The organism is Pseudomonas sp. BIGb0558, from assembly GCF_024807515.1.
GTDB lineage: Bacteria > Pseudomonadota > Gammaproteobacteria > Pseudomonadales > Pseudomonadaceae > Aquipseudomonas > Aquipseudomonas yamanorum_A.
The window spans coordinates 1-51,676 of the sequence record NZ_JANUEW010000040.1; the positions used below are offsets into that span (position 1 = coordinate 1).

The following is a 51,676-nucleotide window of genomic DNA, read 5'->3' on the forward strand; positions in this document are numbered from 1 at the left end:
GCACACCGAGCCTAGGCGAGGTGCCGAGTGGTGGGGCAAGAGCGTTTTGCTTACTTTTGCGCTCTTCAAAAGTGAGCCGCTGTAAGAGCGGAACCAATAGCAGTCATTACCCAAATAATGGATATACACCCAATAACCGAGGCAAAAAAACGCCCCGAACCAGTCGGGGCGTGATTGTCATGCGGCACTGCGGTTAGGTCTTCCTTGGGGCCGCAATGGCCGTGTACTCAGTACTTAGTGAAACTGCTCTTCTTCAGTCGACCCAGTCAGTGCAGTCACGGACGAGGTACCGCCCTGGATCACGGTGGTCATGTCGTCGAAGTAGCCAGTGCCCACTTCCTGCTGGTGCGCCACAAAGGTGTAACCCTTGGCAGCGTCAGCGAATTCCTGCTCCTGCAGCTTCACGTAGGCAGTCATGTCGTTGCGGGCGTAGTCGTGCGCCAGGTTGAACATGCTGTGCCACATGTTGTGAATGCCGGCCAGGGTGATGAACTGGTGCTTGTAGCCCATGGCCGACAGTTCGCGCTGGAACTTGGCGATGGTCGCGTCGTCCAGGTTCTTCTTCCAGTTGAAGGACGGCGAGCAGTTGTAGGACAGCAGTTGGTCCGGGTATTCCTTCTTGATCGCTTCGGCAAAGCGACGAGCTTCGTCCAGGTCCGGCTTGGCAGTTTCGCACCAGATCAGGTCGGCGTACGGCGCGTAAGCCAGGCCGCGAGCGATCGCCTGGTCGAGACCGGCACGCACTTTATAGAAGCCTTCCTGGGTACGTTCGCCAGTCACGAACGGCTGGTCGTACGGGTCGCAATCCGAGGTCAGCAAGTCAGCCGCGTTGGCGTCGGTACGGGCCAGGATGATGGTCGGCGTACCGGCCACGTCAGCTGCCAGACGAGCAGCGGTCAGCTTCTGCACCGCTTCCTGGGTAGGCACCAGAACCTTGCCGCCCATGTGGCCGCATTTCTTCACTGACGCAAGCTGGTCTTCGAAGTGAACGCCGGCAGCGCCTGCTTCGATCATGCTCTTCATCAGCTCGTAGGCGTTCAGTACGCCGCCGAAACCGGCTTCAGCGTCTGCAACGATTGGTGCGAAGTAGTCGATGTAGCCTTCGTCGCCCGGGCCTTTACCGGCTTTCCACTGGATCTGGTCAGCGCGGCGGAACGAGTTGTTGATGCGCTTGACCACGGTTGGCACGGAGTCCACCGGGTACAGCGATTGGTCGGGGTACATGGATTCAGCGGAGTTGTTGTCCGCAGCCACTTGCCAGCCGGACAGGTAGATCGCCTGGATACCGGCTTTTACCTGTTGAACCGCTTGGCCGCCAGTAAGGGCGCCCATGCAGTTGACGAAATCTTTCTCGGGGCGGAAGGACGGCTTGGCACCCTGGGTGACCAGCTTCCACAGCTTCTCGGCGCCGAGTTTTGCAAAAGTGTGCTCAGGTTGAACCGAGCCACGCAGGCGGACGACGTCAGCAGCGGAATAAGCGCGGGTCACGCCTTTCCAGCGTGGGTTTTCAGCCCAGTCTTTTTCAAGGGCTGCAATTTGCTGTTCGCGTGTCAGTGCCATGGGGAAAAACCTCGTCGCATAGGTCTAGGTGGAAAATTCCATTTGCCAGCCACGTATCAGTGCGTGGTTATGGCTGCTCGCTGACCAGAAGCTTAGGCGGTCAAGTCAGGCTTGGCGGGGAAGGCGACGGGATGAACGATTGGCTCAAGGGGGAGTTGAGCAGGTAAGGGCGAACTGCGAACGGTCTTCGGGCGTCGTGGGCCTTTGTACGATCCATCAGTGTGTTGCCGGGTTACCTGGTTAGCTTCCGTCCCTCGGGACAACTTCGTTCCAGTCGCAACCTCGTCAAACACACCTTGTGGGCGGTACAGACACGAATCGGCTCAGGTGGGTGGCTTTGAGCGACGATCCGAAGGCCCTTGCCAGGGCCCCTGATTAGCGGGAGCGAGGCCATCATGCCCATGCTTTTTTGGATCGTCAAATGTTTTGTAGTGCTTTTTTTAAAGCACTACATCTTTAGTCTAATACGACTCGTCAGTCAGTTTTTGGTGCTTCAGTTCAGGGTGTCGACTTTGACCCGCAAGCTCAGGTCATCACGGCCCTGAGTAGAGTAGCTGCGGGTTGTAGTGCTTTTTTCGGCCTGAGTCTGGCGATTGATACCGGCCAGGGTGATCCACTCGCCCAGGCGTCCGCTGACGGTTGTGTCGGTGCTTTGCACGTTCACTACATCGGGACGTTCCTGGCTCATGCGGTCACGGTTGGTACTGATGCTCAGGTGAACGGTCTCACCGGTGACGCTAGCTGTCACGTAGAAGCCCTGGGTCACGTTGCGATACTGGGTCTGGTTTTGCGGGCGACCGTAGGCGTCGGGCTGGGTGGTGGTGAGCGGCACGCTCTGGCCGACCTGGATCAGCGCGGGCACACCTTCGCTGGCCTGGATCTGCTGGATCCCGCCGTCGCGGCTTTCAGTGCTGTAGGTGATCACCTGGGTTTGATTATTGCCGTTGCTTTGCTGGTTGTTCTCGTTGGTGTCGACCGTGATCAGCAGGCGTTTGGACGGCGTATCCAGCTGCGAGAGCAGGGCGCGCAGGCCCTGGATCTTGTCCGGCTCGGCATTCACGATCAGTTGGTTGCCGTAGGCGCTGACGGTGCCGTCCTTGCCGATGAAGTTCTGCGCCACCGGGAGCAGGTCGGCGCTGGTGCGGTTGCTCAGGGGCACCACTTCGGTGGCGGCCATCACCGAGAAGCTGGTGGCCAGGAGCACAGTGGTGAGCAGGGTGCGTAGGGACATGTCCGTTATCTCTGCGAGTCATTTAGGCTAGATAGTGCCAGTTTGTCGGCTTTGTAGCCCGCAAGTTGAATCCTGGACGGCAAAAGGCCCTGGCATCGGTGGATGACAGGGCCTTTTGGGGTGTTGCTGATACCGCTATCGCAGGCAAGCCAGCTCCCACATTTGGAATGCATTCTCCTGTGGGAGCTGGCTTGCCTGCGATGGGAGCGACTCGGTCTAAAGTCAGCCCTCGCGCACCATATCAACATGAGGAATCCCGACTTCCAGGAACTCATCGCTGACAATCTTGAAGCCCAGGCGCTCATAAAACGGCGCTGCATGGACCTGTGCACTGAGGATCTGCCGGGTCTGGCCGCGTTTCTCGGCCTCGCCAATCACCGCTTCCATCAGCTTGTCGCCCACCTTCAGGCCGCGCCAGTCCTTGAGGACCGACACGCGGCCGATCTCGCCCGTAGGCAGCAGGCGGGCGGTGCCGATGGGGAAGTCGCCTTCGAACGCGAGAAAGTGCACGGCACCTGCGTCGTCAGCATCCCATTCCAGCTCCGGTGGAACCGATTGTTCAGCGATAAATACCGCTTCACGAATGCGCCGTATCTCGGCGATATCCTTTTGCCAGTCCGCGACACTTACGTGAATCTTATTCATCGGCAAACCCCAGGCTCCCTTGCTTGACCAGCTCCCACAGCAGGGCGCAGCCATCCTCATCCGCCAGCCATGGGCCGAGGTTGTCGATGTGCAGCGCGTCGGCGGCGCAAACCAGCTTCAACAGTTCCCGCAGCTTGCCCGGCAACAGGCGGCTCTGGCCGCTGGCGAACAGCAGCAGGTCGTCGTCCACTTCGGACCAGGCCAGGCGGGCGCTCGGGTTGCGGATCAGCACGGCGCCGCTTTCCAGGCTGCCCAGCAGGTCTTCTTCTTCCACTTCCGGGCCGGCGACCAGTTCCGGGTAGCGCGGCTCGGTCATGAACTGGCCGAACCAGGTCAGCAGCATGCGCTCGTCGCTCATGTGCTCGGCCAGCAGGCTTTTCAGGCGGTCGAGGGCGTCGCTCTGGATCTGGTGCGGGTCGCTGACTGGCTGGGCATCGGCGTCGGTGTAGCGTTCTTCGTCGGTCAGGTACTGGCTGAGGAAGTCGGTGAAGTGGGTCAGCACTTCAGCCGCACTCGGGGCGCGGAAGCCTACGGAGTAGGTCATGCAATCATCGACGGCAACACCGCAGTGGGCCAGGCGCGGCGGCAGGTACAGCATGTCGCCCGGTTCCAGCACCCATTCGGCGGTCTCTTCGAATTCGGCGAGGATGCGCAAGTCCGCGTGTTGCAGCAGCGGGCTTTCGGAGTTGCACATCTGGCCGATCTTCCAGTTGCGCTTGCCGGAACCTTGCAGCAGGAACACATCGTAGTTGTCGAAGTGCGGACCCACGCTGCCACCCGGGGCGGCGTAGCTGATCATCACATCGTCGATGCGCCAGCTTGGCAGGAAACGAAAGTTTTCCAGCAGCTCGGCCACTTCCGGCACGAACTGGTCGACGGCCTGCACCAGCAGGGTCCACTCACGCTCGGGCAGGGTGCTGAAGGCATCTTCGGCGAACGGGCCGCGACGCAGCTCCCACGGACGCTCGCCGTGTTCGATGATCAGGCGCGACTCGACTTCTTCTTCCAGCGCCAGGCCGGCCAGTTCGTCGGCGTCGATCGGGCTTTCGAAGTCAGGAATGGCCTGGCGGATCAGCAGCGGTTTTTTCTGCCAGTAGTCGCGCAGGAACTCGCGTGCCGTGATGCCGCCCAGAAGTTGAAGAGGAATATCAGGATTCATGTGTAACCTATTGAAAAAAAGCACTTTTCAGACGGGAATAAAAACGCCCGGCGCTGCCGGGCGTCTCAAAGGGTCAAGCAGCTGTCAGATGCGTTTGGCTTGGGCCACAGCGTTGCCGATGTAGTTGGCCGGGGTGAGCAGTTTCAGCTCAGCCTTGGCGGCGGCTGGCATGTCCAGGCCGTCGATGAAAGTTTGCAGCGCTTCAGAGGTGATGCCCTTGCCGCGGGTCAGCTCTTTGAGCTTCTCGTACGGATTTTCGATGTTGTAGCGGCGCATCACGGTCTGGATCGGCTCGGCCAGGACTTCCCAGCAAGCGTCCAGGTCAGCGGCGATTTTCTGCGCGTTGAGCTCCAGTTTGCTGATGCCTTTGAGGCTGGCTTCGTACGCGATCACGCTATGGGCAAAGCCCACACCGAGGTTGCGCAGTACGGTGGAGTCGGTCAGGTCGCGCTGCCAGCGGGAGATCGGCAACTTGCTGGCCAGGTGCTGGAACAGGGCGTTGGCGATACCCAGGTTGCCTTCGGAGTTTTCGAAGTCGATCGGGTTGACCTTGTGCGGCATGGTCGACGAACCGATTTCACCGGCAATGGTGCGCTGCTTGAAGTAGCCCAGGGAGATGTAGCCCCAGATATCGCGATCGAAGTCGATCAGGATGGTGTTGAAGCGCGCAATCGCGTCGAACAGCTCGGCGATGTAGTCGTGGGGTTCGATCTGCGTGGTGTACGGGTTGAAGCCCAGGCCCAGCTCGTCTTCGATGAAGGCGCGGGCGTTTTCTTCCCAGTCGATCTCAGGGTAGGCCGACAGGTGAGCGTTGTAGTTGCCTACGGCGCCGTTGATCTTGCCCAGCAGCGGTACGGCAGCGACTTGAGCGATCTGACGCTCCAGGCGGTATACCACGTTGGCCAGTTCTTTACCCAGGGTGGTCGGCGAAGCCGGCTGGCCGTGGGTGCGCGACAGCATCGGCACATCGGCGAAACGGATCGCCAGTTCGCGGATGGCGTCGGCGGTCTGGCGCATCAGGGGCAGCATCACGTCATCACGGCCTTCGCGCAGCATCAGGGCGTGGGACAGGTTGTTGATGTCCTCGCTGGTGCAGGCAAAGTGGATGAACTCGCTGACCTTGGCCAGTTCCGGCAGCTTGGCCGCTTGCTCTTTGAGCAGGTATTCGATGGCTTTTACGTCGTGGTTGGTGGTGCGCTCGATCTCTTTCACACGCTCGGCGTGCTCCAGAGCGAAGTTTTCCGCCAGGGCGTTCAGCACTGCGTTGGCTTCGGCGGAGAACGCCGGCACTTCGCTGATTGCAGGGTGAGCGGCCAGGCGCTGGAGCCAGCGCACTTCAACCAGAACACGAGCACGGATCAAGCCGTATTCGCTGAAAATAGGGCGCAGGGCCTGGGTTTTGCCGGCGTAGCGGCCGTCAACAGGGGAAACCGCAGTGAGCGAAGAAAGCTGCATGGGGTGTTCTCGGACAGTCGGGCAACGAAATGGGGCGCGTATCATACATGAAAAAATCCGCCGGTCCGTTGCCAACTGACCGGCGTATTACGCGTGGGGCTATAAAAAATCGGTTGCTGCGACTTATTCGTTGCGCATCAACGGGTAAAGCTCTTTCAGCAATTTGCGCCGGCTGATCACCAACTGCCAGCGATGACCGCCCAACTGGCGCCACAACCGCGCCGAACGAATGCCGGCCAGGAGCAGGGCGCGGATTTTCGAGGCGTTGTTCGGTTGTTGCAGGTTACGCATGTCGCCGTGCACCTGGATCCGCTGGCGCAGGGTACTCAGGGTGTCCTGGTACAGCGCGCCACAGGCTGCGATCACGTTTTCGTGGGCCGGGCCAAAATGCTCGACCTGGGACTGAATCTGCGGCAGGCGCTTGCCGATGGTTTCCAGCAGGTCGTCGCGCTTGGCCAATTGACGCTCGAGGCCGAGCATCGACAGGGCGTAGCGCAGCGGCTCGCGCTGCAAGGTGCTGGGGTCGCGCTCGAGGGCGCCGACCAGTGCGCGATAACCTTCACGCAGGGCCAGGTCATCGCCACCATACACTTCCAGGGTGTCCTTGGGGTCGCGGATCAGCAGGCTGCCGAGCATGCAGGTCAGGCCTGCCTCGGTGACCTGGCCGGTCTTGGCGATCTTGTCCACCAGCACCGCAGCGAGAAACACGCCGCCCAATGCCGTCAATTGCTCCTGGGTCGGGCTCATGCCCGGCTGCTCCAGGGTTCGGCAACTTCGATCACGCCGCCCCCCAGGCAAATCTCTGCGTCGTAGAACACTACCGATTGGCCCGGCGTTACGGCACGTTGCGGGTCATCGAAGGTGGCGCGATAGCCCGTGGCGGTTTTTTCCAGGGTGCACGGCTGGTCGCTCTGGCGATAACGCACTTTGGCGGTCAGGCGGCGCGGGCTGCTCAGGTCGACCGGGTTGACCCAGTAGATGTCCGAAGCGAGCAGGGCGCGGGAGAACAGCCATGGGTGGTCATTGCCTTGGCCCACGATCAGCTCGTTGTGCTCCAGGTCCTTGACCAGCACGTACCACGGCTCTTCGCCGGCGTCTTTCAAACCGCCGATGCCCAGGCCCTGGCGCTGGCCGATGGTGTGGTACATCAAGCCGTGGTGACGGCCGATGACTTCGCCTTCGGTGGTCTTGATCTCACCCGGTTGCGCCGGCAGGTATTGCTTGAGGAAGTCGCTGAAACGGCGCTCGCCAATGAAGCAGATCCCGGTGGAATCCTTCTTCTTGGCAGTGGCCAGGCCGTGTTTCTCGGCAATTGCGCGCACTTCGGGTTTTTCCAGCTCGCCCACCGGGAACAGGGTCTTGGCGATCTGTTCGCCGCCGACGGCGTGCAGGAAGTAGCTTTGGTCCTTGTTGGCGTCCAGACCCTTGAGCAGTTCGGTGCGGCCATCAATGTCGCGACGGCGCACGTAGTGGCCAGTGGCAATCAGGTCGGCACCGAGGATCATTGCGTAGTCGAGGAACGCCTTGAACTTGATCTCGCGGTTACACAGGATGTCCGGGTTCGGCGTGCGACCGGCCTTGTATTCGGCCAGGAAGTGCTCGAACACGTTGTCCCAGTACTCGGCGGCGAAGTTGGCGGTGTGCAGCTTGATACCGATTTTGTCACAGACGGCCTGGGCATCCGCCAGGTCGTCCATGGCGGTGCAATATTCCGTTCCATCGTCTTCTTCCCAGTTCTTCATGAACAGGCCTTCCACCTCATAACCCTGCTCCATGAGCAGAACGGCGGAAACGGAAGAATCCACGCCGCCGGACATACCGACGATGACGCGCTTCTTTTGTGTGTCAGAAGGGGCTGGATCACGCATAGGATTTCAACGGGTGTCTTTAAAAAGGACGCGATTCTAGCAGGCTCGCGTCTGCAAGGCTAAAGAGAAGGGCGGATCAATTCGAGGCTGTGGCGTTGGCCGGCCAGATAATCGTCGATGCAGCGGATAATCAGCTCGCTGCGCCAGTCCTCGCGCAGGCCCATCAATTCGTCGCGCGTCAGCCAGCGGGCGCGCACGATGCCGTCGTCCAGCTGATAGTCCGGGTGGTGTTTCAGGGCCTTGGCGGTGAAGCACACGCGCTGATAGGTCACGCCGTTGCTGGGGGCGGTGTACAGGTAAATCCCGACGATCCCGGTGGCTTCGACGTCCCAGCCGGTTTCCTCGAGGGTTTCGCGCACGGCGGCCTCGGTCAGGGTTTCGTTTGGGTCGAGATGGCCAGCGGGCTGGTTGAGCACGGCGCGGCCGCCCTTGAGTTCCTCGACCATCAGGAAGCGGCCGTTGTCTTCGACGATGGTGGCGACGGTGATGTGGGGTTGCCAGGTCATAGGTGCCTCAATGTGTAGTAACTGAAGAAACTCGTTCAGTGTGGGAGCTGGCTTGCCTGCGATAGCAGTCTGTCAGTTGACCCAGATGCAGCTGAACCACCGCTATCGCAGGCAAGCCAGCTCCCACATTTGATCGGGGTTGTTCTATGAAATAGGGGGCACAAACAGAAACCCCGGCACATGGCCGGGGCTTCTTTGCATCCTTACAACCTTACTTCAACTTGGCAATTGCCGCATTGAGGGTGTTGCTTGGGCGCATGGCCTTGCTGGTCAGCTCCGGGTTCGGCGCGTAGTAGCCACCGATGTCCACTGGTTTGCCCTGGACGGCGTTGAGCTCGGCAACGATGGTCGCCTCGTTCGCGGTCAGGGTTTTGGCCAGTTCACCAAACTGCGTTTGCAGTGCAGTGTCTTCGGTCTGGGCAGCCAGGGCTTGAGCCCAGTACAGCGCCAGGTAGAAGTGGCTGCCGCGGTTGTCGATGTTGCCGACTTTGCGCGATGGCGACTTGTTGTTGTCGAGGAACTGGCCGGTGGCCTGGTCCAGGGTCTTGGACAGTACCAGGGCTTTCGGGTTGTTGTAAGTCACCCCCAAATGCTCGAGGGAAGCGGCCAGGGCCAGGAACTCGCCCAGGGAATCCCAGCGCAGGAAGTTCTCTTCAACCAGTTGCTGTACGTGCTTCGGAGCCGAACCGCCGGCGCCGGTTTCGAACAGGCCGCCACCGTTCATCAGCGGCACGATCGACAGCATCTTGGCGCTGGTGCCCAGTTCCATGATCGGGAACAGGTCGGTCAGGTAGTCGCGCAGTACGTTGCCGGTCACCGAGATGGTGTCCAGGCCCTTGCGGGTGCGCTCCAGGGTGAACTTCATCGCGTCGACCGGCGACATGATGCGGATGTCCAGGCCTTCGGTGTTGTGGTCTTTCAGGTAAGCCTGAACTTTCTCGACCACCACACCGTCGTGAGCGCGCTGTGGGTCCAGCCAGAAGATGGCCGGGGTGTTGCTGGCGCGGGCACGGTTGACGGCCAGTTTGACCCAGTCCTGGATCGGCGCGTCTTTGGTCTGGCACATGCGGAAGATGTCGCCGGCTTCGACAGCCTGTTCCATCAGCAGGTTGCCCTTGCTGTCGGTGACGCGAACCACGCCGTCAGCCTTGATCTGGAAGGTCTTGTCGTGGGAACCGTACTCTTCGGCTTTTTTCGCCATCAGGCCAACGTTCGGCACGCTGCCCATGGTGGTTGGGTCGAAGGCGCCATTGGCCTTGCAGTCTTCGATCACTGCCTGGTAGATGGTGGCGTAGCAGCGATCCGGGATCACGGCCTTGGTGTCGTGCAGTTGGCCGTCGGTGCCCCACATTTTGCCGGAGTCACGGATCATGGCAGGCATCGAGGCGTCGACGATGACGTCGCTCGGCACGTGCAGGTTGGTGATGCCTTTGTCCGAGTTGACCATGGCCAGGGACGGACGAGCGGCGTACACCGCCTGGATGTCGGCTTCGATCTGCGCTTGCTGATCGGCCGGCAGGGCCTTGATGCGGGCGTACAGGTCGCCGATGCCGTTGTTCAGGTTAAAGCCGATCTGCTCCAGCACGACAGCGTGCTTGGCCAGTGCGTCTTTATAGAACTCGGCAACGATCTGGCCGAACATGATCGGGTCGGAGACCTTCATCATGGTGGCTTTCAGGTGGACCGACAGCAGTACGCCTTGTTTCTTGGCGTCTTCGATTTCAGCGGCGATGAAGCTGCGCAGGGCATTCTTGCTCAGCACGGCGGTGTCGATGATTTCGCCAGCCTGCAAGCTGGTTTTTTCTTTCAGGACGGTAGCGGTACCGTCCTTGGCGATCAGTTCGATCTTGACGGTGTCAGCCGCTTCGATCTGTACGGCTTTTTCGCTGCCGTAGAAGTCGCCGTTGCTCATGTGGGCCACGTGGGACTTGGAGTCCGCAGCCCAGGCGCCCATTTTGTGCGGGTGCTTGCGTGCGTAGTTCTTGACCGACAGCGGTGCGCGGCGGTCGGAGTTGCCTTCGCGCAGTACCGGGTTCACGGCGCTGCCCTTGACCTTGTCGTAACGTGCACGGGTTTCTTTTTCCGCGTCGGTGGTTACGGTTTCCGGGTAGTCCGGCAGGGCGTAGCCCTGGGCCTGCAGTTCCTTGATCGCAGCTTGCAGCTGAGGAGTCGAGGCGCTGATGTTCGGCAGCTTGATGATGTTGGCTTCAGGCGTAACGGCCAGGTCGCCCAGTTCGGCGAGGTGGTCCGGGATAGCCTTGGCGCCCAGTTGCTCGGGGAAGCTTGCGAGGATGCGCGCGGCCAGGGAAATGTCGCGGGTTTCCACGGCAATATCAGCGGAAGCGGTGAAGGCCTCTACGATAGGCAGCAGTGAATAGGTGGCGAGGGCTGGGGCTTCGTCGGTGAAGGTGTAGATGATCTTCGAGCGGGTGGGCATATTCGGATTAACTCTCTTCTTTGCTGAAAGCATGCGCAGAAACTCGAGATGCGCCGGGTAAAGCGCGTTCGTTCAAAGTCATCCATGAGCGAAATGTCGAAGTTTCTTCGCGGTGATGTTGGGTTGCATCAGTCGAGCGTCAAGCGGGTGGGCTGCTGTGGCAACCCGGCTTATTCGGGCGGAGGGCTACAATGTAGAGCGGTCGGCCGTCGTGACTCTTTGGTCAGCGGCGGCATTATACATAGGTCGCTATGCTTACGCCGAGCCTTCATACAAAAGGTGTGTCGTCCATTGGTCTAAAGGTCGCAGGCACCGGGTTGCGCCTAAAGTCGCATGATGTGCTCAAGATTGGCGCTTTTCCCTTTGCTTTCAAGCTTGTAGGCCGCTAAATGTGCTGTTTTCGACGCAAATGTGCAGGGCCTGAGGTTTCAGTCCTCATTTATCTGGAGTAGGCTCGAACGCAGCCAGATGTTCAATCCATAGATGGAGTTCAGCATGGGATACAAGAAGATTCAGGTTCCGGCAGTCGGCGACAAAATCACCGTCAATGCAGACCATTCTCTCAATGTTCCTGACAACCCGATCATCCCCTTCATCGAGGGTGACGGTATTGGCGTCGACATCAGCCCGGTGATGATCAAGGTGGTCGATGCAGCTGTTAACAAGGCTTATGGCGGCAAGCGCAAAATCTCCTGGATGGAGGTTTATGCCGGCGAAAAGGCCACTCAGGTTTACGACCAGGACACCTGGCTGCCCCAGGAAACCCTGGATGCAGTCAAGGATTACGTGGTTTCCATCAAGGGCCCGCTGACCACCCCTGTAGGTGGCGGTATCCGTTCGCTGAACGTAGCCCTGCGCCAGCAACTCGACCTTTATGTATGCCTGCGCCCGGTGCGCTGGTTTGAAGGCGTACCAAGCCCGGTCAAGAAGCCCGGCGATGTGGACATGACCATCTTCCGCGAGAACTCCGAGGACATCTACGCTGGCATCGAGTGGAAAGCCGGCTCGCCGGAAGCAATCAAGGTCATCAAGTTCCTGAAGGAAGAGATGGGCGTCACCAAGATTCGTTTCGACCAGAACTGCGGGATCGGCGTCAAGCCGGTGTCCCTGGAAGGCACCAAGCGCCTGGCGCGCAAGGCCCTGCAATATGTCGTGGATAACGACCGCGATTCGCTGACCATCGTGCACAAAGGCAACATCATGAAGTTCACCGAAGGTGCCTTCAAGGAATGGGCCTACGAAGTGGCGGCCGAAGAGTTCGGCGCGACCCTGCTGGACGGCGGGCCGTGGATGCAATTCAAGAACCCGCGTACCGGCAAGAATGTGGTGGTCAAGGACGCCATTGCCGACGCCATGCTCCAGCAGATCCTGCTGCGCCCGGCTGAATATGACGTGATCGCCACCCTTAACCTCAACGGTGACTATCTGTCCGACGCCCTGGCGGCGGAAGTGGGCGGTATCGGTATTGCGCCGGGCGCCAACCTGTCCGACACCGTGGCGATGTTCGAAGCCACCCACGGTACGGCGCCGAAGTATGCCGGCAAGGACCAGGTCAACCCGGGTTCGCTGATCCTTTCGGCGGAAATGATGCTGCGTCACATGGGTTGGACCGAAGCGGCCGACCTGATCATCAAGGGCACCAATGGCGCGATTTCGGCCAAGACCGTGACCTATGACTTCCATCGCTTGATGGACGGTGCAAAGTTGCTGTCGTCGTCGGCGTTTGGCGATGCGCTGATTTCACATATGTAAGTGGATAGGCAGGCATAAAAAAACCGGCCCTGGTGGCCGGTTTTTTTTAGAGCGTTTGCTCAGCGGCTGATCAGGCCGTCTGTTTTTTTGATTGTTGAGCGACGTCTTCTTTCACTTGGCTGGTGCTGGTGGGAGCACCAATTTGGCTGGTGCTGACGGGAGCACCGATATTCACCGCATGCAGGCCTTTGGGTCCCTGAATGATTTCAAAGGAAACCGGCTGCCCTGCTTTCAGTGTCTTGTAGCCATCCATCTGGATGGCCGAGTAATGCGCAAAAAGGTCTTCAGTCTTACCGTCTTCGTTGATGAAGCCGTAACCCTTGGCATTATTGAACCACTTGACCTTACCGCTTGCCATACCCATATCCCTCTGCACCAGACTCCATCACTGGAGTATCATCCAGTTTATCCGTCCTAACCCGAATAAATAAGGTTGACTGCGCGGACCTTTTTTACCCACTGTGGGTTCTATTGGTTGTAACACTGATTTGCCGATAGTCAAGGCGACCAGTCAGTCAGAGTTGAAATTCGGACAGGCCGCCCCCACCACTGTATTTGAACCACTGACGAACCTTTCTTTCCATGCATGCAATCAGCCAGATTCGACTAACATTCAATCAGGATCGCCCGGATCATCAAGAAGACGACGACGGTTCTGCAGGCATTGCTGTTCAGGAGGCCAAGCCTGCTTTACAGGCGCCGCCGATGTACAAGGTGGTTTTGTTCAATGATGACTACACACCGATGGATTTCGTCGTCGAAGTGCTCGAGGTGTTTTTTAACCTGAACCGCGAGTTGGCGACCAAGGTAATGCTGGCCGTTCACACAGAAGGACGGGCAGTATGTGGAGTGTTTACCCGCGACATCGCCGAGACAAAGGCCATGCAGGTCAACCAGTACGCCAGGGAAAGCCAGCATCCGCTACTCTGTGAAATCGAGAAGGACGGTTAACTCCGACCACTTGGGTATGAGGTGAAGCTATGTTAAACCGCGAGCTCGAAGTCACCCTCAATCTTGCCTTCAAGGAGGCCCGTTCGAAACGTCATGAATTCATGACCGTCGAGCACCTGCTGCTGGCACTTTTGGATAACGAAGCTGCCGCCACCGTACTGCGTGCGTGTGGTGCCAATCTCGACAAACTCAAGCATGACCTGCAGGAGTTTATCGACTCCACCACGCCGTTGATCCCCGTTCATGACGAGGACCGCGAGACCCAGCCAACCCTGGGCTTCCAGCGGGTACTGCAGCGTGCCGTTTTCCACGTACAGAGCTCCGGCAAGCGTGAAGTCACAGGGGCCAACGTGCTCGTGGCGATCTTCAGCGAGCAGGAAAGCCAGGCTGTATTCCTGCTCAAGCAGCAAAGCGTTGCCCGTATTGATGTCGTCAACTACATCGCCCATGGCATTTCCAAAGTGCCGGGGCATGGCGATCACTCAGAAGGTGAGCAGGATATGCAGGATGACGAGGGCGGCGAGTCTTCTTCTTCGAGCAACCCGCTGGACGCTTATGCCAGCAACCTCAATGAACTGGCGCGCCAGGGGCGGATCGATCCGCTGGTAGGGCGCGAACTGGAAGTTGAGCGCGTGGCGCAGATCCTGGCGCGTCGTCGCAAAAACAACCCGCTGTTGGTGGGTGAAGCAGGCGTGGGTAAAACCGCGATTGCCGAAGGCCTGGCCAAACGCATTGTTGATAATCAGGTACCCGACCTGCTTGCCAACAGCGTCGTCTACTCCCTTGACCTGGGCGCGTTGCTCGCCGGGACCAAGTACCGTGGCGACTTCGAGAAGCGCTTCAAGGCGTTGCTCGGCGAGCTGAAAAAACGCCCGCAGGCGATCCTGTTCATCGACGAAATCCACACCATCATCGGTGCCGGTGCAGCTTCCGGTGGCGTGATGGATGCTTCGAACCTGCTCAAGCCGCTGCTGTCTTCGGGTGATATCCGTTGCATCGGTTCGACCACGTTCCAGGAATTTCGCGGGATCTTCGAAAAAGACCGTGCCCTGGCGCGTCGCTTCCAGAAAGTTGACGTGTCCGAGCCTTCGGTTGAAGACACCATCGGCATCCTGCGCGGGCTCAAGGGGCGTTTCGAAGCGCACCATGGCATCGAGTACACCGATGAAGCGCTGCGTGCCGCCGCCGAGCTGGCGTCGCGCTACATCAATGACCGGCACATGCCGGACAAAGCCATCGATGTGATCGACGAGGCGGGCGCCTACCAGCGCCTGCAGCCGGTGGAAAAACGTGTGAAACGCATCGACGTGCCTCAGGTCGAGGACATCGTGGCGAAGATCGCGCGGATTCCGCCAAAACACGTCAACACTTCCGACCGGGAGCTGCTGCGTAACCTGGAGCGTGACCTCAAGCTGACCGTGTTTGGTCAGGATGCGGCCATCGACTCGCTGTCCACCGCGATCAAGCTGTCCCGTGCGGGCCTCAAGTCGCCGGACAAGCCGGTCGGTTCCTTCCTGTTCGCCGGGCCTACCGGTGTCGGCAAGACCGAAGCGGCGCGGCAACTGGCCAAGGCCATGGGCATCGAGCTGGTACGTTTCGACATGTCCGAGTACATGGAGCGTCACACCGTGTCCCGCCTGATCGGTGCGCCTCCGGGCTATGTCGGCTTCGACCAGGGCGGCCTGTTGACCGAGGCGATCACCAAGCAGCCACATTGCGTACTGCTGCTCGATGAAATCGAGAAGGCGCACCCGGAAGTCTTCAACCTGTTGTTGCAGGTGATGGACCACGGCACCCTGACCGACAACAACGGGCGCAAGGCGGACTTCCGCAACGTGATCGTGATCATGACTACCAATGCCGGTGCCGAAACGGCCGCGCGGGCTTCCATTGGCTTTACTCATCAGGATCACTCTTCCGATGCAATGGAAGTGATCAAGAAGAGCTTCACGCCGGAATTCCGCAACCGCCTGGACACCATTATCCAGTTTGGTCGCCTCAGCCATGAGGTCATCAAAAGCGTGGTGGACAAGTTCCTCACCGAGCTTCAGGCGCAGCTGGAAGACAAGCGCGTGCAGCTGGAAGTCACCGACGCGGCGCGCAACTGGCTGGCGGAAGGTGGTTACGACGCGGCAATGGGCGCTCGGCCAATGGCTCGCCTGATCCAGGACAAGATCAAGCGCCCACTGGCGGAAGAGATCCTGTTCGGCGAACTGGCAGACCATGGTGGCGTGGTGCATATCGATCTGAAGGACGGCGAGCTGACCTTCGACTTCGAAACCACGGCTGAAATGGCCTGATAGTTGACTGCAATAAAGCAAAAGGCGCCGAGAGGCGCCTTTTTGCTATCTGGAAAACGGGTGGGTCGATACCTATCGACCGGTAAAGATCAACTGTGGGAGCTGGCAAGCCAGCTCCCGCAGGGTCAAGTGGTGACTGTTAAATAGCGCGCACACAAAAACGCCCGGCATAACCGGGCGTCTTGTATTGACTTGATTAACGAGCGCGGTAAGTGATGCGCCCTTTGCTCAAGTCATAGGGCGTCAGTTCGACGCGCACTTTGTCACCGGTAAGAATACGAATGTAGTTCTTGCGCATCTTGCCGGAGATATGCGCGGTTACGACGTGCCCATTTTCCAACTCCACACGAAACATGGTGTTGGGCAGGGTGTCGACGACAGTGCCTTCCATTTCGAAGCTGTCTTCTTTCGACATGCAGTAAAGCCCTCGGTATCCAGTGAATGGCCCGGTGCAACTGCGCCAGGCAAAAGCGGCGTGCATTGTGCCCGAAAAAGGGTGTTTAAGCCAAGAGGTTCTAGTTCAAGGTGACCCATCTTTGGTTAATTAGCAGCTCTATGGGCCGATATTGGGTCTTGTAGTTCATCTTTTTGCAGTTTTTGATCCAGTATCCGAGGTACACCGCCTCCAATTCCAGGCGCAAGGCTTCGCCGATTTGCCACAGGATCGCAAAACGTCCCAGGCTGCGCCGTTCCTCGGCGGGCTCATAAAAGGTGTACACCGCCGACAGCCCGTTGGGCAAAAGGTCGGTGACGGCGACGGCCACCAGGCGTCCTTCCAGGCGGAACTCGTAGAAGCGCGAGAAGGGCAGGTCGCGCACCAGGAAAGTGGAAAACTGGTCGCGGCTGGGCGGGAACATGTCGCCGTCGGCGTGGCGTTGTTCGATGTAGCGTTGGTACAGGTCGAAATACTCTTCGCTGAAGCCCGGTTTGGCGGCGGTGACGGTCAAGTCGGCGTTGCGCTTGAGGATGCGTTTCTGATTGCGGTCCGGCAGGAACTGCGCCACCGGGATACGCGCCGGTACGCAGGCGTTGCAATTCTGGCAGTGGGGCCGGTAGAGGTGGTCGCCGCTGCGCCGGAAGCCCATTTCCGACAAATCGGCATACACATGCACATCCATCGGCTGGCTGGGGTCGAGGAACAGCGTGGTGGCCTGCTCGTCGGGCAGATAGCTGCAAGAGTGGGGTTGAGTGGCATAAAACTTCAAACGCGCCAGCTCGGTCATGATCAACCCTCGGATAAGCTTTGAAATAAGTGTAAGCCAGGTGCGGGGAAGTCGCCTAGGAAACCCATGGCGCAGAGCTGGTTTGGTCTAAATGGTCGCGAAGATAGTGGGCGAAGTCGTCGCGGGGAATGGCGCGGGCGCCGAGGCTGTGCAGGTGGTCGGTGGGCATCTGGCAGTCGATCAACACGAAGCCCCACGCCTGCAATTGCCTGACCAGGGTGACGAAGCCGTATTTCGAAGCGTTGTCGGCACGGCTGAACATCGATTCGCCAAAAAACAACTGGCCCATCGCCAGGCCGTACAGGCCGCCCACCAGCTCCCCCTCATCCCAGACCTCCACCGAGTGCGCATAACCGCGCTGGTGCAGTTGCAGGTAGGCGCTTTGCATGGCTTCGGTGATCCAGGTGCCATCGGCGTAACTGCGTGGCGCCGCGCAGGCCTGGATGACAGCGGCAAAATCCTGGTCGAAGGTCACGCTGTAGCGCTGCTGGCGCAACAATTTGCCCAGGCTGCGGGAAACATGCAGCTCCTCGGGGAACAGCACGGTGCGCGGGTCAGGGGACCACCAGAGGATGGGCTGGCCTTCCGAGAACCAGGGAAAGCAGCCATGGCGATAGGCCTGGATCAAGCGGTCTGCCGACAGGTCGCCACCGGCGGCGAGCAGGCCATTGGGTTCGCGCATGGCCTTGGCCAGCGGTGGGAATGTCAGGGTGTTGCGTTGTAACCAGGTCAGCATGGCATCCAGGCTTACGGAAGGGGAGGGCGGTAACGGCGATGTTGCCCGTTGCGAGAGCTGTGATTATTGTCGACGTAGCGCTTGGGGGCTACCCCGAACATGGGATCGGTACAGATAAGCATGAACCGGTGTTTCTGCAACTCTATGCCAGGGTCGTGGTCGTAATCGCGTACGTCGGTCGGCAAGCTAGCCTGGATTGGCAAAAACAGCTCATAAGCCTTTGTCAGCAAAGACAATGCATGCTCAAATTGAACGGTATGAAACCGAACATTGGCTATGCTGTGTAACGTGGGCCCAAGTGCGTGGCATCACGCACACAAACCCGTACAATGCGGCCATTGGGGCGTTATCGCCGTTTCATGAATCAGTTGCAGGGTGTTAAAAGTAGCTTCACTGGCACTCGTTCATTTTTACCTGCCCGGATTGGGCAGTGTTTTGCAGTCATTCAATAGATGGACGCGCTAAAGGCGCAGGAAAAGACCCGTTTTGAAGAAATCCGCCGCAACACCTAAAGCCGCAGTCGTGCCCGCCTGGCGCCAGCACCTGCACTACCGACTCAAGGAAGGTGCACTGATCGCCATCGGCGCCCTGTGCCTGTTCCTGATGATGGCCTTGCTCACCTATGGCAAGGACGATCCGGGCTGGAGCCATAACAGCAAGATCGAAGACGTGCAGAACTTCGGTGGTCCTGCCGGCTCCTACAGCGCCGATATCCTGTTCATGGTGCTGGGTTACTTCGCTTATATCTTCCCGCTGCTGCTGGCCATCAAGACCTGGCAGATCTTCCGCCAGCGCCACGAGCCGTGGCAGTGGAGCGGCTGGCTGTTCTCCTGGCGCCTGATCGGCCTGGTGTTCCTGGTGCTGTCGGGCGCGGCCCTGGCCCATATCCATTTCCACGCACCCACCGGTTTGCCGGCCGGCGCCGGCGGCGCATTGGGCGAGAGCCTGGGCGACCTGGCCCGCAGGACCCTGAACATCCAGGGCAGCACCCTGATGTTCATCGCGCTGTTCCTGTTTGGCCTCACTGTGTTTACCGACCTGTCCTGGTTCAAGGTCATGGACGTGACCGGCAAGATCACCCTCGACCTGCTCGAACTGTTCCAGGGCGCGGCCAATCGCTGGTGGTCGGCCCGGGTCGATCGCAAACGCATGGTTGCGCAACTGCGCGAGGTGGATACCCGCGTCAACGAGGTGGTGGCCCCGAGCACGCCAGACCGGCGTGAGCAGGCCAAGGTCAAGGAGCGGCTGATCGAACGCGAACAGGCCCTGACCAAGCACATGTCGGACCGCGAGAAGCAGGTTCCGCCGGTGATCGCCCCTGCGCCAACCAAGGCCCCCGAGCCAAGCCACCGCGTACAGAAAGAGAAACAGGCGCCGTTGTTTGTCGACAGCGCCGTGGAAGGCACCTTGCCGCCGATCTCGATTCTCGATCCTGCGGAAAAGAAACAGCTCAACTATTCCCCTGAGTCCCTGGCGGCCGTCGGTCACCTGCTGGAAATCAAGCTCAAGGAATTCGGCGTTGAAGTCTCCGTGGATTCGATCCACCCGGGGCCGGTGATTACCCGTTACGAAATCCAGCCGGCTGCCGGCGTGAAGGTCAGCCGCATTTCCAACCTGGCCAAGGATTTGGCGCGTTCGCTGGCCGTGACCAGCGTGCGGGTAGTGGAAGTGATCCCGGGCAAGACCACTGTCGGTATCGAGATTCCCAACGAAGATCGGCAAATCGTGCGTTTCTCCGAAGTGCTGTCGACCCCCGAATACGACAACTTCAAATCCCCGGTCACCCTGGCCCTGGGCCATGACATCGGCGGCAAGCCGGTGATCACTGACCTGGCAAAAATGCCCCACTTGCTGGTGGCCGGTACCACCGGTTCCGGTAAGTCGGTGGGTGTGAACGCGATGATCCTGTCGATCCTGTTCAAGTCTGGCCCGGACGACGCCAAGCTGATCATGATCGACCCGAAAATGCTCGAGCTGTCGATCTACGAAGGCATTCCGCACCTGCTGTGCCCGGTGGTGACCGATATGAAGGACGCCGCCAACGCCCTGCGCTGGAGCGTCGCCGAGATGGAGCGGCGCTACAAGCTGATGGCGAAGATGGGTGTGCGTAACCTGTCGGGCTTCAACGCCAAGGTCAAGGAAGCCCAGGACGCCGGCACACCGCTGACCGACCCGCTGTACAAGCGCGAAAGCATTCACGACGAAGCGCCGCTGCTGACCAAGCTGCCGACCATCGTGGTGGTGGTCGACGAATTTGCCGACATGATGATGATCGTCGGCAAGAAGGTCGAAGAGCTGATCGCCCGTATCGCGCAGAAAGCGCGGGCTGCGGGCATCCACTTGATCCTCGCGACCCAGCGTCCGTCGGTGGACGTGATCACCGGCCTGATCAAGGCCAACATCCCGACCCGCATGGCGTTCCAGGTGTCGAGCAAGATCGACTCCCGGACCATCATCGACCAGGGCGGCGCCGAACAGCTGCTGGGCCACGGTGACATGCTCTACATGCCGCCGGGCACCAGCCTGCCGATCCGTGTTCACGGCGCCTTCGTCTCCGACGATGAAGTGCACCGTGTGGTGGAAGCCTGGAAACTGCGCGGCGCCCCGGAATACAACGACGACATCCTCGCCGGCGTCGAAGAGGCCGGCAGCGGCTTTGACGGTGGCAGCGGCGGTGGCGACGATGATGCCGAGACCGATGCGCTCTACGACGAAGCGGTGCAGTTCGTCCTTGAGAGCCGCCGCGCTTCGATCTCCGCCGTACAGCGCAAGCTGAAGATTGGCTACAACCGTGCCGCCCGCATGATCGAAGCCATGGAAATGGCCGGCGTGGTCACCTCGATGAACACCAACGGCTCGCGCGAAGTCATTGCGCCAGCGCAGATGCGTGACTGACTACGTGCCGCGTGGCAACACGCGGCACGCCTTGCAAACGAATCTATGAGGACTCCCATGCGTCTTATCCGCATGCTGTTGTTGCCGGCACTGGCCCTGACTGCTGTTTCGGCTCACGCTGATCCGGCTTCCGTTGCGAGCCTGACCAACCTGCTGGACAAATCCAAGACCCTGACTGCACGCTTCTCCCAGTTGACCCTGGACGGTGGCGGCACGCAGTTGCAGGAAACTGCCGGCGAAATGGCCGTGCAGCGTCCAGGCCTGTTCTACTGGAAAACCGATGCGCCTAACGACCAGACCATCGTCTCCGACGGCCAGAAAGTCACCCTGTGGGACCCGGACCTGGAGCAGGCGACCATCAAGAAACTCGATCCGCGCCTGAGCCAGACGCCAGCATTGCTGCTGTCGGGCGATGTGTCGCAGATCAGTGAGAGTTTCGACATCACCTCCAAGCAGGCCAGTGGCGTGATTGATTTCACCCTCAAGCCTAAATCCAAGGACACGCTGTTCGACAGCCTGCGCCTGTCGTTCCGCAACGGCGTGATCAACGACATGCAGTTGGTCGACAGCGTCGGCCAGCGCACCAACATCCTGTTCACCGGGGTCAAGGCCAACGAGCCGGTGGCCGCGTCCAAGTTCAAGTTCGACATCCCGAAGGGTGCCGATGTGATCCAGGAATAAACTGCCTAGAGGTTTCAAACGCTGCCCATGGACCTGTTTCGAAGTGACCCGATTGCTCAGCCTCTGGCGGCGCGCCTGCGCTCGACCAACCTGGACGAGTACGTCGGGCAGGAACACCTGCTCGCTCGCGGCAAGCCTTTGCGCGAAGCCCTGGAGCAGGGTGCGCTGCACTCGATGATTTTCTGGGGGCCGCCGGGCGTGGGTAAAACCACCCTGGCGCGGCTCCTGGCGAAAGTCTCGGATGCACACTTCGAAACGGTTTCGGCGGTGCTGGCCGGGGTCAAGGAAATCCGCCAGGCGGTGGAGGTCGCCAAGCAGCAGGCCGGGCAATACGGCAAGCGCACCATCCTGTTTGTGGACGAAGTGCATCGCTTCAACAAGTCGCAGCAGGATGCGTTTTTGCCCTATGTCGAAGACGGCACCCTGATCTTTATTGGCGCCACCACTGAAAACCCGTCCTTTGAACTGAACAATGCCTTGCTGTCCCGAGCGCGTGTCTATGTGCTTAAAAGTCTCGATGAAGCGGCGATGCAGAAGCTGTTGCACCGCGCACTGAGCGAAGACAAAGGCCTGGGCAAGCGCCAGCTGAGTGTCAGCGAGGAAGGTTTCAAGATTCTGCTGACGGCGGCTGACGGCGACGGCAGGCGTTTCCTCAATCTGCTGGAGAACGCTTCCGACCTGGCAGAAGATGGCAGCGAAATTGGCGTCGACCTGCTGCAAAGTCTGCTTGGCGACACCCGCCGGCGTTTCGACAAGGGCGGCGAGGCGTTCTACGACCAGATTTCCGCATTGCATAAATCGGTGCGCGGCTCCAACCCCGACGGCGCGTTGTACTGGTTTGCACGCATGATCGACGGTGGTTGCGACCCGCTGTACCTCGCCCGGCGTGTGGTGCGCATGGCCAGCGAAGACATCGGCAATGCCGACCCGCGCGCGCTGAGCCTGTGCCTCGCGGCCTGGGAAGTGCAGGAGCGCCTGGGCAGCCCGGAAGGCGAGTTGGCGGTGGCCCAGGCCATCACGTACCTGGCCTGCGCGCCGAAAAGCAACGCGGTGTACATGGGCTTCAAGTCCGCATTGCGTGCTGCCGCCGAGCATGGCTCCCTGGAAGTGCCGCTGCACCTGCGCAACGCGCCGACCAAGCTGATGAAGCAGCTCGGCTACGGTGATGAATACCGCTACGCCCATGATGAGCCGGACGCCTATGCGGCTGGCGAAGATTACTTCCCGGATGACCTTGAGCCGCAGCCGTTCTACCAGCCGGTGCCCCGCGGCCTGGAGCTGAAGATCGGCGAGAAGCTCAATCACCTCGCCCAACTTGACCGGCTCAGCCCGAAACAGCGGAGAAAGTAGTGCTCAGAACGATTCTTGCCGTGTCCGTGGCCGGCATCGCTGGTACATTATTGCGTTTCGCCACCAGCACGTGGGTCAGTGCCAATTGGCCAAAGCATTTTTATGCGGCGACCCTGGCGGTCAACCTGGTGGGCTGTTTGATCATCGGCTTGTTGTACGGGTGGTTTCTGATTCGCCCGGAAGTGCCGATTGAGATTCGTGCCGGCTTGATTGTCGGCTTTGTAGGCGGTCTGACGACCTTTTCATCCTTTTCACTGGACACGCTGCGCCTGCTGGAAAGCGGGCAGGCACCGGTCGCCTTCGGGTACCTGGCCATCAGCGTGTTCGGCGGGCTGCTCGCCACCTGGGCTGGCCTGTCCTTGACCAAACTTTGATAAACGAGAGACCGACATGCTCGATTCCAAACTGTTACGTAGCAACCTTCAGGACGTAGCGGACCGCCTGGCATCCCGTGGCTTCAGCCTGGATGTTGCGCGCATCGAAGCGCTGGAAGAACAGCGCAAGACCGTCCAGACCCGCACCGAAGCACTGCAGGCTGAGCGTAATGCGCGTTCCAAATCCATCGGTCAGGCCAAGCAGCGCGGCGAAGACATCGCGCCGTTGATGGCGGACGTCGAGCGTATGGGCAGTGAATTGTCCGAGGGCAAAATCGAGCTGGAGACCATTCAGACCGAACTGGATTCGATCCTGCTGGGCATCCCGAACCTGCCGCACGAATCCGTGCCGATCGGCGAAGACGAAGACGGCAACGTCGAAGTCCGTCGCTGGGGCACACCAAAGGCTTTCGATTTCGAGATCAAGGACCACGTCGCCCTGGGCGAGTTGACCGGTGGCCTGGATTTTGAAACCGCGGCCAAAATGTCCGGCGCCCGCTTTGCGTTGCTGCGCGGTCCGATCGCGCGCATGCACCGTGCCCTGGCGCAGTTCATGATCAACCTGCACACCGCTGAACATGGCTACGAAGAGGCTTACACCCCGTACCTGGTTCAGGCTCCGGCGCTGATGGGCACCAGCCAGCTGCCGAAGTTCGAGGAAGACCTGTTCAAGATCAGCCGCGATGGCGAAGCCGATCTGTACCTGATCCCGACCGCCGAAGTGTCGCTGACCAATATCGTGGCCGGGGAAATCCTCGACGCCAAGCAGCTGCCGATCAAGTTCGTCGCCCACTCCCCGTGCTTCCGCAGTGAAGCCGGTGCTTCGGGCCGCGACACCCGCGGCATGATCCGCCAGCACCAGTTCGACAAGGTCGAGATGGTGCAGGTGGTCGAGCCCTCGACCTCCATGGAAGCCCTGGAAGGCCTGACCGCCAACGCCGAGCGCGTCCTGCAACTGCTGGAGCTGCCGTACCGCGTTCTGGCGCTGTGCACCGGCGACATGGGTTTCAGTGCCGTGAAGACCTACGACCTGGAAGTGTGGGTGCCGAGCCAGGACAAATACCGCGAGATTTCGTCGTGCTCCAACTGCGGTGATTTCCAGGCCCGTCGCATGCAGGCGCGTTTCCGTAACCCGGAAACCGGCAAGCCTGAGCTGGTCCACACCCTCAACGGTTCAGGCCTGGCTGTAGGCCGTACCCTGGTAGCTGTGCTGGAAAACTACCAGCAGGCTGACGGTTCGATCCGCGTACCTGAAGTGCTCAAGCCGTACATGGCGGGCGTTGAGGTCATCGGCTAAATGGAATTTCTGCCGCTGTTTCATAACCTGCGCGGCAGTCGTGTGTTGGTCGTCGGTGGCGGGGAGATTGCCTTGCGCAAATCCCGGCTGCTGGCCGACGCCGGCGCGTTGTTGCGGGTGGTTGCTCCCCAGATTGAAGACCAACTGCGTGAGTTGGTACTGGGCAGTGGCGGTGAACTGATTTTGCGCGGTTATCAGGAGGCTGACCTCGACGGTTGCACCCTGATCATCGCCGCGACCGACGACGAGCCGCTGAACGCGCAAGTGTCCAGCGATGCTCGGCGTCGTTGCGTACCGGTGAATGTGGTGGACGCGCCGGCCTTGTGCAGCGTGATCTTCCCGGCGATTGTCGACCGCTCGCCCTTGGTGATCGCCGTGTCCAGTGGCGGCGATGCGCCGGTGCTGGCGCGGTTGATTCGCGCCAAGCTGGAAACCTGGATCCCGTCGACTTACGGCCAATTGGCCGGGTTGGCGGCGCGGTTTCGTAGCCAGGTCAAAGGCCTGTTTCCGGATGTGCAACAACGTCGCGCATTCTGGGAAGAAGTATTTCAAGGCCCGATTGCTGATCGGCAACTGGCCGGGCAGGGTGATGAAGCCGAGCGTCTGCTGGTGGAGAAAATCAACGGTGCGCCGCCCCATGCGCCGGGCGAGGTTTATTTGGTGGGCGCAGGCCCGGGTGATCCGGACTTGCTGACCTTCCGCGCTTTGCGCTTGATGCAGCAAGCCGATGTGGTTTTGTACGACCGCCTGGTGGCGCCTGCGATTCTGGAACTGTGCCGTCGCGATGCCGAGCGGGTGTATGTCGGCAAGCGTCGCGCCGACCATGCGGTGCCGCAAGACCAGATCAACCAGCAACTGGTGGATTTGGCCAAGCAAGGCAAGCGCGTGCTGCGGCTCAAGGGTGGCGATCCGTTTATCTTTGGTCGTGGTGGTGAAGAGATCGAAGAGCTGGCGGCCCATGGCATCCCGTTCCAGGTGGTGCCGGGTATTACCGCGGCCAGCGGCTGCGCGGCGTATGCCGGGATTCCGCTGACCCACCGCGACTATGCACAATCGGTTCGCTTCATTACCGGGCACTTGAAGGACGGGACTTCGGACCTGCCGTGGAGTGATCTGGTAGGACCTTCGCAGACGCTGGTGTTCTACATGGGCTTGATCGGGTTGCCGATCATCTGCGAACAGTTGATCAAGCATGGCCGTTCAGCGGATACGCCGGCGGCGTTGATCCAGCAGGGCACGACGTCCAACCAGCGGGTGTTTACCGGCACCCTGGCTGACCTGCCACGCATGGTGGCGGAGCATGAAGTGCACGCGCCGACCCTGGTGATCGTGGGAGAAGTGGTGCAGCTGCGTGAGAAGCTGAAGTGGTTTGAAGGCGCTCAGTCCGAGGTCTGACACCAATCCTGTGGCGAGGGAGCTTGCTCCCGCTGAACTGCGCAGCAGTCCGCTCTTTTGGGGTCGCTTCGCAACCCAGCGGGAGCAAGCTCCCTCGCCACAGGGTGTTTTCAGCTCAAGATGCCTTTCCCGCTCAACCGCTCCCGGTCATGCTCCGCCTCAAACCTTTGCAACGGCCCCTTCGGCACAATCCCCGTCGGATTAATCGTGCGATGACTGGCATAGTAGTGCCCCTTGATGTGGGCAAAATCCACCGTCTCGGCGATCCCCGGCCACTGGTACAGCTCCCGTAGCCAATTCGACAAGTTCGGATAATCCGCAATCCGCCGCAGGTTGCATTTGAAGTGGCTGTAGTACACCGCATCAAACCGGATCGCCGTGGTGAAAAGCCTTACATCGGCTTCCGTCAGGTATTCCCCCGCCAGGTAACGATGCTCACCCAAGTGCTGTTCCAGGTGATCCAGCTCGGCAAACACATCATCAAATGCCGCTTCATAAGCCTTTTGCGATGTCGCAAAACCTGCGCGGTACACGCCGTTGTTCACGGCGGGATAGATCCGCTCGTTCAGTGCATCGATAGTCGCGCGCTGTGCTTCGGGATAGAAGTCCAACTGATTGCCGGTCAATTCATTAAACGCACTGTTGAACATGCGGATAATCTCCGCCGACTCATTGCTGACAATCCGCTTGAGCTTCTTGTCCCACAACACAGGCACTGTCACGCGCCCGGTGTAGCTGGCGGTATCGGCGGTATAGCGTTGGTGCATGTAGGTGAAATCGTCGAGCTTGTCGCCGCTGGAGCCATGGGCCTTGTCGAAGGTCCAGCCGTTTTCCAGCATCAACCAACTGACCACGGACACATCGATCAGGCTTTCCAGGCCTTTAAGCTTGCGCAGGATCAGGGTGCGGTGCGCCCAGGGGCAGGCGAGGGAAACGTACAGGTGATAGCGGCCGGCTTCGGCCTTGAAACCGCCTTCACCGGTCGGGCCGGGCTCGCCGTCGGCGGTCACCCAGTTGCGGCGTTGCGCCTGCTCCCGTTGGAAGGCGCCGTCTGCGCTACTTTCGTACCACTGGTCATGCCAGCGTCCTTCGATCAGCAAACCCATGACTGACTCCTTGGCTAATAAGCGTTGGAGTGCAGTCTAAAGGTCTGAGTTCGAACAAAAAGCGCAAAGGCTGGGGGTTAATGATCGACTAAATCGATTTGTTCCGGGCATCCCAGTACTGCTGGGCCAGTTCGAACGCCTGCTCCCGTGGGTGGCCGAGGCCGCGCAAGGCCAGGGCCATGGTGGCGATCAGTGCCAGTTGCGGGTAGCTGTCCTGCACTTCGCCGCGCCATAGCGCCTTCAGGTGTTCGGGCTCGAGGGTAGCGGGCTTCACGTGGCGCTGGGCGGAGAGGGCGGGCCACTCTTCATCCCAGCTTTCGCCACCGGTGGTGCCGTACAGATGGCTGATGGTGTCCGGGTTTATCTCGATTTCGCCGCCATCGCCCTTGACCACGATGGTGTTGTCGCCCAGCAAACCGCTGGCATCGCGATGCACGCCCTGGTAGCCCGGATGGAAAATGCTTTGCAGGCCGCAGCGGGCGCTCAACGGGTTGAGGATGCGTGCCAGCGAGTGGATCGGCGAGCGCAGGCCCAGGGTGTTGCGCAGGTCGATCATGCGCTGCAGTTGCGGCGCCCAGTCCCCCAGGGGAATAAACGCCAGGTTGCCTTGTTCAAGGGCGGCCTCGACCTGTTGCCAGTTACGGCACAACGGAATCTGCAAGCCTTCCAGCAATTGCTCGGTGTAGAGCCGGCCCGCCGTATGCGCGCCGCCGCCGTGCATCAGGATGCGCACGCCGTTCTGTGCCAGGCATTTGGCCGCCAACAGGTACCACGGCAGGTGGCGTTTTTTACCGGCGTAGGTAGGCCAGTCGACATCCACATTGAGTGACGGTGCATTCAAGCGCTCGCGCACGGCTTCGGTGAAGCCCGCCAGCTCTTCCGGGCTTTCTTCCTTGTGCCGCAACAGCATCAGGAAGGCGCCGAGCTGAGTGTCTTCGACCTTCTCATCCAGCAGCATACCCATGGCTTCCCGGGCTTCCTCACGGGTGAGGTTGCGGGCGCCACGCTTGCCTTTGCCGAGGATGCGTACGAACGGCGCAAACGGGTGTTCGGCGGGTGTTTCAGTGATCAACGGGGCAAAATCAGTCATAAGCAATTCGTCGGCCTGGGCAGGCCCGCCAGCTTGGCGGCGAGTTTGGCGGGAGTGCCTTTGAACAGTCGGTTGAGGTGCAGGCTGTTGCCCTTTTCCGGGCCCAGCTTCAAGGCGGTGTACTTGATCAGCGGGCGGGTGGCGGGCGACAACTGGAATTCGCTGTAGAAGCCTCGCAGCAGCTCGAGGATTTCCCAGTGTTCCGGGGTCAGCTCCAGGTCTTCGGCGGTGGCGAGGGCGGTGGCCACGTCGCTGGACCAGTCGCTCAGGTGGGCGAGGTAGCCGTCCTTGTCCAGTTCGAGGGTGCGTTCGCCTACGGTCAGGGTGTTCATAGCCAGGTGTTGACCTTGTCGTAAGCGATCGACAGCTGGACAAAGGCTGGGTAATCGACGCTGGCGGCCCAGCCCGGCACCGCAAGATTGCGCGCCTGACTGTCTTCGGCCAGCACAAACACCTTCACACCCTTGGCTTGCAGGGCCTGGCACGGTGCGCTGGCGGGTTGCAGGGCGTAGGCGCCGTCGCCGCACAGCAGGATCGCGTCCCGCGCGCCACACAGGCGCAGGCAGCTGTCCAGCCGGCTGTCGGTAAAAGGGGAGTGGGAAACCACATGCAAAGTCGACATCAGAGGGTAATCACCTGGTCGTAACGGTCAATCATCTGTGAGATCTGTTCGCTGCTCAGTGGCTGCGCGTTGCCGCAAGAAGTCAGGCCGCGCACGGCGAGGCTGTGGCTGCAGGCAAACACATCCTCAACGCCAAACAACTCCAGGGCCTGGAGGTTGGCGCTGAGATCTTTCTGTTGCACGGCCTTGGCGTCCTGGCTCGCGGCCAGTTGAAACACGCCATCATCCAGAAACAGCAGGCCAATCGGCAAATCAAACGCACCGCCCGCCAGCACGATATCCAACGCTTCGCGGGCACTGGGGCCGGACCACGGCGCCTGGCGGCTGATCACCAGCAAGGATTTCGACATGTCACGGCCCTCCAAAGCAGATCAGGCGATCAGCGGCCTGGGCGGCGTCATGCAGTTGCCCAAGCCCGGACAGCGCCCAGGGCGCCTCCAGGTTCACCGCGTTGCGTTGATAGCGGGTGGCCTCTTCGGCATTCAATACCCCACGGCGCAGGGCCGCCGCAATGCACACCACGCCATCGAGCTGATGTTCGCTGACAAATTCGCGCCACTGGCGGGCGATGTCCTGCTCGTCCTGCGGCGCAACAATGTTATTGGACGCGCTGTAGACGCCATCCTGATAGAAAAACAGCCGCACAATCTCATGCCCGCCCGCCAGCGCAGCCTGGGCGAACAGCAAGGCACGGCGCGAGGAGGGCGCATGGGGAGCTTCGAAAAGCGCAATCGCAAACTTCATGGAACACTCTGAAGGCAAAACCTGTGGCAATGATAAAGCCGCAGGCAACAAAAAGCCCGCCGAAGCGGGCTTTTTGCATGGCGCTGCGATCAGTCGTCGCGGCCCATGATGCCGAAGATCTGCAACAGGCTGATAAACAGGTTGTAGATCGATACATACAGGCTGATGGTGGCCATGATGTAGTTACGCTCGCCACCCTGGATGATCGCGCTGGTCTGGAACAGGATGCAGGCCGAGGAGAACAGCACGAAACCGGCGCTGATCGCCAGCTGCAGGCCGCTGATCTGGAAGAACATGCCTGCCAGTACGGCTGCCAGCAACACGAAGAAACCGGCGGTGATGAAACCACCCAGGAAGCTCATGTCCTTGCGGGAGATCAGCACGTAGGCCGACAGGCCGCCAAATACCAGGGCAGTCATGGCAAATGCCGAGCTGACCACTTCCGCGCCGCCGGCCATGCCGAGGTAACGGTTAAGGATCGGGCCGAGGATAAAGCCCATGAAACCGGTCAAGGCAAACGCCGACACCAGGCCCCAGGCCGAGTCGCGCAGCTTGTTGGTCAGGAAGAAAAGACCGTAGAAGCCGATCAGCACCACAAAGATGTTCGGGTAGCCGACGCGCATCTGCTGGGCGACGAAGGCCATCACGCCGCTGAACGCGAGGGTGAGAGCGAGCAAGCCGTACGTATTGCGCAGGACGCGGCTAACCTCTAGCTGCTCAGCCTGCGCGTTTCCATTCACTGCGTAATTCTGTTCGCGCATGGCGACACTCCTTCAGTTTTGAAACATTCAGTCGCAAGGATCATAACAGACGCTCTGTAACAAGCTATGGCGAGAGTTTGACAGTGTGTTTCATTCGGGTATTATGGCGCCCGCTGAGACAGGATGGGCTACGCTAATCCTGTGTTGCACAAGGGAAATTGGCAGAGTGGTTGAATGCACCGGTCTTGAAAACCGGCGAACGTTAATAGCGTTCCCAGGGTTCGAATCCCTGGTTTCCCGCCAAGATTGACTCAAGAGCCCCGCTATTGCGGGGCTTTTGCGTTTCTGGGGTTTGGGAATAGTGGCGGCACGGAGAAGGGCAGATACAAGAAGCCCGGCGCTAGGCCGGGCTTCGATGTAACAGCGCCAGAAACTAGCGATGCTTGTTCTTGTGTTTATGCTTGTTGTTACCTTTGTGCTTCTTGCCATCCGACCGATGATTGCTCTCATCGTCCGCCAGGTTGTTACCTAGCGCGCCACCCGCAGCGCCGCCGAGACCTGCACCGATCGTCGAGCCAGTGGGGCCGCCGAGACGGTTACCAATGAGTGAGCCACCAGCCGAGCCGATACCGCCACCTAATGCGGCTTCCGCTCTGTTGCCTCTTTGAGCACCAACGGCACTACCGGCAGCCCCCCCTACGCCTGCGCCTACCGCGGCGCCAGTTGAGCCCCCAAGCTGTTGGCCTACGATGTTGCCAAGTGCACCACCAACGCCACCGCCAAGAGCGGCTGTGCCATCTCCGGCAGCCATTGCTCCTTGCGACATGAGGAGACCCAAAGCCAGGGCGGGTAGTGTCATTTTCATTTTGTGAACCTCAATGGGTTGTCAGCAGGCGCTCACGGTTTAAAGCACGCCTGATGGTGGGACTAAAGTAAAAGTTTGAAGTTCTCTGGGGGCGGTGACTACGCGGGAACGATTGTAACAATGTATGCCGTGGTGGATTCGGCTACGGAGGACGGACTCACCAACGCTGCCCGCTTTCACCTCATCCGCCTACCCAGCCAGCCGCTCTGCAATCCTCATCAGCTCCATGACTCCAAGGGCGGCAGGTTCCATAAACTGTTTGTGCTGAGGATGTCCAAATGCCATCACTTCGCTACAATGCGCGCCGGTTGAGCTTCAGCCATGCCAATGAAGGCGCAACGGAGTGACGGTATGAAGATGGGAATGGTGGCGGGCGCCACACTGCTAACAGCAATGATGCTCTTGGGCGGATGCGCAAGTATCGTGAGTGATAGCAAGCCCAAGGTTGGATTGTACAGCCTGCCGACAAATGCCAACTATGTAATCAAGGACAGCAAGGGAAGCGTACTACTGAAGGGCGTCACACCAGGAACGGCGCTTCTGGAGACGAGCCGAGGCTACTTTAAAAGCCAGAGCTATACCGTCACCTTCCAGAAGGACGGATACACAGAGACGACTGTTCCTCTGAAGTCTACGGTTAGCGGCTGGTACTGGGGAAATCTGCTGATTGGCGGTTTGATCGGCATGCTGATCGTAGATCCGCTGACAGGCGCGATGTACACGCTGCCTGAAGACGCTACTGGAAACCTGTCGGCTGTTGCATTGCCTCAAGCTTCGTTGCAGCCAGTACCGAGCGTACGTATAGATTGACGTGGCTTGTGGCAACTTTTTTACGAGGGATCGTTATGCGCCGTGTAATCGGAGCGTTATTGCTTGTGGCCATGGGTGGGTGCTCCACATCACCAATCTCTGCCGAAAATGCAGACCCGGTGCCGTCCACAAGGTTGTATGCGTTCACCGAGAAGAATGCCGCTCAACTGGTGGTGACCAGGGACTCAGGCATCTACGGAGCCGAGGTCCGGTTTATTTTGCATATCGATGGCAAGCCTTCCGCTGAGTTTCACCCAGGAGAGGTCGCCAGATTTGGACTGGCGCCGGGCAAGCATATTCTTGGTGTTTCGAAATATATGATCTTTGGTACGTCAAGAATCATCGAGTCAGAAGTTGATGTGAAAGCGGGAGATCTGGTTCGCCGCAGAATTTCCCAACATGGCAGCAGCTTCTCTTTCACCCCGACGGCCTACTAAGAGCGTTCGCTACCCAGGCCGGGTACGCAGTGCCCGGTTGATTCATTCACCGGGCACTCCCGCCTGCTTAGAAGATATTCAACGGATACTCGGTAATCAGCCGCGTCTGCACCAGATGCCCGCCGGTGGACGCATCGCCATCGTGCCAAGCTTCCCGCAGGCGAAACGACAGTTTCTTGGCCGGCCCACTCTGTACGACGTATTTCACCTCGGCGTCAGTTTCGTGTTCCTGGTCGTTGGCACCATAGAACCCGGTGTAGGCCGAGTTGCCGGGCGTATGCGTTCCGTCGATGCCGGAACCGCGGATATGACGGGCCATGAAGCTCAGGCCAGGGGCGCCGAAGGTGCTCATGTCCAGGTCGTAGCGCATCTGCCAGGACTTCTCGCCCGGGCCGTTGAAGTCGGAGTACTGCACCGAGTCCGCCAGGTTGATCGAGTTGCCATAGCGGCCGGCGCCGACACCGGCATTGGTCTCGCCAAAGCCGACATAGTCGAACGGCTCGTCACCATGGACCTTCTGCCCGGCCAGGGTGAAGGTCTGTGCACCCAGGGTGTAGGCCGCCGCCAGCGAGGCTGCGGTGGTGTCGATGGTCCCGGCCTTGGCGCTGCCATCGTCGAGGGTGCGATAGAGGTTGAAGTCCAGCCCGACGGATTGGTCAGCGGTCAGTGGATGAACAAGGTTCAGGTTGACGTAGTACTGATTCCAGACGTCTTCCAGGTGCGCTCCGTACAGCGACGCGGTGAATTCCTTGCTGAACTGGTACTTGCCCCCCGCGTAGCTGGCCGAAGCTGCGCTCACACCGGCGTAGCTGGCGAGAATGTCGCCGCTGCGCGATGTGGTGGTGGTACCGGTGCCGGAGGTGTAATGGCCGGCCTCCAGGTTCAGGCCGGTGATTTCATGGCTGTCGATCTGAAAGCCTGACGCGGTCTGTGGCAACAGGTAGTTATCGGCCGTGGCGAACACGGGCGAGGTGGGCTGCAAGTCGCCGACCTTGAGCGTGGTATTGGAAATACGGAACTTGATGTCTCCGCCGGCCTTGGCGAGGCCGTGGTCCGGATTGCCATTGGCGTCGGATGGAATGTTCGGGCCACCGGCACGGTCGGTGTTGCCGTCGATGCGCAGCGCCAGGTCGGCAAACGCATCGATGCCGATGCCGACGGTGCCTTGGGTGAAGCCCGAACTGTAGGTCGCCATCAGCGCCTGGCTCCAGTCACGGGTATGGGCGCCATTGCCGTTCTGGTTCCAGAACAGGTTGCGGTTGAGGATATTCAAACTGCTGTCGGCGACAAACCCCTTGGAGTCGGACTGATCGCTTGCATAGCTCATGGCCGGCAAGGCAAATGCCAGTGCCACGGCCAAGGTATTGAGTTGAAGTGTCGGTCGGCGGTTTTTCATTATTCTTGCTCCAGTGCACGAATGTTGTGGGAGCATTAAGGCGACAGCCCGGGCCATCAACAAATGAAACTGGATGAATATTTTGATACCCCCTTTGCTGAATCCCAGGCAAATAAAAGCCCGCGGTGGGGGCGGGCTTAAAGGTATTCACGCTCGTACAATCTTTCCCGCCTTTACCTCATCCGCGTACTCGCTGAGCTTTTGCTGCTGGGCTGCGAGCAATGCGCCCATCTTCATCAGGGCGATCGCTTCGTCTGGTGATTTGGCCAACCCGGCGAGAGTGGCCAGCTCATTGACCGACCAGGCGATAACGGCCGTCGCATCTTCGAGGTCGTAGAACAGCTCCTGCTGTGCGGTTCTTGGGCCGTCGAGCTTTTCTATCAGTGTTGCCATTTACCCGTGCTCCCTTCAGTGCGTCAGCTCAAAACACCGACGCGTCAATCCTCCTGCAAGCCGGAAGACACGGCAATCGCGATTTTTCCCTGAATGCCGTTAGTGGGACTTTCCAGCCGAGATTGATGGACGGTCCCCTCTCGGCCCAGAGTGTGTAAAAGCACTTTCTCGAACTCTTGCTATTGTTTCTGCAGATCTCATCGCAAGGATCGAACATTAAACGCCGTATCTCAGGAGAGAGTTCATGACTGCCAAGGACATGCCTGAAGGGCAAGTGGTGCCCGGCTACGTCACCTTTGTCGGGAGTGAGGCATCATGGGCCACAGGGCAGTTCATGAGCTTCAGCTACAGCGTCAGCGGGCAGCATTTTCACAAGTCTCTCAATGAGACGGTTGACGCTTGGTCAATAGCAACGCTTCGTAAAGCTACCGAAGGCCTGCGGGTAGGAGACCGCGTGTCGGTCTGGTGTTCTCTCACCGACCCGGGCATGTGCTGCATCGGCGAAAAGCCTGCCGAAAAACCACGGATCTTGCGCTTGATGGAGACTCTGGGATCGTTAGGGCCGTTATGACACTGAGCCTCACCGTTCGTCCATCACCCGGCACTTCCCAACCCCGCACCGTTTCACATGTTCAAGCACGGACATCCCGCGCGCCAGAACGGAGAGCCAGCATGGAAATTGACGAGAAGGCCCCTGGGAACGTCTCCCAGCAAGGCGTAACGCGTGGTACAGACAATGAAACCGGCCATGATCCCCGGCGCGATCAGCCCGAGGTGCCTCTGCCACCGGACGACGACGCGCCTCTGGAAGAGGACATGTCGGACGTAGACGCCGCCGATTCTGTCGCGAGTGAACACCCCGACAACTGATGTAGCGCTCCCCCAAAAGCGCCCGACACACTGTGCCGGGCTCTTTTGTCGCCAACATTCCTGCCGCCCCCACCGCACTTTTTCCCATTCTTCCGATCTATCTCTGACCCGACCACACTAATTCCCGCGTGGACAGCAGACCTAGACCTGGTGCCGATGGATCGCACGTTACTTGTTCTTATCACTCGATGGATGCGCCAGCCGCTGTTGCTGGCGGCGGTCTTGATGCTGTGCGCCAGCGGTTGCAGTCAGCAGCAGGGGCGCGATATTGCCAAGCAGTTCAGCAACGGCAAGCCCGATGAGTTCTTCCAGACCAGCGTCGATCGCATGGCCACCCTGGGCATGCGCGACAACCTGCAAAGCCTGTATTTGCTGATGAGCAAGCTCTACCTGCGCAACCCCAACCAGTGGCGCCAGTCGGGTTACCCCGATGCGGTGACCGCCGCCCGGCAAATCCGCCAGGCCATCGAACTTCGCCAACCGCTGCCCGCCCTGGGGGATCGCCGCGACCTGGCGGCGCTGAGTTATTCCTTGAGCCCGGAGTTTCGCGGCGACCGGGTGGGGGCTTTCATCTACGCGATCGGCAGCATGCTGGTGACCGCACATGGCGGGCGCACCGAGTTCTATATAAGCGACTCGATCAACCCGCAGTTCGTCAGCAATGCCGCGCGCAATATCGAGAAGGCAACCTGGCTGCTCAGCCAGCGCCAGGATGCCAATGGCTCGTTATTGCTGTTCTCCAACGAGATCTCGGAGGAGGCCAGCAACCTGAGTTTCGCCGTCGAGTTCGGCAAGATCGTCGCGCGCCTCGACCTGTTGACCCAGATGCTCGACGAACGCTACCGGCGCATCGGCCTCAATTACGCGCAAAGCTTGCTGCTGATGAACTTCCTGCCGGTGCAGTAGCCAGGCAGTCAATCTCAGAACAGCCCCATGATCCACGCAATGCCGAACAGCATCAGCGAAAAGCCCCACATCCACCAGAACGAGTAGCGGATGTGTCGGCCCAGGTCCAGCCCGGCCAGGCCCAGTGCCAGCCACAGGGCAGGTGAGAACGGGCTGATGAAGGTGCCGATGATGTTGCCGATCATCAAGGCATACACCACGCTTGCCGGTTGCACTCCGTAGTTTTCCACCACTTCCAGGGTCACGGGCATCAGCCCGAAATAATAGGCGTCGGTGCTGAGCATCAGTTCCATGGGCAGGCCAAACAGGCCGAGGACGATGTGCAATTGCCCAACCATCGAGCCAGGGAGGACTTGTACCAGGTCCTTGGCGATTGAAGTCAGCATGCCGGTTCCGGCGAATATGCCGAGCATGGAGCCCGCTGCCAGGATGATCATGCCCATGCTCAGGGCCGCCGCCGAATGTGCCGCGATCCGCTGCATCTGCACTTTGCCGCCGGGGTAGTTGATCATCAGGGCCACGGTCAGGCCGAGCATGAAGATGTAGCCGGCAGGCAGTACGCCGAGAAACAGCAAGGTGAGCACCAACACAAACAGCCCGGCGTTGAACCACAGGCGGCCGGGGCGCTCCAGCGCGCGTTCAGCATCGCTGATGTTCTCCAGGGTGTTGCTGGTTTCCACCAGCACGCCATCATCCAGGGCCGCGCCACCGCTCGCTGCTATGCGTCGCTGTTCACGCCAGCCGAGCAGGGCGGCCAGTGCGATCAGCAGCACCACGCCAAAGCCCTGGACGGGGATCAGCGGCCGCCACAGTTCGGTGACGTCGATCCCGGTCACGGCCGCCGAACGCCCCAGTGGCCCGGCCCAGGGCACCATGTTCAGGATGCCGGCACCAATCGCCAGCAACATCAGCATCAGGTAGGGGCTCATGCGCAGTTGCTTGTAAAGCGGCAACAGCGCCGGGATCGTCAGTAGAAAGGTGGTCGCGCCGGCACCGTCAAGGTGCGCGAGCATGCCAATCAGGGCGGTGGCAACCGCTACGGCAATCACATTGCCCCGCGTCAACCGGACCATAAAACCGATCACCGGACGGAACAGCCCGGTGTCCTGCATTACCCCGAAAAACGTAATGGCGAAGATGAACATGGTGGCGATCGGTGTGACCCGTCCGATGCCATCGGTAAAAAATCCGGAAATTTCCACAGGCCCGAAACCGGCAAACAAGGCTCCCAGCAACGGCACGACAATCAACGGCAGGATGGGCGACATGCGCCCGATGAGTAGCAGCACGACCAGGCTCAGGATCGTGATCAGACCTATTAGAGTCAACAAACCGGGTTCTCCTCTTGTTCTTATAACGTTGCGATGTGCAAACACGCACAGGTCGACCGTAAGGGCCGAACCTTTCAGTAACCTTTAAGCCAGGAGGAGATAAATCGATGATTTGTTTGAGGATGTGTACGTGAAAGTACGCAGAGGGTGAGTACCTTGTGGCAAGAGCGTCATGCCGATTGCCACAAGATGAGTTTCTGGCCGCTCGATATCACACGTCGGTTTGCACCTTCGCGCCGGCCACGCTTTTCTTCGGTGCGCGCATCAGCAGCGGGCCGAACGTCGCCAGCAAACCGAGCATCACCAACGGGAAAAACATCAGCTTGCTCAGGCCGAAGTTGCTGACGATCACCGTGATGACGGCGGGGCCCACCAGCATCCCGGAAAAGCCGATGCAGTTGACGATCCCGATGTTGCGCCCGGCATGTGCCGGATCCCGGCGCCCGGCGGCAGAGATCATCAACGGTGCAATGCATGAAAGGCCGAGGCCAAACATCGCGAAGCCGATAATGCCGGTGACGGCCGTGCCACCCAAAATCGTGATGATCATGCCGAGGACACACAGGGTGCCGCATCCAAATACCACCTGCGCGTTACCGAACGCGGCGGCCAGGCGGTCGCCAAAAAGACGCCCCACGAATGACGCACCGACGAACAGCGAGACCCCCATGCCTGCGGTCGAGGTGGTGGTCTCGAACTCCCGGCGAATGTATTCCTGGCCCCAGTCGGCAATTGCGTTTTCACCCATCATGCTGCCCAGCAGCAGCGTGCCGAGGGCGATCATCACCAGCAGCGTCCTGGCCGAGGGGCCCTTGCCGGTTTCGTCCCGGGACTGGCTGCCGGCTTGCCAATCGTCGAGCTGGGCGTCTGGCACATCGTGCTTGCCCAGCAACCACCGGCTGAACACACAGCCCAGGACGAACATCGCGAGGCCCAGAATGGTGTAGGGCACCAGCACGCTGTCGGTGTAGAACCGGGTCAGCCAACTGCACGCCATGCCCAACAGGAACCCGCCCAGGGAATAGCAGGCATGGAAGCCGGACATGATCGAGCGTCGATAAAACCGCTCCACCTGCACGCCATGAGCATTCAAGGCGGTATCCAGGGCGCCGCGCAACAGCCCCAGCACCGAGCCGAAACACAGCGCAAACCAGAAGCCGTTGACGAAGCCCAGCGGGATAATCGAGAGCGGATAGGCGAGGGCGCCAAGGGTGATCACCGGCTTCGCGCCAAAGGTGTCCAGCAGCCGCCCGACCAGCAACGCACCGGCCGCGGAGCCGACGCCGACCCCGAGGGCGATCAGGCCGAAACTCGAGTCCCCGAGTTCTCCCGTCAAGCCCAACTGGGTCCTGAACACGCTCACGCCGGTAGACCAGATGTACATCATGGCGCCGATCATCATGAAGCCGAGAAAGGTGGCGATACGTGCCTTGCGAATACGCGGGGGAATCGGTGTTTTCTGAAGAGTGTTTATCACGCGGCATGGTCCCTATTGTTTTTGTGGGGGTGATTATGCACTGAGGGGTTATACGAATAACCTTGTGAAAGTAAAACCCGCACCCTGTGGACTGTCAATGCTTTAAGAATCCATAAAATGTAACGGCAACAAGGCAGTGGCCGAGCGCTTAATTTTGAGTTATACGTATAACTCTCATTGTCCGGATATTGGGGTTTCCGTGTCGTCTCAAGAGTTGTTGTTACCGTGCTCCACACCGCACATGTCGGCCTATCGCCTGACGTTTTTGCTGTCTGGCCTGTGCATGGGTGCCTGGGCGCCGCTGGTTCCGTATGCGCGCAGCCGCGCCGGGGTGGATGACGGCGCCTTGGGCATCCTGTTGCTGTGCCTGGGCCTGGGGTCGCTGGTGATGATGCCGCTGGCGGGCATCCTCAACGCCCGTAAAGGCTGCCGCTTTACCATGCACATCGGGATCGCCCTGGTATTCCTGACGCTGCCGCTCCTGGCGACCACCCATTCATTCGTCGGCTTGATGCTGGCCCTGACCGTCTTCGGTGCCGGATGCGGGGCGGTCGACGTGACGATGAATGTGCAGGGCGTGATGGTTGAGCGAGCCACCGGCCGGTCGATGATGTCGGGCTTTCATGGCTTGTTCAGCCTGGGCACCATCGTCAGCGCCGCGGGAATCACCGCGCTGCTCTGGCTGGGCGCCACGCCGTTGCTGGCCAGCAGTGCCGTGATGGCGGCGCTGGCGGCGTTTGTCCTGAGCTACGGGCGCCAGATGCTCGGGCGCAGTGGCGATGAAGGTAGCCCGATTTTTGTACGGCCCACGCGTAAGGTCCTGGTGCTGGGAGTGTTGTGCCTGTTCGCCTTCCTGGCGGAAGGGGCGATTCTCGACTGGAGCGCGGTGTTCCTGACCCAGGTGCGTGACGTTCAACCTTCCATCGCGGGCCTGGGCTACGCGTGCTTTGCGGTGATGATGGCGTTGGGGCGCTTGAGTGGCGACCGGATTCTGCTCAAGCTCGGCGCCCGGGTGGTACTGGTGGGCGGCGGCTTGATTGTAATCTTGGGGTTCCTCACGGTGGTGTTGGCGACGAACTGGCTGGTGAACCTGGTGGGGTTTGCGGTGATCGGTATTGGCTTGGCCAACATCGCGCCGGTGTACCTGTCGTTGGCGGGCGCGCAAAAGACCATGCCGGGGGAGTTGGCGATCGCCGCGGCCACCAGCCTCGGTTATCTGGGTATCCTGATGGGCCCGGCGGTGATCGGCTTCTTCGCCCACGCGACGAATTTATCCTGGGCGCTGCTGGCGGTTGCCTCGCTGATGATTGCCATTATGTTCAGTGCCACACGACTGGTTCCGAAGGTTTCCCCGCAACGGGTACACTGAGCGCCTGTTTTTTCATGACCTCGCATGAGGTTTCAAAAGGATTGGGAAGCAAGCGATGGCCGTTTCAATGAAAGACGTAGCACTGGCGGCAGGGGTGTCCCAGCCTGCGGTGTCTTACGCCTACAACCGACCCTCCAAACTGTCCCCGGCCCAGCGCGAGCATATCCTCGAGGTGGCCGCTTCATTGGGCTACCCAGGCCCCAATGTGCTGGGGCGCAGCCTGCGCTCGGGCAAGATCGGCGCCATCGGGTTGATGATGATGGACAAGTTGTCCCTGGCCTTTGCCGACCCCTGCACCATTGCCATGCTGCGTGGCATCAGTGAAGTCGGCGAGTTGGAAAATGTCGCGCTGACATTGTTCCCGCTCAACAACAACCGCCTGGTGGGCCGGGGCCAAGCCGCGAGCCACGGCAGCCTGGCCCTGCGCGGGCTGGTGGATGGCCTGATCATCTCGACCCTGCCCGATGACCACCCGGCGGTGCTGGCGGTGGTCAAGCACAGCATTCCGTTCGTGGTGATCGACTCGCCGCTGGTGGACAATTCATTTTTTGTCGGCATCGACGATCGCGGCGCCGCCCGCACGCAGATGCAGCACCTGCTGGACCTGGGTCACCGCAAGATCGGCGTCATCATCGATCGCCTCAACCCCGACGGTTACCGCGGCCCAATTGACCAGCAACGCTTCAAGAGCGCCAGTGAGCGGATTGTTCGCGAGCGCCTCACCGGTTACGTGGAGGCCGCCACCGCTGCCGGCCTGGCGTTTGAAGACCTGAGCGTGATTGAAGCCGGCGGGCTCGATTCCACCTCGGGGCAGGCCGCAGCGTTCACGTTGCTGACTTCCAACGAGGTCACCGCAGTGGTGGCGTGTTCGGATGTGATGGCGATTGCCTGCATGAAAACCGCCCATGCTCTTAATCGCCAGGTGCCGGAGACGCTTTCGGTGATCGGCTTTGACGATATTCCCGAGGCGGTGCAGCTCGGCTTGACCACCATTGCGCAACCCATGGTGGAGAAGGGCGTGTACGCGGCACGCATGCTCACCGAGCAACTGAACGCCCCGGCCGATGCGCCGCTTGCCCCTGAGCAGAAGATATTCGCCACCAAGCTGGTGGTGCGCACCTCGACCCGCAGTCTCCAGCCGGCAGAGGCCTGACCCCCCTGTAGGAGCTGGCTTGCCTGCGATGCAGTCGACTCGGTGTGTCAGTGATATTGAGTCGATGCCATCGCAGGCAAGCCAGCTCCTACCTTTACCCGGGCTGTGCCTTGAAATGCGCTGCTACCCTGAGGGCATTCGCCGCAATGGTCAGTGCCGGGTTAACCGCCGCCGACGACGGGAAGAATGAGCTGTCCACCACCCACACGTTCTCCAGGTCATGCAGCTTGCAGTTCAGGTCCAGCACGCTGGTCGCCGGATCGGTGCCCATCACGGCCGTGCCGCATTGGTGGGAGTTCGTCGCAATCCCCATGCGCGCCTTGAGGATCAGTGGATACCCCGCATCACGCATCGTCCGGGTCGCCTTGCTCACCAGGCCTTCATGGGCCTTGAGGTTGTTCGGTGTCCAGTGGACCTTGATCGCCCCGCGTTGCGTGTCGTAGGTCACGCGGTTATCCGGCGTCGGCAGATCCTCCGAGGTCAGGTACAGGTCCACGCTGTGATCGGTGATGTAGCGTGAAGCGAATTTGGGCAACCAGGGCCGCATCGCGCTGATCATCGGTTCACGGATTTTCCCCAGCATCTGCACGTTACCCAACGGGAACGCATTGTGCGGACTGGCGCTGTACCAGTCGTTGAGGGCCAGGGTTTTCTGGAAGGTCACGTCGTTCCTGCGCCGTGGGTCCACCGCCAGCATGAAGGTGCTGTTGTGCACCATGTAATTACGCCCCAACTGCCTGGAGCTGTTGCCCAGGCCATGCGGGTGTTGCGGGTTGGCCGACTTGAACAGCAACGCGGCACTGTTGACCGCGCCGCACGCCAGCACGAAGCGCCGGGCACGTAACGTCACCTCGCGTCCGTCGAACAGGCCCCGGGCCTCGGTCACGGTTTTGCCATCGTTATCGGTGTTCAGTTGCCTGATCGTGGTACGGGTCATCAGCCGAATGCTGCCACTGCGCAGGGCCGGCCTCAGGGCGCTCACTTCGGCGTCGGCCTTGGCATCGACCAGGCACGGATAACCGTCGCAGGTTGAACACAGCACGCAATCGCCGCCATCGCCATAGTCCACCGCCGCCGGCATCACGAACGGCTTGAGCCCGGCGCGCTGCATGCTTTGTTCCAGGGCAACCAGCGCCGGGTCATGCTTGAGTGCCGGTTGCGGATAGGGCCCCGAACGCCAGGGTTCGCTGGGGTCGATGCCGGCGTGGCCATGCACGCGGTAGAGCTTCTCGGCTTCGGCGTACCAGGGTTCAAACTCGGCATAGCTGACGGGCCACGCAGGCGACACGCCCTCGGCATGCTGGATCTCGCCGAAATCCGCCTCGCGAAAGCGCGGCAGCATGGCGCCGTAGAATTTGGTGTTGCCGCCGACGTAATAAAACACCCCCGGCGAAAACGCTTGGTTGGCTTGGTCCAGCCACGGTTCGGCATTGCGATAACGGCCCTGGCCGAACACCGCTTCGGCGCTCCAGTTCTGGATCTCACGGGGCAGGAAATCACCCCGCTCGACGATCACAATATCCAGCCCGCTGTCACGCAGGGCGTGGGCGAAGGTCGAACCGCCCATGCCCGAGCCGATAATCACCACATCACAGTCGATCCTGCCATCTGCATCAGGTGTCACCACGTCGAGGGCGCGCGGTTCGCGCGGCGCCCCCGGTTGTGGATTCAGCTCTGCATGATGCGAAATCAATGCATCACTCATTTGAGCCGCTCCGGTGTTTACAGGTGTTGTTCGGAATTACGGATCTGCCAGTACTCATCCTGGCGTTCGTCGGTGATGTATTCCGGAATCGGGAAGTCCCACCAGCCCGGCACCCATGGGCCTGCCGCATCGCGGTCGGTGGGCACTTCGATCAGCACCGGCACGTTCAAATCCAGGGCTTCCTGCAGGATCGGCTCGAGGTCTTCCGGGCGTTCCACACGGTAGGACTTAAGGCCGAAGGCCTCGCCCACCGCCTTGAAGTCCGGGCTGTAGGGCGTGCCGTCCGGGTGGTTGAACTCGGTGCCGATATGGCGGCTGGTCTGCTTGCGTTGGCCACCGCGAATCGACATGTAGCCGGCGTTGTTCTGGATCAGAAACACCACCGGAATATTATTGGTCACGCAGATCGCAATTTCCTGGGAGGTCATCAGGAAATCGCCATCCCCGAGGATGCACACCACCGGCTGGTTGGGCGCGGCCAGCTTGGCACCGATGGCCGCCGGCACGGCCCAGCCCATGGACGAGAAACCGCCGGAGGTCAGGTGCGTACGCGGGGTATAGACGGGGAAGGTCTGCTTGACCGCGCCCTGGGTGTTGCCCGAGCCGACCACCACGATGGTGTCCCGCGGGAACACTTTACGCAGCGCGCCGAGGGGGCGTTGGGACGTAAACGGGAAGCGATCGGAGTCACGCCGGCCCGCCAGTTTGGTTTCCCATTCTTCCTGGTAGCCCCGCAGGTCGCTCAGGTACGCTTCGCGCTCAACCGTCTGGCCTTTCAGGCCTTCCACGATGGCGGCGAGGGCGTATTTGGCATCGGCGCAAATGCCCACGGTTACCGGGTAATTCTTGCCGATCTCGTGGGGGTCGATGTCGATGTGGATCAGCTTCGACGGCGGGATGGCAAAGGTCACGCCCTTGGCATAGCTGGACGACGACCAGTCGGTAAAGCGGCAGCCCACGGCGATGATCACATCGGCGGTGGACGCGACTTTATTGCCGCACAGGGTGCCGGTCTGGCCGACGCTGCCGGCGAACAGCGGGTGATCTTCCGGGAAGCCGCTCTTGCCGTTCCAGGTGGTCACCACCGGGATTTTCCAGGCTTCGGCGAGGGCGAACAGTTCCGCGCTGGCTTCGCCGGTAATCACACCGCCGCCGATCACCAGCACCGGGCGCTGGCTCAGTTTCAGTTCCTCCACCGCACGCGCGGTGGCGGCCGGGTCCGGGAAGCATTTGCCGATCGGGGTACGTTCTTCGAGGGCATGCAGGGTCACTTCAGCGGCCTCGGCCTGCACGTCCATCGGGATTTCCAGGTGCACCGGCCCCGGGCGCCCGGTGACCATCGCACTCCAGGCGCGGTGCATCATGAACGGCAACTCTTCAACGCGGGTCGCGACCCAATGACGCTTGGTCACGGCCTCGGCGATTTTCGGGAAGTCGTTGTCGGTGTAGCGTTCCAGTTCCTGCAACAAACCGTGGCCACGCATGTGAGTGGGTGGCCCGCCGGTGATCAGCATCAGGCTGGTGGAGTCGGTAAACGCGGTGGCCATGCCGATCACCGTGTTGGCGGCACCGGCACCGATGGAGGTCACCGCTGCCATCGGCTTGCCGCTCACCCGGTAGTAACCATCGGCAAGGTGTACCGCGCTTTGCTCATGGAACACCTGGATGAACTTGAGCTTGGAGTCTTCTTCGAGGAAGGCGTCGGTCAGGGTCCAGATACCGTGGCCGGGGATACCGGCGACGTATTCGACGCCATAGTTTTTCAGGGTTTGAGCCACGATCTGGCTGCCGGTCAATTTAGTCATGACAGGACTCCTTGGGTTGATGAAACGGAGGGGGTTGCGTCGGCGGTGCTGGCTGCACGCCCGCGCGTGGCCCAGTTCAGGCCTTGCTTGGTCAGGCGGCGGATGTTCGGGTCGGCCAGGTTGCTGGTGTCGTGCCCGATGGAGTGATAGAACACCCGGCCCTGGCCCCACTGGCGCACCCAGGCCACCGGGCTGCGATGGCCGTTGAGCCAGGGGAAGGGGTTGCCGTCGAAGGTGGTTTCAGCCAGCACCTGAATGTTCGGGTCGACCTGCATGTAGTACTGCTCGGACCGCACCTCGAAACCCTCGACGCCCTGGGTGACCTCGTGGCTGTGGTCGATGATGTTGACCTGGTACGGATGGGGAAAGCCTTCGCCCATCGGGTGTTCCAGGAACGAGCCGCCGAGTACCCAGTGGTACTTGAGGCTGGCGCGAAATGCCGCGCCGGCACCGTGCCAACCCACCAGGCCGGTGCCGCTTTCGATCGCCTGCAGCAGGCGGTTTTCCTGGGAGGCTGTCAGCGTCTCGGTGGTGACGGCGTTGTTCCAGCCGATCACGATCAGGTCATAACCGGTCAAGTCCCTGTCCAGCGTGAAGATGTCGGTGGACTCTTCGACCTCGAACTCCAGCTCCTGGAAAACGGTGCGCGCCCATGCCGCAATTTCGTAGGGGAAATGGCCGGGCCAGCCACCGAATAGATACAAGACTCGACTCACGGTTGATCACCTCTTTACGTTGGGTGTGATTATTAGGTTATACGTATAACCGCTTATTTAACCTATCACTCCGAATCCCTAAGTCAATGGGGCTTACACATTTTTCATCGCCGGTTATACGAATAACGTCCGGTGTCCGCCGCAGTGCTTCAACACTGCGTCGGTGCTGCGTCAGGTTGCGTCACCAATAGGGAGGCTGCGAAATTGTCCGGGGCAGGGGGGTAGGAAAAGATGGTTGCCAACGTCGGGGGCATGTCGCGTGCCCTCAAGAACCACCTGGAGCCACTGATGATTCGTTACCTGAAAAAACCTAAACCGGTCGAAGCCCAAGCCGAGATTGCTGCCCAAGTGCGCGATACCGTCGAGCGCATCATCGCCAACGTCGCGCGTAACGGCGACGCGGCCGTGCGTGAATACTCCAATCAGTTCGATCAGTGGTCGCCGGTGTCTTTCCGCCTGACCGACGAAGAAATTGCCGCCTGCGTGGCGAGCCTCTCCGAGCAGGAAATCGGCGACATCACCTTTGCCCAGGCCCAGGTCCGGCGCTTTGCCGAGGTACAAAAAGCCTCGATGCACGACGTGGAAGTCGAGACCTTGCCGGGTGTGATCCTCGGGCACCGCAATATTCCGGTGAACTCGGTCGCCTGCTACATTCCTGGCGGCAAGTACCCGTTGCTGGCGTCGGCGCACATGAGCGTGCTGACAGCCAAGGTAGCCGGGGTGAAACGAGTGGTCGCGGCCGCGCCGCCGTTCGATGGCAAGCCCCATCCGGCCATTGTGACCGCGATGTACCTGGCGGGCGCCGATGAGATCTATTGCGTCGGCGGGGTTCAGGCCATTGCCGCGTTTGCGTTGGGCACCGATACCTTCAAACCGGTGGACATGATCGTCGGCCCGGGCAATGCCTATGTGGCCGAGGCCAAGCGCCAACTGTTCGGCAAGATCGGCATCGACTTGATTGCCGGGCCGACCGAAACCCTGGTGATTGCAGACGACAGCAGCGATGTGGAAATCATCGCCGCCGACTTGCTGGGCCAGGCTGAGCACGGGGTCAATTCCCCTGCGGTGTTCCTGACCAACAGCGCCGAACTGGCGGAAACCCTGCCGGTGGAAATCGAACGCCAGCTGGCGATCCTGTCCACCGCGCCGGTGGCTTCGGTGGCCTGGCGGGACTATGGCGAAATCATCCTGTGCGACACCGTTGACGAACTGGTGCAGGAAGCGGACCGCATCGCCTCCGAGCACGTGCAGGTGATGACCCGCGACCCGCTGTACTTCCTGGAACACATGACCAACTACGGCGCGTTGTTCCTCGGTGAGCGCACCAACGTTTCCTATGGCGACAAGGTCATCGGCACCAACCACACGCTGCCCACCACCGGCACTGCGCGCTACACCGGCGGCCTGTGGGTCGGCAAGTTCATCAAGACTTGCACCTACCAGCGGGTACTGACGGATGAAGCGTCGGTGCTGGTGGGCGAATATTGCTCGCGCCTGTGCGGCATGGAAGGGTTTGCGGGGCACAAGGAACAGGCGGATATCCGGATCCGTCGTTACAAGAAGCACGATTGAGTCGTACTGGAACGATCAGGGCTCCCCAATCGGGGAGCTTTTTTTTGCCTGCGATGGGGGCCGAAAAATCTGATCAGCCTTTATGGTTTTCTCTCAGGCAAAAAAACGCCGGACCAGGCTCCCGTGAAAGAGCGGTTGATCCAGCGTAAAAATGAACCTCGGCTGTTTCAATACCTTCAGGCAGGAATCACCACAAAGCTTTCCGGCTTGCAGGTCAGTGCCACGTTCGTGCCTGGCGGCAGGGCGTGGCTGCCGGGTGTCGGCAGTTGCTGGCATTTGAGGTCAAGCGTGCCGCCGGCCACTTCCACGCGGTAGATCACCCGGTTGCCGATAAACGACGTGTCCTTGACCTTGCCGGCAAACGCGCCGTCAGCCAACGGGGCACCCAGGGCTGGCTCAAGGCCGATGGTTTCGGGGCGGATCGACACATTCACCGGCCCTGCACCTACGTCGTTCTTTGCCGTGTGGGCATAGCGCCCAAAGGGCAAGTCGACCACGCCACCCGACCCGTACGTACCGTTGACGATATTGGTGTCGCCGAAAAACCTGGCGGCAAACAGCGTGCGTGGCGACCAATACATCTCCTGCGGCCCGCCGATCTGCTCGATGCCGCCCTTGTTCAGCAGTACCACGCGGTCCGACAGGATCATCGCTTCGTCCTGGTCATGGGTCACATACACAAAGGTAGTGGAGGTCTCTTCGTGGATACGCTTGATCTCGTTGAGCATGTGGTGGCGAATCTTCAGGTCCAGGGCCGCCAGCGGTTCGTCCAGCAGCAATACCGCAGGGCGATTCACCAGCGCACGGGCCAGGGCCACGCGTTGCGCCTGCCCGCCGCTGAGCTCGGAGATCCAGCGGCTCTTGAAGCTTTCCAGCTGCACCAGCTCCAGGGCCTTGTTCACTTCACGCTTGATCTCATCCTTGGGCTTCTTCTTCAGGCGCAGCCCGAAGGCCACGTTGTCGAACACGTCCAGGTGCGGGAACAGCGCGTACTTCTGGAACACCATGTTCACCGGACGGTGTTCCGGCGCCAGGGCGGTGGAGTCCTTGCCGTCGATCACCACCTTGCCGGTGGTGGGCTCTTCGAAGCCGGCAATGATCCGCATCAGGGTGGTCTTGCCGCAGCCGCTGGGGCCGAGCAGGGTCAGGATCTCGTTGCGTTTTACCGTGAGGTCGACTTTGCCCAGGGCGGTGAGGTTGCCGTAGCTCTTGGAAATTCCGGTCAGTTCAATACTGTTGGTCATGGTGATTACTCTGCAGTTTCAGCACGTTCAAGTTCGAGGCGGCGACGACGCAAGGTCATGACCAGGCCGGCGATGGCGATGATGGCGATGGTCACCACCAGCATGAATACCGAGGCGGCATTGATGGTGGGGCTGACGGCGCGACGCATCATCGAAAGAATCATGAGGGGCAGCGTGGTGTCGCTGCCGGTGACGAACACGGTGATCAGGAACTCATCCATCGACAGTGCTACCGCGAGGATCGCGGCACCGGCGATGGTCGGGCCGATGATGGGCAGCGTCACCAGCCAGAACGCCTTGAGGGGTGAGGCGCCGAGGTCACGCGCGGCCTCCTCGAACGACAGGTCGAAATACTCCAGCCGTGAACGCACCGACTCCACGAAAAACGGAAAGGTGAACAGCGTATGGCCGATGATCACCGTCAGCAGCGAGCGCGGCAGGCCGATCAGCGAGAAGAAAATCACCAGCGCGATCCCCAGGAACAACCCGGGCAAGGCGATGGGGGCGAAGTTCATGAATGCGAACACCGCCTTTACCCGGCCTTTCATGCGCATCAGCGCCAGGGCCGAGAACGTGCCCAGCAGCGTGGTGAGCACGGCCGAGCCGGCGGCGACGATCGCGCTGTTGGTCAGGGCCGTAATGAAGTCCGAACTGCTGAACAGCGCCTCGTACCAGCGCGTGGAAAAACCCTCGAACGGGAATGACAGCGACGCGGACGAGTGAAAGCTGAACAGCGCGATAATCGCGATGGGCGCGTAGAGGAACAGCATGTAGACGTAAGTGAATAACCGGATCATGGCGAGTTACCTTTTTTAGGGTCGGCAATCAGTCGTGGTAACGCTTGCCGGGTGCCAGGTTCGCTGCGCGCAACACCCCCAGCAGCAGCGCGTACACCAGCATGAACACGACCAACAGCAGATAGGCCATCGCCGCTCCCAGTGGCCAGTTACCCACCGAGCGGAACTGGTTGGCGATCACCAGTCCGGTGGTCATCGCGTCCCGGCCACCCAGCAGTTGCGGGGTCACGTAGTCGCTGGCGGCCAGCACGAAGGTGAACATGAATGAACTGACGATGCTCTTGTGGGCCATCGGCATGATCACCCGCCACAGAATGGTGATGCCGCCGGCACCCAGGTCGGCGGCGGCCTCCAGGTAGTCCTTCTTGATGTCCCGCAGGCCCGACACCAGCAGCAACAGGGTGAAGGGCAGCATGATGTGCACCAGGGTCAGCACCACCGCGAACTTGCTGAACACCAGCCATTCCAGCGGCTGGTCGATCAGGCCGAAGTGCAGCAGGGTCGAGTTGATCACGCCGTTGGTGCCCAGGATCGAGCGCCACGCATAGACCCGTACCAGGTAGCTGGAAAACCACGACACCAGCGCCAGGTACAGCACGGCGTTGGAGCGGGTGCGGTACACGATGTAATAGGCCACCGGCGCACTGATCACGGTGGAGAGCAGGGCGGTCCAGAAACCGTTTTGCAGGGCGATCCACAGCGAGTCATAAAACCCGCTGGCGCCCAGGGCCTTGGCATAGTTGGCCAGGGTGGCGGCGGGCTCCATGCTGAAGGTCTTGGCGGTCCAGAAACTGGCGATCAGCAGCAGTGCCGACGGAACCAGGAAGAACACCACCAGAAACAGCAACGGCGGCGACGCCAGCCAATACCCGCTGAGGGTTTTCTTGTCGATCTTCAGGTGTTTGCCGACCCTTGGATCCCGGTCGTCCAGGGGCATGGACTCGGTGTTGTTGACTACGGTCATGATGAGGTGCCTTTACGGTTTTTCTTCGATAGTCAGGGCGCTTTGAACGGTGGGGTGGGCGTTTGCGAACCCAGCCCCACGGTTGCCTGCACCGGGGTACCAAGTGCTCTAGAACGAGCCTTTGAAGTTCGCCCACTGATCGATCCATTCAGCATAGGTCACATACTTTTCCGAGCTCAGGGGCGGCTGGCCGTAGAGTTTGGATTTCTCGAAGAAGCTGTCCAGGTTCCCGTAGTCGAAGGTGTTTCTCAGGTCCTCTGGCAGCAGGGGTATTGCCTTGGGATTGACCACGCCGGAGAACATTGTGGTCGCCATCCTGGCCTGGGTTTCGGCCTCAAGGGTCTTGTTGATGAACTCCAGGGCCAGGGGGATATCCTTGGCGGTTTTCGGGATGAACAGTGCATCGCACCAGACGGCCGCGCCTTCGACGGGCACCGACAGTGCGGTGGTCACGCCGCGCTTGGTGGTTTCGCTTGGCGTGTTGGCCGAGGCCGAGAACACTGCGTCCACCTCACCGGACACCAGCAGCGACACCGCGTCGCCTGAGGAGGCGGCAAACACTCGGCACTGGTCACGGTACGGCTTGAGTTTTTCGAAGGCGTCGTTGAATTCGGCGTGGGTCAGATTGGGGTACTTGTCGCCGTAGCCGGCAATGGTTGCGATCAGTGACCAGTTGGAGGTGCCGTCATCGACGAACGTCAGCCGACCCTTGAGTTTCGGGTCCAGCAGGTCGGTGTATTGGGTAGGCTTTTTGACGCTCTTGGGGTTGTAGACAATCGTGTTCATGCCCCACAGCAACGGGATGCCCCATTGCTTGCCGTCCCAGTACCAGCGGCTGCCCTTGTAGAACAACGGCAGGGTATTGTCGGCGGAATAGTTGGGGATCTTCGAGGTGTCGATTGCCTTGAGCAGGCCCATTTCCTGATAGATCTTTTCGTAGCCCAGGGCGTACATGGTCAGGTCGAGCTGCACCGGGTCGGAGCCTGCCAGCCGTGCGGTGATGTCGTCCTGGTTGCTGGCGTAGCTTGAGCGTACGGTGACGCCACGTTGCTTGCGCCATTCGGCGAGTTCGGCGTCGCCGGTTTCACCTTCCCAACCGAGGATTTCCAGGTGCCCGGTGGTGGCGGCGAATGCGCTGGGCACAAACGAGCCGAGGTACAAGCCTGCGGCAGAGGCGGCAGCGCCCAGCAGGAACGAACGCCGTTTCAAGCTGAGGGAATTGAAGTCAATGCCGGTCAAACCATAACCCGTCTCTGTATCTTTTTTCATTTCGAGTTCCTGCCTGGGGTGGTGGGTGCAAACGTTGAGCGACTTGCAAGGCCTGGGCCCGGCGGGGTTGCCGGGTGCGTCCTTTTGTATGCAGTCAGTTGGATCGGCAGTGTTATGGCCAGCATTGGTTCCATGCTGCTGGGGAGGGTGGTAGGGCCTCCACTGTTCCGATTGACTCTTCCTTGGCTGGGCGACGCACGGTTGTTCCGGGCTTTAGGGTGTTGCGGCCTGAAGCGGTGCGCCCAGCGCTTGATAGGCTCGGCTTGTTGTTTTCATGGGTTGAGTATTGAGCCGGGAGGCGAGGGGGCTCAATTTCGCAGGGGGGTTAAAAGCGACGCACTCTGACGCATTGGAGTGACCTAAGCGGCGCAGGGGTTGGGGGCTTTGGGGATTGGGTACATATCCGTTATTTAGGTAACGGCCACTTATGGTTTCGCTCTTACAGCGAGTCACTTTGCAAAAGCGTGTACGGACCGGACACATGGTGGACACATGTGCGGGGACATGGTTGACACATTA

Annotated in this window: 49 protein-coding genes and 1 tRNA gene; 18 read left to right on the forward strand and 32 right to left on the reverse strand. The window is 60.3% G+C overall.

All coding sequences use genetic code 11. The features are described from left to right. Positions 1–234 precede the first annotated feature (234 nt). The 9 genes from aceA to M2400_RS28450 form a co-directional block, all read right to left on the reverse strand. Complete coding sequence (aceA, locus tag M2400_RS28410) at positions 235–1,560, reverse strand: isocitrate lyase (protein WP_003219577.1); 1,326 nt, start codon at positions 1,558–1,560, stop codon at positions 235–237. A 493-nt stretch (positions 1,561–2,053) separates the two neighbouring features. Further along, positions 2,054–2,791: a secretin N-terminal domain-containing protein gene (locus M2400_RS28415; protein ID WP_177076741.1), complete on the reverse strand. Its 738-nt coding sequence runs from the start codon at positions 2,789–2,791 to the stop codon at positions 2,054–2,056. Positions 2,792–3,013: 222 nt separating this feature from the next. After that, entirely contained in the window at positions 3,014–3,436 is a 423-nt protein-coding gene (locus M2400_RS28420; protein WP_017479509.1) for a GNAT family N-acetyltransferase, read from the reverse strand. Further along, positions 3,429–4,595, reverse strand: a complete 1,167-nt coding sequence (locus M2400_RS28425) for a cupin domain-containing protein (RefSeq protein WP_177113146.1) — start codon at positions 4,593–4,595, stop codon at positions 3,429–3,431. Before M2400_RS28425 ends, M2400_RS28420 begins: the two co-directional genes overlap by 8 nt. A gap of 84 nt (positions 4,596–4,679) precedes the next feature. Further along, on the reverse strand, positions 4,680–6,050 hold the full coding sequence (purB, locus tag M2400_RS28430) for an adenylosuccinate lyase (protein ID WP_177042658.1): 1,371 nt from the start codon (positions 6,048–6,050) through the stop codon (positions 4,680–4,682). 123 nt (positions 6,051–6,173) lie between these two features. Further along, complete coding sequence (gene hflD, locus M2400_RS28435; protein ID WP_010172715.1) at positions 6,174–6,797, reverse strand: high frequency lysogenization protein HflD; 624 nt, start codon at positions 6,795–6,797, stop codon at positions 6,174–6,176. Then, a complete protein-coding gene (mnmA, locus tag M2400_RS28440; protein ID WP_259200376.1) occupies positions 6,794–7,918 on the reverse strand; it encodes a tRNA 2-thiouridine(34) synthase MnmA in 1,125 nt (374 codons plus the stop codon). Before mnmA ends, hflD begins: the two co-directional genes overlap by 4 nt. A 59-nt stretch (positions 7,919–7,977) precedes the next feature. After that, complete coding sequence (locus M2400_RS28445) at positions 7,978–8,424, reverse strand: NUDIX hydrolase (protein WP_177042656.1); 447 nt, start codon at positions 8,422–8,424, stop codon at positions 7,978–7,980. Positions 8,425–8,635: 211 nt separating this feature from the next. Then, entirely contained in the window at positions 8,636–10,861 is a 2,226-nt protein-coding gene (locus tag M2400_RS28450) for an NADP-dependent isocitrate dehydrogenase (RefSeq protein ID WP_259200373.1), read from the reverse strand. Positions 10,862–11,356: 495 nt separating this feature from the next. On the opposite strand from M2400_RS28450, the gene icd reads away from it, so the two are divergent. Further along, entirely contained in the window at positions 11,357–12,613 is a 1,257-nt protein-coding gene (icd, locus tag M2400_RS28455) for an NADP-dependent isocitrate dehydrogenase (protein ID WP_010172708.1), read from the forward strand. A gap of 70 nt (positions 12,614–12,683) precedes the next feature. Here icd and cspD read toward each other — a convergent pair whose 3' ends face one another. Then, positions 12,684–12,971 carry a cold shock domain-containing protein CspD gene (cspD, locus tag M2400_RS28460; protein ID WP_177042654.1) on the reverse strand — a complete coding sequence of 96 codons (288 nt, stop codon included), beginning with the start codon at positions 12,969–12,971 and terminating at the stop codon, positions 12,684–12,686. Between the two features lie 224 nt (positions 12,972–13,195). Here cspD and clpS point away from each other — a divergent pair, with 224 nt between their 5' ends. Together clpS and clpA are read left to right on the forward strand one after the other, a co-directional pair. Further along, positions 13,196–13,564: an ATP-dependent Clp protease adapter ClpS gene (gene clpS, locus M2400_RS28465; protein WP_003219604.1), complete on the forward strand. Its 369-nt coding sequence runs from the start codon at positions 13,196–13,198 to the stop codon at positions 13,562–13,564. Positions 13,565–13,593: 29 nt separating this feature from the next. Continuing rightward, the gene (clpA, locus tag M2400_RS28470) at positions 13,594–15,864 is read left to right on the forward strand and encodes an ATP-dependent Clp protease ATP-binding subunit ClpA (RefSeq protein ID WP_010172706.1); all 2,271 of its coding nucleotides are present in this window, start codon (positions 13,594–13,596) and stop codon (positions 15,862–15,864) included. A gap of 196 nt (positions 15,865–16,060) precedes the next feature. Here clpA and infA read toward each other — a convergent pair whose 3' ends face one another. The 3 genes from infA to aat all read right to left on the reverse strand — a co-directional run bounded on the left by infA (position 16,061) and on the right by aat (position 17,823). Next, on the reverse strand, positions 16,061–16,279 hold the full coding sequence (infA, locus tag M2400_RS28475; RefSeq protein WP_002553999.1) for a translation initiation factor IF-1: 219 nt from the start codon (positions 16,277–16,279) through the stop codon (positions 16,061–16,063). A 100-nt stretch (positions 16,280–16,379) separates the two neighbouring features. Then, a complete protein-coding gene (locus M2400_RS28480) occupies positions 16,380–17,087 on the reverse strand; it encodes an arginyltransferase (protein ID WP_177042653.1) in 708 nt (235 codons plus the stop codon). 55 nt (positions 17,088–17,142) lie between these two features. Beyond that, on the reverse strand, positions 17,143–17,823 hold the full coding sequence (gene aat / locus M2400_RS28485; protein WP_177042652.1) for a leucyl/phenylalanyl-tRNA--protein transferase: 681 nt from the start codon (positions 17,821–17,823) through the stop codon (positions 17,143–17,145). A 486-nt stretch (positions 17,824–18,309) separates the two neighbouring features. On the opposite strand from aat, the gene M2400_RS28490 reads away from it, so the two are divergent. From M2400_RS28490 to cysG, 6 genes are read left to right on the forward strand one after another with little or no spacing between them, the layout of a single operon-like run. Beyond that, positions 18,310–20,718, forward strand: a complete 2,409-nt coding sequence (locus M2400_RS28490) for a DNA translocase FtsK (RefSeq protein WP_010172485.1) — start codon at positions 18,310–18,312, stop codon at positions 20,716–20,718. 57 nt (positions 20,719–20,775) lie between these two features. Continuing rightward, positions 20,776–21,399 carry an outer membrane lipoprotein chaperone LolA gene (lolA, locus tag M2400_RS28495; RefSeq protein WP_177042651.1) on the forward strand — a complete coding sequence of 208 codons (624 nt, stop codon included), beginning with the start codon at positions 20,776–20,778 and terminating at the stop codon, positions 21,397–21,399. Between the two features lie 27 nt (positions 21,400–21,426). Next, positions 21,427–22,749 (forward strand): replication-associated recombination protein A, encoded by a 1,323-nt coding sequence (locus M2400_RS28500; RefSeq protein WP_177042650.1) that lies wholly within the window; start codon positions 21,427–21,429, stop codon positions 22,747–22,749. Beyond that, entirely contained in the window at positions 22,749–23,123 is a 375-nt protein-coding gene (crcB, locus tag M2400_RS28505; protein WP_010172479.1) for a fluoride efflux transporter CrcB, read from the forward strand. Before M2400_RS28500 ends, crcB begins: the two co-directional genes overlap by 1 nt. A 16-nt stretch (positions 23,124–23,139) precedes the next feature. Then, positions 23,140–24,420 (forward strand): serine--tRNA ligase, encoded by a 1,281-nt coding sequence (gene serS / locus M2400_RS28510; RefSeq protein ID WP_177042649.1) that lies wholly within the window; start codon positions 23,140–23,142, stop codon positions 24,418–24,420. After that, positions 24,421–25,815 (forward strand): siroheme synthase CysG, encoded by a 1,395-nt coding sequence (cysG, locus tag M2400_RS28515; RefSeq protein ID WP_177076746.1) that lies wholly within the window; start codon positions 24,421–24,423, stop codon positions 25,813–25,815. It abuts the gene before it with no gap. 110 nt (positions 25,816–25,925) lie between these two features. Here cysG and M2400_RS28520 read toward each other — a convergent pair whose 3' ends face one another. From M2400_RS28520 to M2400_RS28550, 7 genes are all read right to left on the reverse strand, one after another. After that, on the reverse strand, positions 25,926–26,921 hold the full coding sequence (locus tag M2400_RS28520) for a glutathione S-transferase family protein (protein WP_177120156.1): 996 nt from the start codon (positions 26,919–26,921) through the stop codon (positions 25,926–25,928). A gap of 88 nt (positions 26,922–27,009) precedes the next feature. Next, the gene (locus M2400_RS28525) at positions 27,010–28,011 is read right to left on the reverse strand and encodes a glycosyl transferase family protein (protein ID WP_259200319.1); all 1,002 of its coding nucleotides are present in this window, start codon (positions 28,009–28,011) and stop codon (positions 27,010–27,012) included. Beyond that, a complete protein-coding gene (locus tag M2400_RS28530) occupies positions 28,008–28,343 on the reverse strand; it encodes a TusE/DsrC/DsvC family sulfur relay protein (protein ID WP_177134449.1) in 336 nt (111 codons plus the stop codon). Before M2400_RS28530 ends, M2400_RS28525 begins: the two co-directional genes overlap by 4 nt. Next, a complete protein-coding gene (tusB, locus tag M2400_RS28535; RefSeq protein ID WP_259200308.1) occupies positions 28,340–28,633 on the reverse strand; it encodes a sulfurtransferase complex subunit TusB in 294 nt (97 codons plus the stop codon). The genes M2400_RS28530 and tusB overlap by 4 nt, the downstream gene beginning before the upstream one ends. Beyond that, entirely contained in the window at positions 28,633–28,983 is a 351-nt protein-coding gene (gene tusC, locus M2400_RS28540; RefSeq protein ID WP_177042643.1) for a sulfurtransferase complex subunit TusC, read from the reverse strand. The genes tusB and tusC overlap by 1 nt, the downstream gene beginning before the upstream one ends. Position 28,984: 1 nt before the next feature. After that, the gene (tusD, locus tag M2400_RS28545) at positions 28,985–29,377 is read right to left on the reverse strand and encodes a sulfurtransferase complex subunit TusD (RefSeq protein ID WP_177042642.1); all 393 of its coding nucleotides are present in this window, start codon (positions 29,375–29,377) and stop codon (positions 28,985–28,987) included. An 89-nt stretch (positions 29,378–29,466) separates the two neighbouring features. Next, positions 29,467–30,138, reverse strand: a complete 672-nt coding sequence (locus tag M2400_RS28550; RefSeq protein ID WP_003219636.1) for a Bax inhibitor-1/YccA family protein — start codon at positions 30,136–30,138, stop codon at positions 29,467–29,469. Between the two features lie 152 nt (positions 30,139–30,290). On the opposite strand from M2400_RS28550, the gene M2400_RS28555 reads away from it, so the two are divergent. Beyond that, positions 30,291–30,381: transfer RNA gene (locus M2400_RS28555), tRNA-Ser, on the forward strand. Positions 30,382–30,511: 130 nt separating this feature from the next. Here the strand turns inward: M2400_RS28555 and M2400_RS28560 are convergent. Next, a complete protein-coding gene (locus M2400_RS28560) occupies positions 30,512–30,943 on the reverse strand; it encodes a hypothetical protein (protein WP_259200279.1) in 432 nt (143 codons plus the stop codon). Between the two features lie 351 nt (positions 30,944–31,294). On the opposite strand from M2400_RS28560, the gene M2400_RS28565 reads away from it, so the two are divergent. Together M2400_RS28565 and M2400_RS28570 are read left to right on the forward strand one after the other, a co-directional pair. Beyond that, positions 31,295–31,753 carry a hypothetical protein gene (locus M2400_RS28565; RefSeq protein WP_177042640.1) on the forward strand — a complete coding sequence of 153 codons (459 nt, stop codon included), beginning with the start codon at positions 31,295–31,297 and terminating at the stop codon, positions 31,751–31,753. 35 nt (positions 31,754–31,788) lie between these two features. Continuing rightward, positions 31,789–32,190, forward strand: coding sequence for a hypothetical protein (locus M2400_RS28570; RefSeq protein WP_259200275.1), 402 nt, complete (start codon positions 31,789–31,791; stop codon positions 32,188–32,190). A 67-nt stretch (positions 32,191–32,257) separates the two neighbouring features. Here M2400_RS28570 and M2400_RS28575 read toward each other — a convergent pair whose 3' ends face one another. Then, positions 32,258–33,586: an OprD family porin gene (locus M2400_RS28575; protein ID WP_259200272.1), complete on the reverse strand. Its 1,329-nt coding sequence runs from the start codon at positions 33,584–33,586 to the stop codon at positions 32,258–32,260. Positions 33,587–33,733: 147 nt separating this feature from the next. Beyond that, positions 33,734–33,979: a hypothetical protein gene (locus M2400_RS28580; RefSeq protein ID WP_259200269.1), complete on the reverse strand. Its 246-nt coding sequence runs from the start codon at positions 33,977–33,979 to the stop codon at positions 33,734–33,736. A gap of 244 nt (positions 33,980–34,223) precedes the next feature. Here M2400_RS28580 and M2400_RS28585 point away from each other — a divergent pair, with 244 nt between their 5' ends. The 3 genes from M2400_RS28585 to M2400_RS28595 all read left to right on the forward strand — a co-directional run bounded on the left by M2400_RS28585 (position 34,224) and on the right by M2400_RS28595 (position 35,755). Continuing rightward, positions 34,224–34,550 carry a hypothetical protein gene (locus tag M2400_RS28585; RefSeq protein ID WP_259200267.1) on the forward strand — a complete coding sequence of 109 codons (327 nt, stop codon included), beginning with the start codon at positions 34,224–34,226 and terminating at the stop codon, positions 34,548–34,550. 101 nt (positions 34,551–34,651) lie between these two features. Further along, on the forward strand, positions 34,652–34,849 hold the full coding sequence (locus tag M2400_RS28590; RefSeq protein WP_063031373.1) for a hypothetical protein: 198 nt from the start codon (positions 34,652–34,654) through the stop codon (positions 34,847–34,849). Between the two features lie 192 nt (positions 34,850–35,041). Next, on the forward strand, positions 35,042–35,755 hold the full coding sequence (locus M2400_RS28595; protein WP_405046219.1) for a hypothetical protein: 714 nt from the start codon (positions 35,042–35,044) through the stop codon (positions 35,753–35,755). Between the two features lie 14 nt (positions 35,756–35,769). On the opposite strand, the gene M2400_RS28600 is transcribed toward M2400_RS28595, so the two are convergent. Both M2400_RS28600 and M2400_RS28605 read right to left on the reverse strand, forming a co-directional pair. After that, positions 35,770–37,086, reverse strand: a complete 1,317-nt coding sequence (locus M2400_RS28600) for a CitMHS family transporter (protein WP_259200245.1) — start codon at positions 37,084–37,086, stop codon at positions 35,770–35,772. A gap of 211 nt (positions 37,087–37,297) precedes the next feature. Then, entirely contained in the window at positions 37,298–38,560 is a 1,263-nt protein-coding gene (locus M2400_RS28605) for an MFS transporter (RefSeq protein WP_310503573.1), read from the reverse strand. Positions 38,561–38,804: 244 nt separating this feature from the next. Here M2400_RS28605 and M2400_RS28610 point away from each other — a divergent pair, with 244 nt between their 5' ends. Both M2400_RS28610 and M2400_RS28615 read left to right on the forward strand, forming a co-directional pair. Next, a complete protein-coding gene (locus tag M2400_RS28610; RefSeq protein WP_259200431.1) occupies positions 38,805–39,932 on the forward strand; it encodes an MFS transporter in 1,128 nt (375 codons plus the stop codon). A gap of 55 nt (positions 39,933–39,987) precedes the next feature. Then, the gene (locus M2400_RS28615) at positions 39,988–41,085 is read left to right on the forward strand and encodes a LacI family DNA-binding transcriptional regulator (RefSeq protein WP_310503572.1); all 1,098 of its coding nucleotides are present in this window, start codon (positions 39,988–39,990) and stop codon (positions 41,083–41,085) included. Positions 41,086–41,179: 94 nt separating this feature from the next. Here the strand turns inward: M2400_RS28615 and M2400_RS28620 are convergent, their stop codons facing one another. The 3 genes from M2400_RS28620 to M2400_RS28630 are packed head-to-tail and all read right to left on the reverse strand — an operon-like array spanning position 41,180 to position 45,311. Next, positions 41,180–42,790 carry an FAD-dependent oxidoreductase gene (locus M2400_RS28620; protein ID WP_259200216.1) on the reverse strand — a complete coding sequence of 537 codons (1,611 nt, stop codon included), beginning with the start codon at positions 42,788–42,790 and terminating at the stop codon, positions 41,180–41,182. Positions 42,791–42,807: 17 nt separating this feature from the next. Beyond that, positions 42,808–44,595: a thiamine pyrophosphate-binding protein gene (locus tag M2400_RS28625; RefSeq protein WP_259200212.1), complete on the reverse strand. Its 1,788-nt coding sequence runs from the start codon at positions 44,593–44,595 to the stop codon at positions 42,808–42,810. Beyond that, positions 44,592–45,311 carry a ThuA domain-containing protein gene (locus tag M2400_RS28630; protein ID WP_259200209.1) on the reverse strand — a complete coding sequence of 240 codons (720 nt, stop codon included), beginning with the start codon at positions 45,309–45,311 and terminating at the stop codon, positions 44,592–44,594. The genes M2400_RS28625 and M2400_RS28630 overlap by 4 nt, the downstream gene beginning before the upstream one ends. Positions 45,312–45,599: 288 nt before the next feature. On the opposite strand from M2400_RS28630, the gene hisD reads away from it, so the two are divergent. After that, positions 45,600–46,883, forward strand: coding sequence for a histidinol dehydrogenase (hisD, locus tag M2400_RS28635; protein ID WP_259200428.1), 1,284 nt, complete (start codon positions 45,600–45,602; stop codon positions 46,881–46,883). Between the two features lie 176 nt (positions 46,884–47,059). Here hisD and M2400_RS28640 read toward each other — a convergent pair whose 3' ends face one another. The 4 genes from M2400_RS28640 to M2400_RS28655 form a co-directional block, all read right to left on the reverse strand. Next, positions 47,060–48,127, reverse strand: a complete 1,068-nt coding sequence (locus M2400_RS28640; RefSeq protein WP_177134476.1) for an ABC transporter ATP-binding protein — start codon at positions 48,125–48,127, stop codon at positions 47,060–47,062. A gap of 5 nt (positions 48,128–48,132) precedes the next feature. Continuing rightward, positions 48,133–48,924 carry an ABC transporter permease gene (locus M2400_RS28645; RefSeq protein WP_259200204.1) on the reverse strand — a complete coding sequence of 264 codons (792 nt, stop codon included), beginning with the start codon at positions 48,922–48,924 and terminating at the stop codon, positions 48,133–48,135. A gap of 28 nt (positions 48,925–48,952) precedes the next feature. Continuing rightward, entirely contained in the window at positions 48,953–49,888 is a 936-nt protein-coding gene (locus M2400_RS28650) for an ABC transporter permease (protein ID WP_259200202.1), read from the reverse strand. A 108-nt stretch (positions 49,889–49,996) separates the two neighbouring features. Next, the gene (locus M2400_RS28655; RefSeq protein WP_259200198.1) at positions 49,997–51,157 is read right to left on the reverse strand and encodes a PotD/PotF family extracellular solute-binding protein; all 1,161 of its coding nucleotides are present in this window, start codon (positions 51,155–51,157) and stop codon (positions 49,997–49,999) included. Positions 51,158–51,676: the final 519 nt, after the last annotated feature.

Coding starts and splice junctions, on each gene's coding strand:
- aceA (WP_003219577.1), bottom strand. CDS start 1,560: ATGGCACTGACACGCGAACAGCAAATTGCAGCCCTTGAAAAAGACTGG.
- M2400_RS28415 (WP_177076741.1), bottom strand. CDS start 2,791: ATGTCCCTACGCACCCTGCTCACCACTGTGCTCCTGGCCACCAGCTTC.
- M2400_RS28420 (WP_017479509.1), bottom strand. CDS start 3,436: ATGAATAAGATTCACGTAAGTGTCGCGGACTGGCAAAAGGATATCGCC.
- M2400_RS28425 (WP_177113146.1), bottom strand. CDS start 4,595: ATGAATCCTGATATTCCTCTTCAACTTCTGGGCGGCATCACGGCACGC.
- purB (WP_177042658.1), bottom strand. CDS start 6,050: ATGCAGCTTTCTTCGCTCACTGCGGTTTCCCCTGTTGACGGCCGCTAC.
- hflD (WP_010172715.1), bottom strand. CDS start 6,797: ATGAGCCCGACCCAGGAGCAATTGACGGCATTGGGCGGCGTGTTTCTC.
- mnmA (WP_259200376.1), bottom strand. CDS start 7,918: ATGCGTGATCCAGCCCCTTCTGACACACAAAAGAAGCGCGTCATCGTC.
- M2400_RS28445 (WP_177042656.1), bottom strand. CDS start 8,424: ATGACCTGGCAACCCCACATCACCGTCGCCACCATCGTCGAAGACAAC.
- M2400_RS28450 (WP_259200373.1), bottom strand. CDS start 10,861: ATGCCCACCCGCTCGAAGATCATCTACACCTTCACCGACGAAGCCCCA.
- icd (WP_010172708.1), top strand. CDS start 11,357: ATGGGATACAAGAAGATTCAGGTTCCGGCAGTCGGCGACAAAATCACC.
- cspD (WP_177042654.1), bottom strand. CDS start 12,971: ATGGCAAGCGGTAAGGTCAAGTGGTTCAATAATGCCAAGGGTTACGGC.
- clpS (WP_003219604.1), top strand. CDS start 13,196: ATGCATGCAATCAGCCAGATTCGACTAACATTCAATCAGGATCGCCCG.
- clpA (WP_010172706.1), top strand. CDS start 13,594: ATGTTAAACCGCGAGCTCGAAGTCACCCTCAATCTTGCCTTCAAGGAG.
- infA (WP_002553999.1), bottom strand. CDS start 16,279: ATGTCGAAAGAAGACAGCTTCGAAATGGAAGGCACTGTCGTCGACACC.
- M2400_RS28480 (WP_177042653.1), bottom strand. CDS start 17,087: ATGACCGAGCTGGCGCGTTTGAAGTTTTATGCCACTCAACCCCACTCT.
- aat (WP_177042652.1), bottom strand. CDS start 17,823: ATGCTGACCTGGTTACAACGCAACACCCTGACATTCCCACCGCTGGCC.
- lolA (WP_177042651.1), top strand. CDS start 20,776: ATGCGTCTTATCCGCATGCTGTTGTTGCCGGCACTGGCCCTGACTGCT.
- M2400_RS28500 (WP_177042650.1), top strand. CDS start 21,427: ATGGACCTGTTTCGAAGTGACCCGATTGCTCAGCCTCTGGCGGCGCGC.
- serS (WP_177042649.1), top strand. CDS start 23,140: ATGCTCGATTCCAAACTGTTACGTAGCAACCTTCAGGACGTAGCGGAC.
- cysG (WP_177076746.1), top strand. CDS start 24,421: ATGGAATTTCTGCCGCTGTTTCATAACCTGCGCGGCAGTCGTGTGTTG.
- M2400_RS28520 (WP_177120156.1), bottom strand. CDS start 26,921: ATGGGTTTGCTGATCGAAGGACGCTGGCATGACCAGTGGTACGAAAGT.
- M2400_RS28525 (WP_259200319.1), bottom strand. CDS start 28,011: ATGACTGATTTTGCCCCGTTGATCACTGAAACACCCGCCGAACACCCG.
- M2400_RS28530 (WP_177134449.1), bottom strand. CDS start 28,343: ATGAACACCCTGACCGTAGGCGAACGCACCCTCGAACTGGACAAGGAC.
- tusB (WP_259200308.1), bottom strand. CDS start 28,633: ATGTCGACTTTGCATGTGGTTTCCCACTCCCCTTTTACCGACAGCCGG.
- tusC (WP_177042643.1), bottom strand. CDS start 28,983: ATGTCGAAATCCTTGCTGGTGATCAGCCGCCAGGCGCCGTGGTCCGGC.
- tusD (WP_177042642.1), bottom strand. CDS start 29,377: ATGAAGTTTGCGATTGCGCTTTTCGAAGCTCCCCATGCGCCCTCCTCG.
- M2400_RS28550 (WP_003219636.1), bottom strand. CDS start 30,138: ATGCGCGAACAGAATTACGCAGTGAATGGAAACGCGCAGGCTGAGCAG.
- M2400_RS28560 (WP_259200279.1), bottom strand. CDS start 30,943: ATGAAAATGACACTACCCGCCCTGGCTTTGGGTCTCCTCATGTCGCAA.
- M2400_RS28565 (WP_177042640.1), top strand. CDS start 31,295: ATGAAGATGGGAATGGTGGCGGGCGCCACACTGCTAACAGCAATGATG.
- M2400_RS28570 (WP_259200275.1), top strand. CDS start 31,789: ATGCGCCGTGTAATCGGAGCGTTATTGCTTGTGGCCATGGGTGGGTGC.
- M2400_RS28575 (WP_259200272.1), bottom strand. CDS start 33,586: ATGAAAAACCGCCGACCGACACTTCAACTCAATACCTTGGCCGTGGCA.
- M2400_RS28580 (WP_259200269.1), bottom strand. CDS start 33,979: ATGGCAACACTGATAGAAAAGCTCGACGGCCCAAGAACCGCACAGCAG.
- M2400_RS28585 (WP_259200267.1), top strand. CDS start 34,224: ATGACTGCCAAGGACATGCCTGAAGGGCAAGTGGTGCCCGGCTACGTC.
- M2400_RS28590 (WP_063031373.1), top strand. CDS start 34,652: ATGGAAATTGACGAGAAGGCCCCTGGGAACGTCTCCCAGCAAGGCGTA.
- M2400_RS28595 (WP_405046219.1), top strand. CDS start 35,042: ATGCGCCAGCCGCTGTTGCTGGCGGCGGTCTTGATGCTGTGCGCCAGC.
- M2400_RS28610 (WP_259200431.1), top strand. CDS start 38,805: ATGTCGGCCTATCGCCTGACGTTTTTGCTGTCTGGCCTGTGCATGGGT.
- M2400_RS28615 (WP_310503572.1), top strand. CDS start 39,988: ATGGCCGTTTCAATGAAAGACGTAGCACTGGCGGCAGGGGTGTCCCAG.
- M2400_RS28620 (WP_259200216.1), bottom strand. CDS start 42,790: ATGAGTGATGCATTGATTTCGCATCATGCAGAGCTGAATCCACAACCG.
- M2400_RS28625 (WP_259200212.1), bottom strand. CDS start 44,595: ATGACTAAATTGACCGGCAGCCAGATCGTGGCTCAAACCCTGAAAAAC.
- hisD (WP_259200428.1), top strand. CDS start 45,600: ATGATTCGTTACCTGAAAAAACCTAAACCGGTCGAAGCCCAAGCCGAG.
- M2400_RS28640 (WP_177134476.1), bottom strand. CDS start 48,127: ATGACCAACAGTATTGAACTGACCGGAATTTCCAAGAGCTACGGCAAC.
- M2400_RS28645 (WP_259200204.1), bottom strand. CDS start 48,924: ATGATCCGGTTATTCACTTACGTCTACATGCTGTTCCTCTACGCGCCC.
- M2400_RS28650 (WP_259200202.1), bottom strand. CDS start 49,888: ATGACCGTAGTCAACAACACCGAGTCCATGCCCCTGGACGACCGGGAT.
- M2400_RS28655 (WP_259200198.1), bottom strand. CDS start 51,157: ATGAAAAAAGATACAGAGACGGGTTATGGTTTGACCGGCATTGACTTC.